49 protein-coding genes and 1 pseudogene (2 of these 50 only partly in view) are annotated in these 57,671 nt (G+C 40.0%); 31 read left to right on the forward strand and 19 right to left on the reverse strand.

Annotation, left to right across the window (positions count from 1 at the left end; translation table 11 throughout):
• The 9 genes in view from TSIB_RS01130 to TSIB_RS01170 are tightly spaced (at most 57 nt apart) and all read left to right on the forward strand, a layout consistent with a single transcriptional unit that may run on beyond the window.
• A protein-coding gene (locus tag TSIB_RS01130; protein WP_012766260.1) for a carbon starvation CstA family protein crosses the window boundary here: on the forward strand, window positions 1–780 show its 3' portion. The gene continues 954 nt to the left of window position 1, outside the view; only the last 780 of its 1,734 coding nucleotides appear in the window; its start codon lies off the left edge, out of view; its stop codon occupies window positions 778–780.
• Between the two features lie 45 nt (window positions 781–825).
• Window positions 826–1,113, forward strand: coding sequence for a hypothetical protein (locus tag TSIB_RS01135; protein WP_012766261.1), 288 nt, complete (start codon window positions 826–828; stop codon window positions 1,111–1,113).
• Window positions 1,106–1,375, forward strand: coding sequence for a hypothetical protein (locus TSIB_RS01140; protein ID WP_012766262.1), 270 nt, complete (start codon window positions 1,106–1,108; stop codon window positions 1,373–1,375). The genes TSIB_RS01135 and TSIB_RS01140 overlap by 8 nt, the downstream gene beginning before the upstream one ends.
• Before the next feature lie 10 nt (window positions 1,376–1,385).
• Window positions 1,386–2,378, forward strand: a complete 993-nt coding sequence (locus tag TSIB_RS01145) for an ArsA family ATPase (RefSeq protein WP_012766263.1) — start codon at window positions 1,386–1,388, stop codon at window positions 2,376–2,378.
• Window positions 2,368–2,658: an iron-sulfur cluster assembly protein gene (locus tag TSIB_RS01150; protein ID WP_012766264.1), complete on the forward strand. Its 291-nt coding sequence runs from the start codon at window positions 2,368–2,370 to the stop codon at window positions 2,656–2,658. The genes TSIB_RS01145 and TSIB_RS01150 overlap by 11 nt, the downstream gene beginning before the upstream one ends.
• A gap of 2 nt (window positions 2,659–2,660) precedes the next feature.
• Complete coding sequence (locus TSIB_RS01155) at window positions 2,661–3,317, forward strand: hypothetical protein (RefSeq protein ID WP_012766265.1); 657 nt, start codon at window positions 2,661–2,663, stop codon at window positions 3,315–3,317.
• Between the two features lie 40 nt (window positions 3,318–3,357).
• Window positions 3,358–4,290: an NOL1/NOP2/sun family putative RNA methylase gene (locus TSIB_RS01160; RefSeq protein WP_012766266.1), complete on the forward strand. Its 933-nt coding sequence runs from the start codon at window positions 3,358–3,360 to the stop codon at window positions 4,288–4,290.
• A gap of 57 nt (window positions 4,291–4,347) precedes the next feature.
• Complete coding sequence (locus TSIB_RS01165) at window positions 4,348–4,986, forward strand: DUF257 family protein (RefSeq protein WP_012766267.1); 639 nt, start codon at window positions 4,348–4,350, stop codon at window positions 4,984–4,986.
• Between the two features lie 23 nt (window positions 4,987–5,009).
• Window positions 5,010–5,663, forward strand: coding sequence for a DUF257 family protein (locus TSIB_RS01170; protein ID WP_187146409.1), 654 nt, complete (start codon window positions 5,010–5,012; stop codon window positions 5,661–5,663).
• On the opposite strand, the gene TSIB_RS01175 is transcribed toward TSIB_RS01170, so the two are convergent.
• Together TSIB_RS01175 and TSIB_RS01180 are read right to left on the reverse strand one after the other, a co-directional pair.
• Window positions 5,623–6,621, reverse strand: coding sequence for a hypothetical protein (locus TSIB_RS01175; RefSeq protein ID WP_048160142.1), 999 nt, complete (start codon window positions 6,619–6,621; stop codon window positions 5,623–5,625). The genes TSIB_RS01170 and TSIB_RS01175 overlap by 41 nt on opposite strands.
• A complete protein-coding gene (locus TSIB_RS01180) occupies window positions 6,621–7,211 on the reverse strand; it encodes a metallophosphoesterase family protein (RefSeq protein WP_012766270.1) in 591 nt (196 codons plus the stop codon). The genes TSIB_RS01175 and TSIB_RS01180 overlap by 1 nt, the downstream gene beginning before the upstream one ends.
• Window positions 7,212–7,274: 63 nt before the next feature.
• Between TSIB_RS01180 and TSIB_RS01185 the strand changes: the two genes are divergently transcribed.
• The 4 genes from TSIB_RS01185 (at window position 7,275) to speB (ending at window position 10,418) form a co-directional block, all read left to right on the forward strand.
• Window positions 7,275–8,369, forward strand: a complete 1,095-nt coding sequence (locus tag TSIB_RS01185) for a saccharopine dehydrogenase family protein (protein WP_012766271.1) — start codon at window positions 7,275–7,277, stop codon at window positions 8,367–8,369.
• Window positions 8,341–9,003: a 16S rRNA methyltransferase gene (locus TSIB_RS01190; protein WP_012766272.1), complete on the forward strand. Its 663-nt coding sequence runs from the start codon at window positions 8,341–8,343 to the stop codon at window positions 9,001–9,003. Before TSIB_RS01185 ends, TSIB_RS01190 begins: the two co-directional genes overlap by 29 nt.
• A 70-nt stretch (window positions 9,004–9,073) precedes the next feature.
• Window positions 9,074–9,490: a translation initiation factor IF-5A gene (locus TSIB_RS01195; RefSeq protein WP_012766273.1), complete on the forward strand. Its 417-nt coding sequence runs from the start codon at window positions 9,074–9,076 to the stop codon at window positions 9,488–9,490.
• Between the two features lie 70 nt (window positions 9,491–9,560).
• Window positions 9,561–10,418, forward strand: coding sequence for an agmatinase (speB, locus tag TSIB_RS01200; RefSeq protein WP_048160143.1), 858 nt, complete (start codon window positions 9,561–9,563; stop codon window positions 10,416–10,418).
• Window positions 10,419–10,466: 48 nt separating this feature from the next.
• On the opposite strand, the gene TSIB_RS01205 is transcribed toward speB, so the two are convergent.
• The 6 genes from TSIB_RS01205 to TSIB_RS01230 form a co-directional block, all read right to left on the reverse strand.
• Window positions 10,467–12,185 (reverse strand): chloride channel protein, encoded by a 1,719-nt coding sequence (locus TSIB_RS01205; protein ID WP_012766275.1) that lies wholly within the window; start codon window positions 12,183–12,185, stop codon window positions 10,467–10,469.
• 83 nt (window positions 12,186–12,268) lie between these two features.
• The gene (glmM, locus tag TSIB_RS01210; RefSeq protein ID WP_012766276.1) at window positions 12,269–13,642 is read right to left on the reverse strand and encodes a phosphoglucosamine mutase; all 1,374 of its coding nucleotides are present in this window, start codon (window positions 13,640–13,642) and stop codon (window positions 12,269–12,271) included.
• Between the two features lie 63 nt (window positions 13,643–13,705).
• The gene (locus TSIB_RS01215) at window positions 13,706–15,088 is read right to left on the reverse strand and encodes a mannose-1-phosphate guanylyltransferase/mannose-6-phosphate isomerase (protein WP_012766277.1); all 1,383 of its coding nucleotides are present in this window, start codon (window positions 15,086–15,088) and stop codon (window positions 13,706–13,708) included.
• Window positions 15,085–15,816, reverse strand: coding sequence for a mannosyl-3-phosphoglycerate phosphatase (gene mpgP, locus TSIB_RS01220; RefSeq protein ID WP_012766278.1), 732 nt, complete (start codon window positions 15,814–15,816; stop codon window positions 15,085–15,087). Before mpgP ends, TSIB_RS01215 begins: the two co-directional genes overlap by 4 nt.
• A complete protein-coding gene (gene mpgS / locus TSIB_RS01225; RefSeq protein ID WP_012766279.1) occupies window positions 15,813–16,997 on the reverse strand; it encodes a mannosyl-3-phosphoglycerate synthase in 1,185 nt (394 codons plus the stop codon). The genes mpgP and mpgS overlap by 4 nt, the downstream gene beginning before the upstream one ends.
• Before the next feature lie 111 nt (window positions 16,998–17,108).
• The gene (locus tag TSIB_RS01230) at window positions 17,109–18,512 is read right to left on the reverse strand and encodes an ADP-specific glucokinase (RefSeq protein WP_012766280.1); all 1,404 of its coding nucleotides are present in this window, start codon (window positions 18,510–18,512) and stop codon (window positions 17,109–17,111) included.
• A gap of 90 nt (window positions 18,513–18,602) precedes the next feature.
• Here TSIB_RS01230 and TSIB_RS01235 point away from each other — a divergent pair, with 90 nt between their 5' ends.
• The gene (locus TSIB_RS01235) at window positions 18,603–19,466 is read left to right on the forward strand and encodes an MBL fold metallo-hydrolase (protein ID WP_048160144.1); all 864 of its coding nucleotides are present in this window, start codon (window positions 18,603–18,605) and stop codon (window positions 19,464–19,466) included.
• Window positions 19,467–19,477: 11 nt separating this feature from the next.
• On the opposite strand, the gene gcvH is transcribed toward TSIB_RS01235, so the two are convergent.
• Window positions 19,478–19,882: a glycine cleavage system protein GcvH gene (gene gcvH / locus TSIB_RS01240; RefSeq protein WP_048160145.1), complete on the reverse strand. Its 405-nt coding sequence runs from the start codon at window positions 19,880–19,882 to the stop codon at window positions 19,478–19,480.
• A gap of 371 nt (window positions 19,883–20,253) precedes the next feature.
• Between gcvH and TSIB_RS01245 the strand changes: the two genes are divergently transcribed.
• From TSIB_RS01245 to TSIB_RS01265, 5 genes are all read left to right on the forward strand, one after another.
• Window positions 20,254–21,630 (forward strand): MATE family efflux transporter, encoded by a 1,377-nt coding sequence (locus tag TSIB_RS01245; protein WP_012766284.1) that lies wholly within the window; start codon window positions 20,254–20,256, stop codon window positions 21,628–21,630.
• A gap of 389 nt (window positions 21,631–22,019) precedes the next feature.
• Window positions 22,020–24,896 carry a leucine--tRNA ligase gene (leuS, locus tag TSIB_RS01250; RefSeq protein ID WP_015848545.1) on the forward strand — a complete coding sequence of 959 codons (2,877 nt, stop codon included), beginning with the start codon at window positions 22,020–22,022 and terminating at the stop codon, window positions 24,894–24,896.
• 131 nt (window positions 24,897–25,027) lie between these two features.
• A complete protein-coding gene (locus TSIB_RS01255; protein WP_015848546.1) occupies window positions 25,028–26,281 on the forward strand; it encodes an ATP-binding protein in 1,254 nt (417 codons plus the stop codon).
• A 217-nt stretch (window positions 26,282–26,498) separates the two neighbouring features.
• Window positions 26,499–26,933, forward strand: coding sequence for an IS200/IS605-like element ISTsi3 family transposase (gene tnpA, locus TSIB_RS01260; protein WP_015848547.1), 435 nt, complete (start codon window positions 26,499–26,501; stop codon window positions 26,931–26,933).
• A 2-nt stretch (window positions 26,934–26,935) separates the two neighbouring features.
• Complete coding sequence (locus TSIB_RS01265; protein ID WP_048160147.1) at window positions 26,936–28,222, forward strand: RNA-guided endonuclease InsQ/TnpB family protein; 1,287 nt, start codon at window positions 26,936–26,938, stop codon at window positions 28,220–28,222.
• Here TSIB_RS01265 and TSIB_RS01270 read toward each other — a convergent pair.
• The 8 genes from TSIB_RS01270 to TSIB_RS01305 all read right to left on the reverse strand — a co-directional run bounded on the left by TSIB_RS01270 (window position 28,219) and on the right by TSIB_RS01305 (window position 41,155).
• Window positions 28,219–28,797 carry a DUF998 domain-containing protein gene (locus TSIB_RS01270; RefSeq protein WP_048160148.1) on the reverse strand — a complete coding sequence of 193 codons (579 nt, stop codon included), beginning with the start codon at window positions 28,795–28,797 and terminating at the stop codon, window positions 28,219–28,221. The genes TSIB_RS01265 and TSIB_RS01270 overlap by 4 nt on opposite strands.
• A gap of 66 nt (window positions 28,798–28,863) precedes the next feature.
• The gene (gene cdr, locus TSIB_RS01275; protein WP_015848550.1) at window positions 28,864–30,192 is read right to left on the reverse strand and encodes a CoA-disulfide reductase; all 1,329 of its coding nucleotides are present in this window, start codon (window positions 30,190–30,192) and stop codon (window positions 28,864–28,866) included.
• Window positions 30,193–30,239: 47 nt separating this feature from the next.
• The gene (locus tag TSIB_RS01280; protein WP_015848551.1) at window positions 30,240–31,307 is read right to left on the reverse strand and encodes a DUF1464 family protein; all 1,068 of its coding nucleotides are present in this window, start codon (window positions 31,305–31,307) and stop codon (window positions 30,240–30,242) included.
• 41 nt (window positions 31,308–31,348) lie between these two features.
• The gene (locus TSIB_RS01285) at window positions 31,349–32,506 is read right to left on the reverse strand and encodes a 60S ribosomal export protein NMD3 (RefSeq protein ID WP_048160149.1); all 1,158 of its coding nucleotides are present in this window, start codon (window positions 32,504–32,506) and stop codon (window positions 31,349–31,351) included.
• 202 nt (window positions 32,507–32,708) lie between these two features.
• Window positions 32,709–33,008: a DUF424 domain-containing protein gene (locus tag TSIB_RS01290; RefSeq protein WP_015848553.1), complete on the reverse strand. Its 300-nt coding sequence runs from the start codon at window positions 33,006–33,008 to the stop codon at window positions 32,709–32,711.
• Window positions 33,009–33,116: 108 nt separating this feature from the next.
• Window positions 33,117–38,729 carry a S8 family serine peptidase gene (locus TSIB_RS01295; protein ID WP_015848554.1) on the reverse strand — a complete coding sequence of 1,871 codons (5,613 nt, stop codon included), beginning with the start codon at window positions 38,727–38,729 and terminating at the stop codon, window positions 33,117–33,119.
• Window positions 38,730–38,947: 218 nt separating this feature from the next.
• On the reverse strand, window positions 38,948–40,090 hold the full coding sequence (locus TSIB_RS01300; protein ID WP_015848555.1) for a M20 metallopeptidase family protein: 1,143 nt from the start codon (window positions 40,088–40,090) through the stop codon (window positions 38,948–38,950).
• Between the two features lie 21 nt (window positions 40,091–40,111).
• Window positions 40,112–41,155 (reverse strand): hypothetical protein, encoded by a 1,044-nt coding sequence (locus TSIB_RS01305; RefSeq protein WP_015848556.1) that lies wholly within the window; start codon window positions 41,153–41,155, stop codon window positions 40,112–40,114.
• 57 nt (window positions 41,156–41,212) lie between these two features.
• On the opposite strand from TSIB_RS01305, the gene TSIB_RS01310 reads away from it, so the two are divergent.
• From TSIB_RS01310 to TSIB_RS01350, 10 genes and pseudogenes are all read left to right on the forward strand, one after another.
• Window positions 41,213–43,648 (forward strand): DUF6798 domain-containing protein, encoded by a 2,436-nt coding sequence (locus tag TSIB_RS01310; protein WP_048160150.1) that lies wholly within the window; start codon window positions 41,213–41,215, stop codon window positions 43,646–43,648.
• 122 nt (window positions 43,649–43,770) lie between these two features.
• Window positions 43,771–46,137, forward strand: a complete 2,367-nt coding sequence (gene ppsA, locus TSIB_RS01315) for a phosphoenolpyruvate synthase (protein ID WP_015848558.1) — start codon at window positions 43,771–43,773, stop codon at window positions 46,135–46,137.
• 118 nt (window positions 46,138–46,255) lie between these two features.
• Window positions 46,256–46,630: a hypothetical protein gene (locus TSIB_RS10535; protein WP_228359818.1), complete on the forward strand. Its 375-nt coding sequence runs from the start codon at window positions 46,256–46,258 to the stop codon at window positions 46,628–46,630.
• On the forward strand, window positions 46,618–47,520 hold the full coding sequence (locus tag TSIB_RS01320) for an RNA-guided endonuclease InsQ/TnpB family protein (protein WP_266105273.1): 903 nt from the start codon (window positions 46,618–46,620) through the stop codon (window positions 47,518–47,520). The genes TSIB_RS10535 and TSIB_RS01320 overlap by 13 nt, the downstream gene beginning before the upstream one ends.
• A gap of 131 nt (window positions 47,521–47,651) precedes the next feature.
• Window positions 47,652–49,022, forward strand: a complete 1,371-nt coding sequence (locus TSIB_RS01325) for an MATE family efflux transporter (RefSeq protein ID WP_148206143.1) — start codon at window positions 47,652–47,654, stop codon at window positions 49,020–49,022.
• A 31-nt stretch (window positions 49,023–49,053) separates the two neighbouring features.
• Window positions 49,054–50,217 (forward strand): annotated as a pseudogene (locus tag TSIB_RS01330) (MATE family efflux transporter).
• A 54-nt stretch (window positions 50,218–50,271) separates the two neighbouring features.
• Complete coding sequence (locus tag TSIB_RS01335; RefSeq protein ID WP_015848561.1) at window positions 50,272–51,186, forward strand: phosphate signaling complex PhoU family protein; 915 nt, start codon at window positions 50,272–50,274, stop codon at window positions 51,184–51,186.
• 173 nt (window positions 51,187–51,359) lie between these two features.
• Complete coding sequence (locus TSIB_RS01340) at window positions 51,360–52,277, forward strand: isoaspartyl peptidase/L-asparaginase family protein (protein WP_015848562.1); 918 nt, start codon at window positions 51,360–51,362, stop codon at window positions 52,275–52,277.
• A 10-nt stretch (window positions 52,278–52,287) separates the two neighbouring features.
• Window positions 52,288–53,454, forward strand: a complete 1,167-nt coding sequence (locus TSIB_RS01345; RefSeq protein WP_015848563.1) for an MFS transporter — start codon at window positions 52,288–52,290, stop codon at window positions 53,452–53,454.
• Window positions 53,451–54,395: a radical SAM protein gene (locus tag TSIB_RS01350; RefSeq protein WP_048160151.1), complete on the forward strand. Its 945-nt coding sequence runs from the start codon at window positions 53,451–53,453 to the stop codon at window positions 54,393–54,395. The genes TSIB_RS01345 and TSIB_RS01350 overlap by 4 nt, the downstream gene beginning before the upstream one ends.
• On the opposite strand, the gene TSIB_RS01355 is transcribed toward TSIB_RS01350, so the two are convergent.
• Both TSIB_RS01355 and TSIB_RS01360 read right to left on the reverse strand, forming a co-directional pair.
• Window positions 54,392–54,871 carry a hypothetical protein gene (locus TSIB_RS01355; RefSeq protein ID WP_015848565.1) on the reverse strand — a complete coding sequence of 160 codons (480 nt, stop codon included), beginning with the start codon at window positions 54,869–54,871 and terminating at the stop codon, window positions 54,392–54,394. The two genes, TSIB_RS01350 and TSIB_RS01355, sit on opposite strands and share 4 nt — an antisense overlap.
• Window positions 54,872–54,876: 5 nt before the next feature.
• Window positions 54,877–55,800: a serine/threonine-protein kinase RIO2 gene (locus TSIB_RS01360; RefSeq protein ID WP_015848566.1), complete on the reverse strand. Its 924-nt coding sequence runs from the start codon at window positions 55,798–55,800 to the stop codon at window positions 54,877–54,879.
• A 79-nt stretch (window positions 55,801–55,879) separates the two neighbouring features.
• Here TSIB_RS01360 and TSIB_RS01365 point away from each other — a divergent pair, with 79 nt between their 5' ends.
• Complete coding sequence (locus TSIB_RS01365; RefSeq protein WP_048160152.1) at window positions 55,880–56,977, forward strand: MFS transporter; 1,098 nt, start codon at window positions 55,880–55,882, stop codon at window positions 56,975–56,977.
• A gap of 263 nt (window positions 56,978–57,240) precedes the next feature.
• On the forward strand, window positions 57,241–57,671 hold the 5' portion of the coding sequence (gene hydB, locus TSIB_RS01370; protein ID WP_048160767.1) for an NADPH-dependent hydrogenase/sulfhydrogenase 1 subunit beta. Its footprint extends 673 nt past the window's final position; only the first 431 of its 1,104 coding nucleotides appear in the window; it begins with the start codon at window positions 57,241–57,243; its stop codon lies beyond the right edge, outside the window.

Genomic DNA, 57,671 nt, shown 5'->3' on the forward strand with positions numbered 1-57,671 from the left:
TTAGTTAGTTCAGGAACATCATCGAAACAGCTTGATAAAGAGATCCACGGTCTGTTAGTGGGTTATGGAGGAATGTTCACTGAGGGATTCCTCTCAACAATAGTCATTACCGCCATAGCTGTCTACGGTGTTAAGCTGACCGGGCTGAGCGTTGCTGAGTGGGGAACCCAATACATCACCAAGGGAGGTCTTGGAACCTTCATTGGAGGTTATGCTCAAGGACTTGCTGATATGTATGGAATAGACGTTACACTAGGAAAGACGTTTGCAACCCTTTGGGTTTCAGCCTTTGCATTGACATCTCTCGACACAGCTACAAGGCTTGGAAGATTTGCATGGCAGGAAGTCTTTGGAATGGTTGTTGATACGAGCCAAGGAATCTGGAAGAGCCTAACAAACAAGTGGGTTGCCTCAATAATAATTGCAGTGCTTGGAACTTGGATGGCATGGGGAGCCAGTTATAAAGTTCTCTGGCCAGCATTTGCCGGTATGAATCAGCTTTTAGCATCAATAGCTATGTTGACAGCAGCTCTATGGGCTTACAAGATACAGAAAGCTGGAATATGGAGTTACGCCGTCTTAATTCCAGCTCTCTTCCTGTGGATAACAGTTACGGCAGGTCTCATATGGTACATAGCGGTAGTTCCGCTCAAAGGAAGCACATTAATAGCTGTTAAGGGCTCTCTTATAGTGGGTCTATTGCTTAACTTCCTCTTAGCTTATGACTTCTACCTTGCATGGAAGAGACCTGCCGAGGAATACGAAGCGGCTCCGGCGTGAAACTCCTTTCCATTCTAAATTTTTTAATTTTGTTGAGGTGATTCAATGAAAACCTTCTTAAGGAGGATTCTCTACTGGGTTTCCATACCCATTCGGGCTTTATGGGGATTCAATAAGGGATTTAAGCTTTATTATCTTAGGGGTCTCCAATGGGAGGAAGAAGAACTTGAGAATGTATTTGCACTTCTTCTGCTTGGGAGTTATGTAAGACTCCCAAACCCTCCTGTTGATATTAGCTATAGGCTTCTTCCGTACATGCTCAGGGAGATGTATATTATGCAGGAAAAATCCCTCAATCCATTGACAATGAAAACGGGGTGGTTAAATGTTTGAAAATCTAAAAGCATTTTTTAGAGGATTTTTTAGTTCATTTAAGGCACGTTCTACGGAATATCTCGAGTTTGAGGAGAGAGAGCTTGAAAATGTGTTTGCACTCATACTTATGGGGTCGTTTGTGGGGATACCATCTCCTCCAACGACCCTTGTTATGAGAATAATGCCACATATGGTAAGGGAGATCTATGTAATGCAGAGAAGAGCAGGAGAAATGGATGATATATTTGGAGAGCTGGCAGGAATGTTTGAAATAACATGAGGTGATAACAGTGAAAGAGTACCTTATTCCAAAGGAAGGATTTAGGGTTTTATTCTTCATAGGAAAAGGAGGAGTAGGAAAAACCACCAGTTCTGCTGCAGTATCAGCTGCCCTTTCTAAGAGAGGTTACAAGACACTGATAGTTTCAATAGATCCGGCTCATAATTTGGGTGATGTATTTGAAGTTAAGCTAAATGATAAGCCGAAACAGATAGCCGAGAGCCTCTATGCAATGGAACTTGACATGGAAAAGCTCATTAAAACCTATTTGAAGCATCTTGAGGAGAATCTCAAGCACATGTACCGATACTTGACTGTAATAAACCTTGAAAAGTATTTTGAGGTGCTCAGCTTTTCTCCCGGTATAGAAGAGTATGCCACCCTTGAGGCGATCAGGGAGATACTGCAAAAAGGAGATGAATGGGACGTCATAATCTTTGATACTCCTCCAACTGGACTAACGTTGAGGGTCATGGCACTGCCTCATATTGCTCTGATATGGGTAAATAAACTTATTGAAGTGAGGAGAAAAATTCTTGATAAAAGGAGGACCATTGAGAATATACAGGGAGAAAGGAAATTCATGGTAGACGGGGAGGAATATGAGCTGCCAAGCAGAGAAAGAGAGGATCCGGTTATGAAAGAGCTTCTTGCATACAAAGAGGAAATCGAATTTGTGAGAGATATTATAACAAATAGGGATAGGACAAGTGTAGTAGCTGTGATGAACGCTGAGATGCTACCCCTCTACGAGACGGAAAGGGCACATGAAAGTTTGAAGAAATTCAAAATCCCCTTTAACCTCGTGGTGGTTAACAAAATCATAGAGTTTGAAGAGGAAGTCTCAAAGATAAAAGTGAGGATGGATACTCAGAAAAAGGTTTTGGGGGAAATACACAAGAAATTCAGGGATGTGGATATAGTGAAAGTCCCAATGTTTGAAGAAGAGCCAAGAGGTTTAAAGTGGCTTGAAAGGATTGGAGGTTTAATAATTGGAGATTGAGGAGATTTATCAGGAGTTAAAAAAGGTTAAAGAGCCCATAAGCGGAGAGGACATAGTTAGTTTGGGAATTGTAAGTCTGATTAGAAAAGAAGATAACAAGGTGATAATCTTCCTTGGATTGGCTAGAAGGACTCCGAGACATCCATTTGAGATGGCTGTTAATTGGGCCGTTCATGCCAGAATAGTTAAAGATGTAGTAAAGGTTTTAGAAGGAAAAGTTAACTTTGAGATAGTTGATGATATGACCTTTCAAAAATATTATCCAATAGAGGAGGTTTAATAATGAAGATTACACCAGAATTATTGCTTTTGATTATGTTGTTAGGAGCTCTTGCAACTTTACAGTTTTACAGAGGACGAAAACTGAATTTGACTATAATGGACTACTATTTGAGAACTATAGAGGACATAGTGAAGCCAAAGGATAAAGATTACGTTTGGGTTGGAGGGTACGTTGGCTTTAGAGCATTTTACAAAGTCAACGAAGGTAACATTGATAAATTTGAATACACTTTAACCCTTTTGCCGAGACAGAGTATCCTCTACTTTCCGATTTCAAAGATTATAAACAGGCATGACAAAATATACTTTATTTTGAAACCATACTCAAGAATAAGGCGTGAGGCACATTTAATACAGAGAGGATACTATCGCTTTAAACCAAAAATTGAGGATGAGGAGCTTTTACAGAGGGAAATAGTTGAAATCAATGGAAAGCAGTATGAGGCTCTCTTCGAAAAGAAGCGTGATGTAGAATTATTGAAGGAATTTCTCCAAGGGTTTTCAAGAATTGAGAACGTTAAACACATTTCAATTACTCCAAAAACCAACGTCGTTTACGTGTTCATGAAACCAGAAATTGAAACCATAAAGCAGGATGTGGAACATATGGTTCGCTTTGTAAATGATAAACTAAAGGAGAGTCCATTTGAACGCTAACATGCAAAATTTAATAAATTTCTTTCTCTATTCTTAGTTCATGATAGAGAAACTCTTCAGGCTTGGGTACTCAAAAGAGTTTGCAGAGAGGTATTTTGATCTCTGGGGAGAGAGAGCAGTGAGGATAGCAGAAGCTATGGAAAGGCCATTGCCCCGGTGCTTTCGGGTTAACACTCTTAGGACTGAAATATCTACTATCACTAAAATCATGAACAAAAAGGGTTTTCAGTTTAAACGCATTTCTTGGGCAAGAGAGGGGTTTTGTTTAACACGTGAACCTTTTTCGATCACATCAACTCCAGAATATCTGGGGGGATTAATCTATATCCAAGAGGCCTCTTCAATGTATCCACCAGTAGCTCTTGAGCCAAAGCCCGGAGAAATTATAGCGGATATGGCTGCAGCTCCGGGAGGGAAGACATCTTATATGGCCCAACTAATGAAAAACAAGGGAGTAATATATGCCTTTGATGTGGGGAGAGATCGACTAAAAGAGACCAGACTTAATCTTTCAAGACTTGGGGTGACAAATACCATCCTCATTCATAAAAGTTCTCTGTACATGGGAGAACTTGGCATAGAGTTTGATAAAATTCTTTTGGATGCTCCATGTACTGGTAGTGGCACAATCCATAAAAATCCAGAGAGAAAAGCAGATAGAACAATTGAAGATGTTAAATTCTGTCAAAACCTGCAAATGCAAATGATCAAGGTTGCATTAGAGAATCTAAAGGTGGGAGGAGTGTTAGTGTATTCTACCTGTTCATTGGAACCAGAGGAGAATGAATTTGTAATTCAATGGGCGCTTGATAACTTTGATATTGCACTTTTACCCCTTAGATTTGGGGAACCGGCCTTGACTTCTCCATTTGATATAGAGCTTAGTTCTGAACTCGCTAAAGCAAGACGATTTTATCCGGATGAACATAATACTAGTGGGTTTTTTGTGGCAAAGATACAGAAAAAATTCTAAAATAGAAAGAAAAACATTTAATAACACGTTAATAACAATAATCTTAGGTGAATACCAATGAAGTTAAAGTTAAGGGAGTTTTTAAATGATATTCGTGAGGGAGAGAGAATATTCATTGAGTATGAATCCACGACTCACCCGGAACTTTTTCTTGATGGATTGGTGAAATGGAGCAATGAAGAGGGGATACCAATCTTAATCATTGACATGTTGGATATATTTCATCTCTTTGTCCAGCAGCTTAGATTTTTAGGATATAAAACTCATCATTTGGAAAATCTCTGTGTTATTAAAGGAGGAGGCAGGGTCGAATTTGGGAAGGTAATTGGAAGAGTTAGGATAATGGAAGAGTTTTATGTACAACTTAAAGAGTATACTGATGCAGTAAGGTTATTCTTTGAAAAAGCCAAATCTGATAAGGCCGTTATTGTGTTTTTGGGCACGGAAAAGTTCTTGTACTCCTTCCAAGAATCTTCCTATAGGGTCGAGGAGTATTTTGAGAAAATTGTAAGAAGCCCATTGTTTGAAGGAAACATGATCTTTGTTTTTGCTCTAAAGGGTCTTATGGGTGCTCAAGTCAGGGCTCTATGGTATGAGAGCTCCACAAGAGTTCTTGAGATTAATGGTAGAGGAGACAGATTTTTTATTAAAAAAGCACCTAAACTTGATCATTTGGATGGGGTGATAGAATTATGACTTCCACAGTGGAGGAGGAAATCTTGGAATATGCAAAGTCAGTGATGTGGAAAGAAGGAATTGTCATAGAATATTCTTCTAGTGAGCCCATTCATTTAATTTTTAAATGGCTGGTAGGAATTTCTGAGAAAATTACTGATAATATACTTGTCTTGGATGTTTTAGATATTTTATCAATGTTGAAATTAAATCTTGATATTGCTGGCAAGGATACATCTTTCACACATGAGCTTGATGTAATAAAAATAGGGGGGAACATAAAGCTTGGCAAGATGATAGGTTATTTGGACCCCCACCAAGATATTACAGTATATGCCTCTAGATATTCTAAAATTCTTCGGGAATACTATGAAACCCACAAAAATATAGTGTACTTCATCTTTGGAATTGAAAGGCTTGTACATCTCCAGGAAAGGGAAGAGGTATTTGAATTATATGCTACAAATTACACACGCTATGTTTTTGGTGATGAAGAGAGGGTAGGAATTTATTTCATAAACAGGGATATAGCGACAAAGGCATTGCTCTTGCAATTAGAAGAGGCAGCTTCTAGAGTGCTGGAGGTTATCCATGAAGAAGGAACATTAAAAATTAAAATTAGGAAGTCTCCACGTTTGGAGGATTATGGAAAGGAATTTAAGATCCCTCTTGAGGATCTTTGTCATTTAAAATTTTAGTTTCAATTTCATTGAGCACTTTTCTAGTTTCTTCACTTAATAAACTTTCAAGCTCTTCTCGAGCTGCTTTGGCAAGCTCAAATTTTGATTGGTATTCCTTTGATACCTCTACCCAAGGAATCTTTTTTCCTTCTACAAAGACGTCGATATCGGCAAACCTTTGGTATCCTTTGTATTCTAGACCTTTAAGAAGAAACTTTATTCTAAGTGGATCTTCCCATGTTATGAGTTTTATTTTGTAGACTCTAATTCTCATGAAAGGCCTTGGATAGTCCCAGTCCCATCCTTCACTCACAACGTATCCCAAGTCAAGGTCTTCAAGCACAAGAAGTACTCTTTCTATATTTTCGTCATACCTCTTTTCGTTATCGTATATTCTTATGGTTATTTCTTGCCATCCTTCAGGGAGCAGCTTAAAGAGTAGAATTGGTAAGTCCGTTCTAAGAGTTCTATAAACTTCTATAAAGTTCTTTTTGATTAAGAAGGACCCTTTTATGTCCTTTATATTAACATGGTCAACAAGTTTTTTGTCCGTCACAATGAGTAATGTATCTTTCTCCTCTCCTTCATTCACTCCCCGTGCGAAGCTGGTCTCTATTGCCCCATATCTTTGAGGTACTATCTCTGCAGTTTTTTCCGCTTCTTTTGGAACTCGAAGAAGTATTATTTGGGGCCCAAGGTTAGCTCTTTCAAAAGGGGCCTTTGCATTCAAAAGTTCTTTTAACACGCTGTCACTTCTCATCTCTATCAAAAAAGCCCCTCTCCTTAAGTCTAAAATGGTTTTCCATTCCTCTGATGGAGTTACAAAAACAATAGTATTTAGTTCCCCGCTTTTGTTCCAAGCCTCATCAACCGAAGTCTTTGAGACACTGAATAGATTGCCAATGAACTTCTCTCCTTCTTCAATATTCGAAGTTCTCAAAAAGAGCATCGACGGCCCAAAACGCATTAACCTCATTATAACCCCCTCATCACTTTATAACCTCTTTCAAAATTTGTTCCATCTGGGTATTTGACCTTGATAACACGTTTGCTGTATGGGAGAATGAAATTAATGTTTAGGACTCCATTTAGGCCTTTCTCGATAACTTTAAAGTTATGACCATATAATGCAAAATCAATGGGTTCGTTATCTTTTAATTCATAAGGTTCGTGAGCCAAAGCCAGTCTAATTCCCTCTATGTCTATGATATCCCTAGGCTTTACTATTTTTGCCTTTTTAGAAAATTTTCTGAGTATTTTTGGGTCATCTTCATTTCCAGGCACTATATATACTGTGGCATTAGAGTTTTCTAGGATATCTAAAAGTTTTTGAACTCTCTTTTTATATCTCTCTTTAAGTTCGGGTCGTCTTTCGAGTTTTATATTATCTACAAGATCTCCGGTATGAATTATGTACGCTGGTCTACTCTTTTCTATTAAGTTTAGAATGAATGGGTATATGTTATCCGGTGTATCACTTATGTGCATGATCTTTGGTTCTGAAGTTTCGAGTAATGCCTCTGGGAGTCCCCTCCTCCGTAGAAAGCTCGGTAAATTAAGTTTCATCTTAGATTATTTTCACGATAACATTTTATATAGGTTTCTTCCAACAAAGGGAGGTGATCTATAATGAAGGTTTTAATACTTGGAGCAGGGAATGTTGGAAAGGCTATAGCTTGGGATTTAAAAGATGAGTTTGAGGTTTCTGTTGGCGATGTAAGTGAAAGGAGATTAGAAGAACTCTCAAAATTTGCAGAAACCATAAAAATAGATGCTTCGAACTTTAATGAACTAGTCGAAATCATGCGGCAATTTGAATTAGTTATTGGAGCACTGCCGGGCAGGTTCGGTTATTCTACTGTTAAAGCTGCAATTAAAGCAGGCGTTGATATAGTAGATGTATCTTTCATGCCTGAAAATCCCATGGAACTTTATGATAAAGCGGAGAAAGCTCAGGTAACTGTTGTATTTGATGCTGGATTTGCACCGGGCCTCAGTCACATATTTCTAGGACGAATTTATCAGGAAATGGATGAACTCGAAGAGGCCTATATTTATGTCGGAGGCCTTCCAAAAGAACCTAAACCTCCATTATATTATAGAATAACATGGTCTCCTTACGATTTAATTGAAGAGTATACTAGGCCTGCGAGAGTCATAAGAGATGGAAAGATTGTTTCTGTGGATCCTCTAGAGGGGATTAAAAACGTGAACATCGGTAATAGAGAATTTGAAGCATTTGTAAGCGATGGCCTGCGCTCGCTTCTTGAGAATATTAATGCTAAGAGACTGGAGGAATGGACACTCCGCTGGCCAGGACATTTAGCCAAGATGAAAATCTTAAGGGAACTTGGGTTCTTCAGTTCGGAAAACTTGGAAAATACTCTTAATGTGATATCTCCATTAACGACATACGAAAGCCCGGATTTTTCAATAATGGAAGTTATTGGAAAAGGCAGAATTAATGATAGATCCATGGAAGTTAGGTATTTCCTGTATGATGAAGAAAAAGATGGTTTTACATCGATGGCCCGTGTTACCGGTTTTACGACGGCTATAGTAGCTCGCATTGTAGCAAAAGGGTTGTGTGCTTATGGAGTTATCCCTCCAGAGGTTCTTGGAATGAGGGAGGACACTTACATAGAGATAATGCGGGAACTCAAAAAGAGGGATATTTTGGTAGAGGTGAATAAAAGTGCTTCACCTGATAATTGCGGACAGTGAACTTGAACTTGTGCCCAAAGAGCTTCAAAATCACCCCTCAATTATTAGCCATGCTAAGAGAAGATTCAAAAAGCCAGAAGAGATTCTTCTGGATTCTACATATCACCACACTGCTCTTAAATCTTTAAAAGATGGAGAAAGAAGAGGAAGGCCAGATATAGTTCATCTCTGCCTTATAAACGCATTAGAGAGTATATTGAATAAAGAAGGGAAACTTAGGGTTTATGTACACACAAGGAATAATGAGGTTATCTATATAAAACCAGAAACAAGATTGCCCCGGAACTATAATCGTTTTGTGGGTTTAATGGAGAGCTTATTTAAAAATAGAGTAATCCCAAAAGACCTTGCACTGCTAAGAATAGAAAACAAAACTCTTTCCGAGATTATCGGGGATATCGGCCCGGATGCAGTTTTCATAATGCATGAAAATGGGGTTTTAATGAGCCCTCAGAGCTTTGGAAGGAAACTGAATGAATACATCTCTCCAGCAGTTATCGTGGGAGGATTTCCTCATGGGGACTTTTTGAGCGTGTTGGAAGGAGAGAAGATCAGTATTTACAAGGAGCCTTTGATGGCATGGAGCGTTGTCAATGAAGTTTTGATAAACTACGAGGGAAGTTTACTTTGGTAGAACTTTCTTCAAAAATTTTTTAAATGCTTAAAATAAACCACATCAAGAACGTTTGCGGGAGGTAAGGAAAATGGGAGATAAAACTAGAGTTCAGGTTAGTAAGCTTAAACCTGGAAGATACATCCTTATTGACGACGAACCATGTAGAATAGCTAACATTACTGTTTCATCCCCTGGGAAGCACGGTTCAGCAAAAGCAAGAATTGAAGCTGTTGGAATATTTGATGGTAAGGTCAGGAGCATTGTGAAGCCAACAAGTGCTGAAGTTGATGTTCCAATTATTGACAAGAAGACAGGACAGATTATAGCTATCACTCCTGATACTGTCCAGCTCATGGACATGGAAACTTACGATCTCTTTGATGTTCCAATAGCTACAGGGGTTAATGAGGAGATCAAAGATAAGCTTAAAGAAGGAATTAACGTCGAGTACTGGGAGACTCTTGGAAGAATAAAGATCATGAAGCTTAAGGGAGAAAGCAGTTGATTTTTTTTTCTTGGGTTTATTTTTCCAAAACTTTTTAACTCACTTATTAGACCTCTCTTCGGTGAGGGAAATGGAGTTTCTTTATACATATGAAAGTTTAAAACTTGAATTCCCGATGAGTGATGTAGAGGATGGAGATTTTGTTATATTGGGGATTCCTTTTGATGGAACGACTTCCTACAAGCCCGGAACGAGGTTTGGGCCTACGTTAATAAGACAGGCCACGCTCAATTTGGAAAGCTATATCTTGGATTATGATGTTGACCTTGCAGAGGTAAGGATAGCCGATGTTGGTGATTTAGCGATAGTTGCGGGCAATCCACTTGAAACCATAAAGAGGGGTGTTGGAACTGTAGAAGAAATCAAGAAGATAAATCCCAACGCCATGCCCGTGGTATTAGGTGGCGAGCACTCTATGACCTATGCACCTGTGAAAGCTTTAAATCCAAAGAGCTATGTTGTTTTTGATGCTCACCTTGATTTAAGGGAGAGCTATGAAGAAAATCCGTGGAATCATGCATGTGTTGCAAGAAGAATTTCAGAACTTGGTATAAAGGTCACTGAGTTTGGAATAAGGAGTGGCACTAAAGAAGAGGTGGAATACGCGAGAGAGAATGATATTCCATGGGTTCATGCCAGAGATTACAGTATCACCAATTTCAAGGAGATTGTGAAAAAACTCCCAGAACCAATATACATATCAATAGATGTAGATGTCTTTGATCTTTCAATGGTGCCTTCTACAGGGACTCCTGAAGCAGGTGGTTTAGGATTTTGGGAAGTTATAGAGGCTTTGGAGTGGCTTGTAGAGCATAAAAGAGTCATTGGCTTTGATATAATGGAAGTGGCCGGAATGGAGCTTGGAGATGTCACGGCCTTAACTGCTGCAAAGCTTCTCTTTTACATGATTGGAATGCTCTCAAAATGATCACTATTATTGCGGGCTGGAAGCCTCGTCGTTCAGAGCGGGAGGAGGTTAGTCTTCTATATACATTTCTCTTATTGCTCGATAATAGGCTTTATAGATGTCTCTCTTTGTTACAACTCCAATGAGTCTTTTGCTCTCAGGACTTTCAACAATAGGAAGAAGATTTTGATCGTATTTCATCAATTTTTCAAATGCATCATGGGCAGTTTCAGTTGGATATCCAAGAGCATATTCCTTACGAAGGAATCTTCCAACAGGTAGGGCTTTTATTCTTTGAGAACGATTTAAAAAGTCTTTTACACCAACAACACCCAATACTTCCATATTCTCATCAACTACTGGAAAACAATCGTGGCCGGTTTTTCCAACCATCTCTTCAACGTAATTTAAGGTATTCCACTTGTATACAAACACGGGATTTATTGTCATAATTTCTTTTACTGGGATAGTTTCTAAGACAACTGGACGACCAGTCTTTATGTGGATACCCTTCCGCTCAAGCTTTAGAGTATATACAGAGGAACCTTTTAGGATGAATCTTGCTGTTAAAAAGCTCGTCGTTGCTGAGGTTATTACTCCCGGGAGGAGGGTGTATCCCTTTGTGATCTCTGCCACCATGAGTATTTGGTTTATAGGGGCCTGAATCAGGCCACTAAAGAATGCTGCCATTCCAGCTAAAGCATAAACAGCTGGATTGATACCAATGTTTGGGAAAAGGAGATTTAGGATAGTTCCATATGCGGTTCCAAGTAATGCACCAATGTAAAGACTTGGAGCAAATATACCTCCACTATGTCCAGAAGAAATCATTATGGATGTTGCTAGCATTTTTCCAATTCCAAGAAGAATAAGTAGGGTAAGTGGTAATAACCCGGCAATAGCAAGCTCCATTCCTTCATAACCAACACCTAGTATCCCATAATTGGGAAAGAACATTCCAATGAAACCAACACTTAATCCTCCAAGGAGGAGTTTTATCCATAAGGGTGTTTTCACATTTTCAAATATATCGGTAAGCCAAAATAGGAACTTTGCCCAATAAGCAGCTAGGATTCCAAATATTAAGCCCATAAAGAACAGAAAGAGGAGTTCAATATGTGCATGGACAATTTGAAGGGGGATATTGACTTCAAAAGCTTCTCCCAAAAGCAAAAGGGTTACAGTATTCCCAATTACAGCTGAGAGAAATATTGGAACTAGATTTATTGAAAAGATTCCCATATAAACGACTTCAAGAGCAAAAATTGCTCCAGCAAAGGGTGTGTTGAATGTTCCTGCTATTCCAGCAGCTAATCCACAAGTAGTTAGAAGTTTCTTCATTTCTGGAGAGAGATTAAAGTACTGGGATAGTTCTGAAGCTAGAGAAGCTCCAATAAAACCGATGGGCCCTTCCCTTCCAACGCTTCCTCCACTTCCAATGGTGATTGAAGTTGCCAATGTTTTCAAAAGTGCTAGAATTCCTTTTATCTCACCTTTTTTGAATATTACGGCCTCTATAACTTCTGGTATCCCGTTTCCCTTTAATTCTGGATATTTTTTAATTATCGGGGCCACCATGATACTTCCTATTGCTGGGAGGAGAATGTATCCAAGGTTATATCCGTTGTAATATATCGATATATGGGGTAGTAAAACTTCAAAAAATAATCCCCTCATGAGAGAAATTAGTTTTCTAAAGATGACTGCCCCGAATCCTCCTACTATTCCAATAATAAGGGAAAGCAGAAGAACTGTTGTCCACTTTTTTATGTATTCCCCTACTTTCATCAACTTCGAGTAGGCTTGAAGTTATTATAAATGTTAAAGAAACCAAAGGTGAATATATTAAGGTTAAAAAGGATCACAAAAGATCAAGCTTTCAATACTTCATCCAGCAGTTTTAAACCTATATTAAGGTACTCTTTGGCCCTTTTCTCGCTTTTTGCCTCTGCGAAGATTCTTATTATTGGTTCAGTTCCACTCGCTCTTATAAGAACCCATCCATCTTCAAAGAGAATCTTTGTCCCATCCGTTGTGTCGATTTTTAATCCCTCTTTCTCCGCGATCTCTGCCACTTTTGCCACTATTGCTTTTCTATCACCTTCTATGTGCTTCTTGGTCTTTACTTGGTAGAATTTTGGAAGTTCTTCTATGAGTTCGCTGAATTTCTTTCCTCTTTTTGCAAAGATCTCGACTATTTTTGCGACTGTCATGGCACCATCTCTACCTAAGACGTGGTCTGGGAAAATAACTCCTCCGTTTTCTTCTCCTCCTACAAGTCCATTGTGTTCAAGCAAAGCTCTGGAAACTATCAAGTCTCCTACTTTCGTTTTCAGAACTTTCCCTCCATACATCTTGGCAAGCTCATCAATTATATGGGATGTCGCTATTGTAGTTACAACCAATCCTCCTTTGTTTTCTTCTAGCATTGCCTTTACTACAAGAGCGAAAGTCTTGTCACCCTGTATAAAATTTCCATTTTCGTCTATGAATACTGATCTATCGGCATCACCATCTTGGGCAACTCCAAAATCAGCTTTAAGGCTTTTGACTATTTTCATAAAACCTTGTAAGTTTTCTTCATTTGGTTCTGGGTTTCTTGCGGGGAAGTGACCATCTGGTTGAGCATTTACGCTGACTACTTTGCATCCGAGCTCCCTTAAAAGGTATGGTAACACTAATGAGCCAGCACCATTTGAAGTGTCCACAACAACAAAGGGGTTTCTTTTCTTTATTGCTTCAACATCTACCTTAGCCTTTATCGTGTCTATGTAGGGCCTTATTATATCTCTCTCCACCAACTGGCCTATCTCGTTCCATTTTGCTTTATAAAATTCTTTTTTGAAGAAAAGCTCCTCAACAATGGCTTCTCTTTCCTTTTTGAGACCAAGACCATTTGGTTCAAGGAGTTTTATTCCATTGTATTCTGGGGGGTTATGGGATGCTGTTATCACGGCCCCCCCATCAGTCCCAAAATATTTGCACGCGAACTGGATGGCTGGGGTTGGGGCCACCTCGACATCTATTACATTGACTCCAACACTTAAAAGACCGCTTATCAATGCATTTTTTAACATTTCTCCGCTAACTCTTGTATCCCTACCTATAACCACCCAGAGCTCTTTGTCTGGCTGCTCTCTTTTAAGCAGTGTTCCAAAGGCCATTCCTATTTTAAGTGCAAATTCAGGAGTTATCTTTTCGTTTGCAATCCCTCTAACACCAAATGTTCCGAATATTCTGCCCATTTTCTCACCCCGTATAAGCACTTTTATTGGCTCCGAGATAATTGCCTATCGGTTTTTCCATTTTTAATCTCTCCCAAAGTCATCTTGGAAACGTTCAATGTCGTCTTCTCCTAAATATTCACCTATCTGAGTTTCTATGACTTCGAGAGTTACTTTTCCTGGATTTTCAAGTCTGTGGATGACTCCTGCTGGAATAAACGTACTCTCCCCAGGCCTTAAAAGAAGTTCTTTATCTCCAATTTTTACCTTTGCAGTACCCCTAACTACAACCCAATGTTCGGAGCGGTGGTAATGTCTTTGCACAGAAAGCCTCATGCCGGGAAGTACCGTTAAGCGTTTTATCTTGTATCTTTCCCCTTCTTCTAGTACTGTATAGGATCCCCAAGGCCGATAGGCAGTTCTGTGGACTAATGCTCTTTCATCATGTTTTTCAATTAATTTTTTGTAAACTTCTTTGACCTTTTGAGTTTCACCTTTTTTAGCTACAAGAAGTGCATCTCCGGTATCTATTATTACTAAATCTTCTACACCAACTGTAGCTGTTAATCTTTCTGTTATTACCAAATTATTTTTTGAGTCAATGTTTATGTGATCTCCTTTAAATCCGCTTATTCGGATGGCGTTTCCACTCTCATCTTTTTCAAAGGCCTCATAAAGGGCATCAAAGCTTCCTAAATCATTCCAATATATGTTTAAGGGTACTATTGCCGCTTTATCTGTTTTTTCCATCACGCCATAATCTACAGAGACTTCAGGAACTTTTTCATAGGCTTTTTCTACGTCTTCTGCTTCTTCAAATGCCTGATAAACCTCAGGGTTCACTCGTTTTACTTCCTCAATAAAAAGTCTACTGTCAAATAAAAACATTCCACTGTTCCAATAATACCCGTTTTCTACGTATCTCTTTGCAGTTTCGTAATCTGGTTTTTCTTTAAATTCATCTACCTTATAACCACCTTCAAGCCTCTCTCCAGGTTTTATGTATCCGTATCCTGTGTGAGGCCTCGTAGGTTTAATCCCAAACGTGATAAAATAATTGGTAGCAAGTTTTTTAGCCTTTTCAAAAGCTTTTATGTAGTCTTCGTTAACTTTTATGAGATGATCAGAGGGCAAAACTGCGACTTTTGATTTTCCATAGTTCTCCTCTATAATTTTCATTCCCCAGTAAATAGCAGGTAACGTGTTTTTCCCCACTGGTTCTAGAAGGATGTTCTCCTTGGGGACATCTATGCCAAGTTCATTTAAATCATCTAGAACTCTAAAATTGTACTCCCTGTTTGTAACGATGAATATCTCTTTGGGGTTTGAAAACTTTAGTGCCCTCTCCATTGTTTTTTGAAAAAGTGAAGTATTGTCAAAAATTCTTATGAATTGTTTTGGCATTAATTTTCTACTCAATGGCCAGAGACGAGTACCTTTTCCTCCAGCGAGGATTAGGGTTTTCATCTTATCACCTCTATTAATTCACTTATTTTCTTTATATTTTTAGCTCTATTATAAGAGAGCCCAATTGCAAAAGGATTATCAACAACTTCTAACATAGGAATATCGTTTTCTCCATCTCCTACGGCGTAACTTTCGACCTTTTCTAGTTTAGAGTACAAATTCAGGAGAACTCTAGTCGCTTTTCCTTTATCTGTGGGCCCCGTTACAGTGTAAAATCGGCTTCCCTTTGAGACTTTAAGGCCATTTTTCTTAAGTTTTTCTTCGAATCCGGATTTGTTCCACTTAAATAGAGTTTCTGAGTATTCTCGTTGTGTAGCCAGTTTTGCAAGACGTCTTGGAAGGTCTGTGAATCTCACGATTTCCTCGATGCTTGAGTTTCCATAGTATTTCAAACCAAATTCGGTGCTTATTTTATCAAGAATCCTTTTTATAATTTCATACGGTGTTCCAAGTTCAATGATCTTGTAATCCTGTGTTCCCCGAGTGAAAGGAAATTCGAAAGGAAAATAATTTTTTGGAATGTAAACAGCACTTCCATTTTCAACAATGAAGGGGTCCTTTACTTCCAGAGTGCTTCGGTAGTATTCTTGCTCAAGTCTTGTTTTTGAGGAGTTAAAGATTATTTTGAACCCTCTTTCTTTTAGAAAATTCACTGTCTCTTTTGCAGGTTCTGGGGAATAATCATCTCCAATCAGTGTCTTGTCTAGGTCGAGGAAAATAACTTTCATAAATCAAACCTCATTAGAGTCTCTTGATGGGTCTCTAATGTTTTCATCCACTTCTTGATGTCTATGTCTTTTATGGGTTTCATAACCATTGGTTTTGGTGGCTCTTCATTCTCTTTTATTATTCCATGCATTCTGAGGTCTTCAAGAATGCTATTTTTCAACCTTTTTGAGGTAAGTTTTGAGTGGTATATGGTGGTTAGTGAAAGCAAAGCCATTTCTTTTACATGTTCTTGGCCTTTGTCTTCATGGAAATGTGGATTTAGAGTTTCTAGTTGGAAGATCTCTATTCCTTGATCGAAGACATCTTGAGCCTCCTCTGCGTTTTCCCACGTACCGAAACGTTCCAAGAGGTAAACTATTTCATAAGGTTCTATTGAATACCCGGTTGAGAAAGGTAGAATTTCTGCAAGTTTCATTGTCATGGCATGTTCTCCTGCATTTCCGGTTACCATTATATTGGTTTCAAACGTGGTTTTTTCACTTATGAGTTGATTAAGGTAGCGGTTAGTTATTTCGCTTACTCGCCCCCACTTTTTAAAGTACAGCGTTCCTTTACTAACTTTTGGTTTATGCCTCCAGTGGAGTCTGACCATAGTATATTCGCTTTCACTCATAAGGAATCCAGCTGCATAATCTTTTACATACTCATTAACGGCTCCAGGGATATAATTATCAGCATCAACAAATCCAACGTATTTTGCTCCTATGGCTTTTGCAAGTAATATTCCCACAATCATTCCTTCGCCCTTTCCACTTCTCACGAGACCTTTTTCATCCAGAATATCGTTGTATCCAGCTTCTTTAAACGCTTCTGCTAATCCGGGGTCTTTTTGATGAATCATAATAACTTTGGAATGTGTTAGATTACAGAAGTGTTTTACCAGATCAACTTCTTGTTTAAATCTGTTGGGCCCTTTTCGTTTGCTATTCGAAACAATTATAATTGGTGATTTGTGAGGGATAGCTTTGAGGACACCATCCACTAAATGAAGTTTTTCATTTTTCATAGGGACTACTGTTGTCATCTCTCCGATTGTTTTGTAAATATCCTCTCTTGGGATATTCTGTACTGTGAACATCGGGACATCTTCAGTTTCAGTATCCATTTTGATGACTTTCTGCAGTTCATAAATTTTTACAGCTCCAAAGATTTCCTTATAAACAGGAGCTTCTAAGAGCATATTACCACCTCCAAAGTGAGTAAAGCAGGTAGAAAGATCAAAACATCTGCTTAATACTTCTTATATTTCTCCATATATAACTTTTACCCTAAGTTAGAAAAATAGAGAGGGTTAACTTTTTCTCATGGCAAATTCACTTACAAATGCAGAACTTGAAATAGTGTCCCCAATACCCACCGTGCTCTTTGGCGAGGTTACTATCTTTGTTGGCACGAAGGCAAGCTGTCTATCTACCATATCGATCAGGCCATTTTCAAACTCTGTGAACTCTTTTTCAAGTTCTTCTTCGAATACAATAGCTCGCTCGTTTGTGGGAACACTTAGGGCATCTTTAACATGATCTATCTTTTCAATATTCCCTTTCATGGCTTTTGCCGCAGCTGCTAATGAAGCAAATAATAATGCATCCCTAACTTCTTCGCTTCTGTACTTGGTTAGGGCCAAGTAGTAACCGTAAGTATGGAGATGAATCCTATCGATTCCTGTCTCATCCATTAGGAGGTTTATTGCATCAATGATGGGAAATACATGACCCTCAAGTACTTCCTTTGCAAGAGTCTCGTCTCCTATTATCTCGACTATGGAAGCAAGTTCCACTTCATTCAGGCCCACACTTGTGAATTTTGATAAAATTCCTATGAGCTCTTCTCTAACTAGCCTATTAGGAGTATATGCGAATTCAAAGTGACTTCTCACACCGTATCGGTTTAAGATATTTAGATGACTTTCTACTCTATCCAGCACATCTCGATAGGTTGTCCCATCGGAGTAATACTCCTTGAGGACTTGAAGGCCGCTTATTATTGCTAGCTCAACTCCTTTGGCTATTTTTTCAAAGCTTTCCTTAAATTCTTTCCGCATATAAACTCTTGCATTGTAATCATCAGCGTTAGCTATAAATCGGTTTTCTCTTGGGGCCTGAATGTCAAAAACCTGAAATCCTCTGGGAAACTCGTATATGTAGTGGATGAGTTCGTTCTCTTCTTTAACTGCTTCTTTAGGATGAACCAGTTTTAATTCCTTTCCTTCAAAAATAGGGACGTAAATTGGTCCATCTACAAATAAGTCCGCCTGAAGTTTTGGATTTTGAGGTACATGAACAATAGTGGGAATCCTATAAACTCCTCCAATAAGGTTTGCCATTATTCCTGCTTGACCTCCAATTCTCAGCTCATCCCATCCCCATTCCCTCAAATATCTCCTAATCTCTTCGTTTTCTACAAACCACTCTATAGCCTTTCCGAGTTTTATGCTTCTTAATATCCCACCAAAAAGATGCTCAAGCGATGAAATTCTCTCGGTGGGAGCTTTAATAACCTCAAAAACTCGTTCTTTCCCTATTTGGTTTATCCTCCTTTCCAAATCATCTTTATTAAGATATTTTATGACATCAATGTTTGTGTTGTAGGCCAAAAGAACGCCTTCAACATTCGGAATTGCATTTACAGCATTTTCGAAGGCGTTCATATATAGGTTTTTCCATAATTTTATCCTCTCTTTGAGGCTTTCCTTCATAGCTTATCACCTTCAGTGTTAGTATGCATTCAAAATTAATAAACATTAGCTAAGATAAACTTCAAAAGCTTTTACCTTAAACTATGGATGATGATAATCAAAGGGATTGGATTGGACTCTTCATCAAAAATTGCTTTTCAAAGCCATGCCCACAGCGATCATTTTGTTAGTGCTGATATTATAATCTCAACAAGGCCTACAAAGTTCCTCAGCCACCTCAAGAAAGCCGGGTTTTACAAAACCTACAGTTTTGAGCGGAGTTTTTACGTTGGTGACTACAAGGCAAAACTTTATCCTGCGGGCCATATGCTGGGTTCTGCCCAGCTCTATATTAAGTTTGATGAATTTTCACTCCTTTACACTGGAGATGTGAAGTGGTTCAAACTTAGAACAGCTGAAAAGAGTGAATTCAGAAAAGCAGATGTCTTGATTATTGAAGCCACCTATGGACTTCCCATGTATAACTTTCCGACTCCAAAAGAGGCAGAGAAGAAGCTTATAGCTTTTGTAGAGGAAGTTTTAGATAGAAAAAAAGTTCCAACTTTATACGCAAATCAAATGGGGAAGGCTCAAGAACTACTTAAAATTCTGGATATTCATGGTTATTCTGCCAGAGTTTCAAACGGCATACGGAAAGTTGCTAAAGTGTATGAAAAATTTGGTGTGAAATTCAACAATATTGAAGAAGATGGTGAGGTTGTAGTAAGAGGATTTAAAACCAAAAAACCATTCGATGCGATCCATCCCTCGGAACTGTTTGTATCCGGATTTGGCAATTTAAAATTAAGCAACCATGCAGACTTTTGGGAGCTTGTAAAGATAATTGAAAAAGTGAGCCCTGAAAAAATCTACACTCGATATGGTCATGCTAGGGAATTTGCCCAAATTTTAGGAGGTCTTGGATATGATGCCCGGCCTTTAGAAGAAGTTTTATTTTTTGGTGAATTGATTTAAAGAGAAGAAAATCAGAGGGATTCTAAATACTCGGCGTACTTTTCGGCAGTCATGAGATCTTTTAATTCCTCCTCAAGATTGCTTGGTTTTATTTTGGCAATCCATGCATCATAAGGATCTTCGTTGATCTTTTCTGGAGCTTCTTCGAGTTCTTCATTAACTTCAATGACTTCACCACTTACTGGAGCATAGACCTCACTTACAGCTTTTACGCTCTCTACTTCACAGAGAACGTCACCCTTTGACACTTCTTTTCCGACTTCTGGGAGTTCAACATAAGCCAAGTCTCCAAGTTCCTTTTGGGCATAGTCACTTATTCCTACCAAAACTGTTCCATCTTCCATAATTTGGGCCCATTCATGGTCCTTAGTGTAGTAGAGCCCTTCTTTAACTTTAGATTCTCCGGCCTCAATCATAACAATCACCATGACATTTTATAGCTGAGAAACATTTAAATCTTTCTCTATCAAGAAAAGTTTCAATAGGAACCCTTATTAATGCTGATTTGAATGGTGCTTTTAATATTTTGAGGAAATTGGTCGGCAATTTCCCCATTAGTGTGATAGTCAGTAGTGGTAGCATGACCCGGCCAGTAAGGCGAGACTTTCAAAAAGAAAGGTAGAAAGTATTTCATCAAGATCGCTGGGGGGATGGATAGAATTAAAAGATGAAATTAATTATTTAGACAAAGACATGGAAGTAATCATATTTCAGAATTTCTCTGAGGAAGAGAAAATAAGTTTCCAAAGCTACTTCAAAAAATTTTCCAAAATCTGGGGGATAGAGGATGAGTCAAAAAGTTACTAAAGGTGTTCAAATGTTACTGGGAGAGCCTAAGAGGGCAGTGATTAAACTTTCCCTTCCCATGATGGTAGGGATGTTAGTTCAATCTCTCTACAATCTAGTCGATGGCATCTGGGTAGCAGGTTTAGGTTCTAATGCATTGGTTGCTATTGGTTTGTTCTTTCCAATATTTATGGGTTTAATAGCTCTTGCATCTGGATTGGGAGTAGGAGCAAGCTCAGCCATTTCCCGTAGGATAGGGGCCCAGAATAAGAAGGGTGCGGATAATGTTGCAGATCATGCAGTAATAACAGGCTTATTCTTAGGAGTCCTATTATCAGTGCTTTTGTTTCCTGTAATTGAGACCATATTTGTAGAGATGGGAGCAACCCAAGAAATTGTTGAATTGGCGGTTAAATATTCAAGGATTTTGATACTTGGGGCATCCGTGATAGTATTTAATAACGTAGCAAATGGAATCCTTAGAGGGGAAGGGGATACAAAAAGATCCATGTATGCAATGGTTCTTGGTTCCGGATTAAATATAATACTGGATCCCATCTTCATTTACACTTTGGGACTGGGAGTGGTTGGGGCAGCATATGCTACTTTGCTTTCGATGATAATAACCTCAGGATTCTTGATCTTTTGGTTGTTTTTTAAAAGAGATACTTATGTGGATATAACGCTTAAAGATTTTGACCCCAACAGAGAAATTTTTATAGATATTCTCAGAGTGGGCCTCCCTTCTGCCTTGGCCCAGCTAGCAATGTCTTTTGCAATGTTTTTCATAAATACCATAATTATTAGAATTGGTAGTAGTGATGCAGTGGCAATATTCACAAGTGCTTGGAGAATTATAATGCTGGGAACAGTCCCACTTTTAGGAATGGCTACCGCAACAACTGCTATTGTAGGGGCATCATATGGAGCTAAGGATATTGAAAAACTTGAAATTGCATATCTCTACGCTATAAAATTAGGATTTTTGGTTGAACTCTTAGTTACTATGTTTATTTTCATATTTGCCTCCCCAATAACGTATCTTTTCACATATTCAGAAGGGGCTGAACAACTGGCAAATGGACTTGTTAGGGCACTAAGAATACTTGCATTATTTTTACCGTTTGTACCTTTTGGCATGTTAACAGGAGCGATGTTTAGAGGTATTGGCCAAGGAGAAAAATCACTTATTGTGACAACATTAAGAACAATTATAATGCAGGTTGGGTTTGCTTATATTTTTGCATTCTATTCTGATATAGGTTTGAGTGGTGTTTGGATAGGGGTCGCTCTTGGAAATATGATAGCAGCGCTTGTGAGTTTTACATGGGGTAAGATGACTATAATAAGGTTAAAAGAAAAGTTTTCGATTTTTTAATTGGTTTATAATATTCAGCTGACTGATCTTCTCCCCGTCCTGAATGGCGAGGCTTGAAAAAGAAAAAAGTCAAAGACCTTATCTATAAGGACGGGTAGTTCATTTGTAGCAAGATATCCAAAGGCCAGGTTACGGAAGTTTGAAATTAGAAAAAAAGTTGAAAAGAAGTGGCCGTCTGGAGCTATCTTTCTCTACTCTTCCAAAAGATTTAAATATTCTAATTATCAAGATAAAGGCCGATGCTTATGAGGGGGGATCGAGTTCTCCATAATCTGGTATTCCTCTTATGCTGACTTTATTAGCTTACCCCCTAGCTTTAACTCCGGCTCTCTTTGTTGTGGGCAAACTCTTTTAAAAGGCATTTTTAACAACTTCAAGGAGGTTAGAACATGGTAGATTTCAAAGCTATTGAAGAAAAATGGCAGAACAAATGGTTGGAAGAGAAAGTATTTGAGCCTCAAATGGATGAAAAAGTGCCAAAATTCTACATAACGGTTGCGTTCCCATATTTATCCGGGCATCTACATGTTGGGCATGCTAGAACTTATACAATACCAGACGTGATTGCAAGATTCAAGAGGATGCAGGGATACAACGTTTTGTTCCCGATGGCATGGCATATAACCGGTTCTCCAATAGTTGGGATAGCTGAGAGGATAAAGCATCGTGATCCTCAAACAGTTTACTTATATAGAGATATTTATAAAGTCCCGGAAGATATTCTATGGAGTTTCGAAGATCCAATAAACATAGTAAAATACTTTATGAAAACTGCAAGGGAAACCTTCATCAGAGCAGGTTTTAGCGTTGATTGGAGTAGAGAGTTCCATACTACATCTCTTTTTCCGCCCTTCAGTAAGTTCATAGAATGGCAGTTCCTGAAGTTAAAAGAGAAAGGTTTGGTAGTTAAGGGGACTCACTACGTTAGGTGGGATCCAATAGTTGGAACTCCTTTGGGGGATCATGACTTAATTGAGGGGGAAGATGTTCAAATATTGGACTATGTTCTGATAAAGTTCATCCTTGAAGAAAACGGCGAGGTTGCTTACTTGCCAGCAGCCACATTAAGACCTGAAACAGTGTATGGAGTAACAAACATGTGGTTGAATCCAGAAGCAACATATGTAAAAGCAAAAATCAAGAACAAAGACATAGAGGAAGTTTGGATAATAACTAAAGAAGCTGCTTACAAGTTAAGCTTCCAAGATAAAGAAATTGAAATTTTGGAAGAGTTTAAGGGAGAGAAGCTCATTGGAAAATGGGTTAAAAATCCCGTTACTGAGGATGAGATAATTATCTTACCTGCAGACTTTGTAGATCCAGATAATGCCACTGGGGTTGTCATGAGTGTTCCAGCACATGCTCCATTTGATCATGCGGCTTTGGAAGACATAAAGAAAAATACTAACTTGTTGGTGAAATATGATATAGATCCGAGAATAGTTGAAAATATAACTTATGTCTCTCTGATAAAGCTAGAGGGTTATGGAGAATTTCCTGCAGTCGATGAAAGTGAAAAGTTGAGTGTTAAAAGTCAAAAAGATGTGGAAAAACTTGAGCAAGCAACAAAGAATATTTACAAGGCCGAATACCACAGAGGTATCTTTAAAATTGAACCTTATAAAGGAAAGCCGGTTAGTGAAGTGAAGGACTTAGTAGCTAAGGACATGACCGAAAAAGGAATCGCCGACAGAATGTACGAGTTTTCTGATAAGAACGTTATCTCAAGATTTGGAAACAGAGCAGTGGTGAAAATAATCCATGATCAGTGGTTCATTGACTATGGAAATCCGGAGTGGAAGGCAAAGGCAAGAGAGGCTTTGGCAAACATGAAAATCCTGCCAGAGTCAAGGAGAACACAATTTGAGGCTATTTTAGAGTGGCTTGACAAGAAGGCCTGTGTAAGGAAAGTTGGTTTAGGTACTCCTCTTCCATGGGATCCAGAATGGGTGATTGAGAGCCTTAGCGATTCCACGATATATATGGCATACTACACAATATCAAGAGCCATAAACAAGTACGGCATTAAAGGAGAGCAACTAGTCCCAGAGGTTTTTGACTATCTATTCCTTGAAGAAAAGAGTGAAGCTAGGGAAGAAGAACTGAGCGAGAAAACAGACATTCCAAAGGAATTCCTGAGGGAAATGAAAGAAGAGTTCGAGTACTGGTACCCACTTGACTGGCGCTGCTCTGCCAAAGACCTTATACCAAACCACTTAACGTTCTTCATATTCAACCACGTGGCCATCTTTAGGAAGAAGCACTGGCCAAGAGGTATAGCGGTGAATGGCTTTGGAACCCTCGAAGGAGCCAAGATGAGCAAGAGTAAAGGTAACGTCCTGAACTTCATAGACGCAATAGAAGAGAACGGGGCCGATGTAGTCAGGCTTTACATAATGAGCCTTGCCGAGCACGACAGTGACTTTGACTGGAAGAGAAGCGAGGTTGGAAAGCTTAGAAAACAAATCGAGAGATTTTACGAGCTGATAAGCGAGTTCGCCCAATATGAAGAAAAAGATGTTGAGCTAATGGACATCGATAAGTGGTTACTGCACAGAGTTAACAAAGCCATAAAAGGTACTACCGAGGCTTTGGAAGAATTTAGAACCAGAACGGCAGTCCAGTGGGCTTTCTACAGCATACTAAACGACCTGAGATGGTACATGAGGAGGACAGAGGGAAGGGACGACGAAGCAAAGCGCTCGACACTAAGAAAGCTGGCCGGTGTATGGGTTAGGTTAATGGCACCGTTCACACCACACATATGTGAAGAGCTATGGGAGAGACTTGGAGGAGAGGGCTTTGTAAGCTTGGCCGAGTGGCCAGAACCCGTTGAGGAGTGGTGGAACAAAACAATAGAGCTTGAGGAAGAGTATATCAAGACCCTCATCGAGGACATAAAGGAGATCGTCAGCGTTGCGAAGCTTGAGAACGCGAAGAGGGCTTACATCTACACTGCAGAGGAATGGAAGTGGAAAGTTGCCCAAGTGGTTGCAGAGAAGAAGGACTTCAAGGCGGCAACGAGCGAAGTCATGAAGGATCCCGAGATGAGGAAGCACGGCAAGGGAGTTTCAAAGCTAATTCAGAAGCTCGTCAAGGAGAGAGCTTTTGACCTCAAGCGCATTGATGAGGAGAAAGCCCTAAGACAGGCAAAGGACTTCATAGAGCGTGAAACCGGCCTCGAGATTATCATAAACCCTGAAGAAGACAAAGGCGGAAAGAAGAAACAAGCAATGCCAATGAAACCTGCAGTTTATATTGAGTGAGTAGTGAATATTGCCTTTGTTTTTCTTCTTTTAACTTTAGCATATGTATCTGTCTCATCCTGGCCCTCTCCTCCTAAAGGGCAAGGTTTTCAGATAGTAACATTTATATATCACTAACCATAATTAGCATAATGGTGATTAGCATAATGAAGATTATTGAACGTCACGAGCTTAGGGATGTTCTGGATGCAAAATGGTTGCTGGTTTATGGAAGAAGAAAAACGGGAAAAACATTCTACATTAGAGAGAGGGCAAAATATTCCCACTACTTTATTGTAACGAGTGGTAGGGAGATATTTGAAATAAAGAGAGGCGAAATATATTCGTTCTCGGAGTTCATGAGAGTATTTCCACTTCTCCTGAAGCAAGGAAAAGTTGTCATTGACGAGTTTCACAGGCTTGGCGAACCCTTCTTCTCAGCCATTCAGGGATTGTCAGGAATGGGTGAGCTTATACTTATAACTTCAACAAGGCACTATTTCAAGAGGTTTATAGGGAGCAACAGCCCATTGCTAGGGCTTTTTTATCTAAGGGAGTTGGGTTTGGTTGATCCACAGGATGCTATTAATTTTGTTGAAGGATTAGGTCACAGTGGAAAAACCCTGATAGAGCTCGCCGTTCTTGTTCAAGAACCCTGGTTGGCTCCAGCCATTGAAAATCTTGGCGAGAGAGTTTTTTCAACCTTTGGGGCGACTTTGAAGGGGAACGTTCCCAGCTTAATTGGTGAAATCTTCACAGAAGAAGAGAGGGAATTAACAATGAGATACTCCGCAATACTTGAGGCCGTTGCAGATGGGAAGTCAAGTTCGGGGGAGATAGCTAACGAGCTTTATTCAAGGGGGCTCATAGAAAAGGAAACTCACAGTGCAGTTGCCCCTTATCTTGAGACACTTGTTAACATGGGAATCCTTGAGAGAATACCAATCTTCGGGAAGAGGAAGAAAATATTCAAGTACAGACATTTGTCCCCTGTGGTGGATTTCGCATATTATTTGAACGCCAAATATGGTTTCTTTGAAACCGAGGTTCCAGACGAAGTTGTGGAAAGAATCCTTAGGGAGAGAATGCCACACTACGTTGAGAGGTTCTTCGAAAGATTGCTGGCAAAACAATACTCCCTCCAGCCTGTCAGGATTGAGATGCCAGATTTGGAAGTAGATATTGCATTATTGAGAAATAAAAAGCTGTACTTGGTTGCCGAGGCTAAATGGAAGGAGAAGATTAAAGAGAAGGACATCAGAAAGGTTGAGGAGAAATTTGAAGGCCTTAATGCCAAGAAGAAGCTTCTTATAGTTCCGGACAAGAAAGTATTGCCGAGAGCTCCAGAAAATGCAGAAGTTCTTGACTGCAGGGATGTTACAAAGCCTTGCAAAGCTCAACCTTAGTTACGCCTTATCCAAAAGCTAAAATTGGAAAAGAAAGCTTTCGTTGGTATCCCTCAAGGATGTTATTAAATCGTGCATTTCTCATCCTTCTTTACTTTTTCTTTTGAATGCCTTGTCCTTTAGGGCGGGGATGCAGTAATTCCAAAACAAGTCCTCCACCTATGAAAGCGAAAAACATTTAAACCTCAAGTGCGTACCATACATTAGAGGGTTCAATATGGAGACCAGAATACCAGCATTTAGCTCAACGAGACACGTAAAACACTTCCTCGCCTACCACTTCGTATGGATACCAAAATACCGAAGGGACATCCTCACCGGGAAAGTCGCTGAAAGATTAAAACAAATGCTCAAAGAATTCGCCGGAGAAATCGGGTGTGAAGTGATCTCCCTTGAAGTAATTCCCGACCACGTTCACGTCTTCCTCAGAGCAAAACCCGACCTCGCCCCAGCAAGAATAATCAACCACCTGAAGGGGAAGAGTGCAAGAAAACTCCTCCAAGAATTTCCAGAATTGAGAACAAAAACTGCCCACGGGAGGTTATGGTCACGCTCCTATTTTGTAGCCTCGGCCGGATACATAACCGACGAGATCGTAAAACACTACGTAGAAACCCAATGGGAGCGTGAGTTAAAACGAAGAGGACAGTAAGGATAAAACTCCAGCCCTCAAAAGAACAAGAGAAAGCCCTCTTCGAGCTAGCTGACGCTGGTGCCAAAGTCTGGAATGAAGTGAATTACCTTCGCAGGCAACAGTTCTTCAACCACGAACCTGTTGATTTTAACAGGACTGAAAAAATCGTTTATGAGAAGTACAAGGGTGAGATTGGCTCTGCGACAGTTCAGCAGATAGCGAGGAAGAACGCTGAAGCTTGGAGGAGCTTCTTCTCCCTCATAAAGAAGCGAAAAGAACTTCCCAAGTGGCTGAGGCCAAAACCACCGAACTACCTGAAAGAAGAGGGAAAGAGGAAGCCCTTAATTGTCCTCAGGAACGACCAGTACAGGATTGATGGGAACAAGGTAATTCTCAAGGGGCTTGGGAAATTCAAAAAGCTGGAAGTCCAGTTTAAGGGGCGGATACACCTGAAAGGCAAGCAAGGGCGCTTGGAAATCATCTACGACGACGTGAAGAGGAAGTGGTACGCCCACATCAGCTACACCGTCGAAGAGAAGCTGGAAGGCAATTCTTGGGTTAAACTCCCAAGAACGCCGAAAGGCAACCTCGTGGCTGGCATTGACCTAGGAGTGAACAATTTAATGGCCGTTTACGTTGAGAATGGGGAGAGTTTTCTGGTCAATGGTAGGCCGTTGAAGAGCATTGGCTTTTACTGGCAGAAGAGGATTGCTGAGTATCAGTCAAAACTCAACAAGAGTGGGGCTAAGGCGAGCAGAAAGCTCAAGAGAATGCACGAGAAGGCAAAACTCCAAGCGGGACACTACATTAACACCGCAGTCAGGCAGACGGTTAGGAGGCTTTACGAGCTGGGAGTTTCGAGGATTGTAGTTGGCTATCCAAAGGAGATTTCAAGAGAACCAGACAAGGGCAGAAAGCAGAATTTCGTCCTTTCTCACGTTTGGCGGTTTAATTACGTGATTAAACGTTTAACAGAGGTTGCTGAGGAGTATGGTATTCAGGTCGTGGTTGTGAATGAGGCTTTCACTTCTCAGACGTGCCCTCTCTGCGGGAAGCCTCATAAAGGGGCGAGGTTTGTCCGTGGGCTGTATATGTGTCCCGTGGAGGGGCTTGTGTTCAATGCTGATTTAGTTGGTGCTTTCAACATTTTGAGGAAGGCCGTGAAAACGATAACCCCGAATCTGAGCGGTCTTTATGCTCAGGGGAGGGGTAACGGGCCTGAGACCGGGCCAGAGGGGTTGAAGCCCCACTTTATCTTGGGTCCGAATGAGACCCCTCAAACCTCCCCGTCAATGGCGAGGGATTAAGCCGAACCCTCGCCCTTCAGGGCGGGGAGGAGGTCAGTTTGAAATCTCTTCACTGCATCTAGGTAAAAGGGAATTGTTGCAAATACTGAGATAAGTTCCGGAATTGCCACTCCTTTTGGGACATCGTAAGCGAAATGAATAACCCACGCAACCACTGCAACTGCCAAGGCGGGAAGTGGGAGGTAGCTTTTGAAATATATCCCGTAGGCAATTAGGAACACTGCAAGAGAGAGGAAGAATGCCACGGAAACTGCAAAATGAAGTCCCCTGTAAACTTCATCGAAAACTGCCACCAGAATTAGGGTAAATCCAACTAGGAATCCCACCACGGAAAAAGCTTTGCTAATTTTGTATATGCACAATGTTGAGGTGTAGATTATAAGGGCCCCTCCAAGGCTCAGGCCGAAGTTAAATATTGGTGCAACTGGGCTTTTTGTGGCATGCCCGAGGTCGCTTAGGGCGTTGTTTGTGATGCTGAACCAATCTGAGAGAAGTATTGCTATGGCGATTGAGATTAACGGTACAGCTACGGAGAGATACGCCAAAGACAGGCAGGGCGTTTTATTTATCTTCATGGTTTTTAGTTTGTCGCTTAACTTATATAAGGCTTTTTTGAGAGAGGTTAAAAATTAGAAAAATGGCTAAAACTTCAAGACCCTTGCCAAGATCACCAATGGATCCCATACTGGTGCAAATGGTGGGGCATAGGCTAAGTCTGCAAAGAACAAGTCTTTAGTCGTAAACCCTGCCTGCAGAGCAATTGCAAGGGCATCTACCCTTGGAAGTATTTCCGCTCCTACCGCTTGCAGACCTAGAAGTCTTCCTGTTTCTTTATCCGCCACGGCTTTAAGCCATATCTTCTTTGCTCCCGGATAGTAGTGGGGCTTTGTCCTCGCTTCTATAAAAGCCGTTTTGACATCGTAGCCCTCTTTTAGTGCTTCTCCTTCTGTTAATCCCGTTTTTCCGATCTCCAGATCCATAAATTTAGTTATAGCTGTCCCAAGAACACCCGGAAAGCTTATCTCAGCTCCAGCTATATTGCTTCCCGCTACATAGCCCATTTTGTTCCCCGGTGGGGCTAATGGTATCCATACCCTTTTACCCGTTATGAGGTGCCTTGTCTCCGCAACGTCCCCAGCTGCATAGACGTTTTCCACACTTGTCTGCATTTTCTCATTCGTCCATATTGCTCCGGTCTCCCCAATCTTAACCCCCAGCTGTTCTGCAAGCTCGGTGTTTGGCTTGATTCCTGTGGCTATTATTACCAAATCTGCTTTATACTCTCCCGCATCGGTGATTACTTTCTCTACTCTGTCCTTTCCTTCTATCCTTAGTGTAGATTCATTTAGGCGGAGGTTTAGGTGTTCCCTAAGTTTTGCTTCTACTATGTCGGTGATTTCTTTGTCAAAGGTTTTTCTTAAGATCCTCTCGCTCCTTCCAATGAGTGTTACGTTTTTCCCTTGAACCACAAAAGCTTCAGCCATCTCAAGTGCTATGTAGCCCGTTCCAATAACCAAAACGTCCCTTACATCGTTCTTTTCCATGTACTCCCTTATTGCAACAGCATCTGGGGGCAAATCTGCGGTAAAGACTCCCTTCAAGTCAATGCCCTCTATATTCGGAATTCGAGGAGAAGCCCCGTTTGCGAAAACTAGGTAGTCCCACTCGTAAGTGTGTTCCCCATCTTTTTCCCGTACTCTCACGCTGCCCTGTTCAACTTCTATGACCTCTGCGTTCAAATGTAGATCAATCCCTCTCTTTTTAATGAAAAATTCCGGTGGATAGTGCATGAGCTTCTCCTTTGGAGAAATTCCTTCAACTACATATGGCACTCCACATGGGGCATGACTAACCCATTCAGTCGCTTCAAACACTTTAACGTCCCATTCGGGTTTTAACCTCTTTACCCTTGACGCGGCACTCATCCCAGCCGCTCCGCCACCTATGATCACTACTTTTTTCATAACCATCACCAAAGAAGGGTTGTAAACCTAAGGTTAAAAAATTAATGAAAAAGTCAAACATTCAAAGGAAGCCTCACGTAATCAAGAACGATTCCATAGCTCTTCTTTATCTCAACGTGCTCAACAAGCTCCTTGAATTCTCCTCCAGCCAGACCATCGCCAATTATTGCACTTCCTTGGGCAGCTTCTTTTGCCTTTCCTTCCAACCCTCTAAGCTTGACAACTGGAAGATCGAATTTATCCTCAAAGAGATCTTTAACGTCTTTTTTAAGCTCTTCTATGCGCATAAGCCTGCCCGAGAGTATTATCTCTTTTGCATCCCCCACAACGGCAAGTTCACTCGCAACGGCTTTGAGGAAGCCGTCTTTCATAGCTTCCCAGGCGTTTGCGAAGGGTTCTTCGTCCAAACGCTTTGCAAACTCTTCCGGTGGCAATATCTTCTCGGCAACTATCATGGAGGCACCTCCCCAGAATAAGTGTTGCTTTCTGACATTCCCCATTAGGTATGCAACCTCTCCATCCAATGCTCCGCTGTTAACGTAACCTACTCCGGGAAATATGGTGCCCCCAATTCCATCTATTATTTTTCCGTTTTTGACTGCTCCAGCGTAGTTGTAGCCAAAGCCAACCTCCAGCAGAACGAAGGAAACTTCACTGTACTCTACCCCAAGTCTCTTAGCCTGATCGTAGATGCCAAGAACCGTTATGGCCATTTTATCTGCTGTCCCCATGTCAATTTTGTTGTACTTTCTCCACTCGGGAACCGTGGGGAGGTGAATAACACCGGGAATGAACCACACGTTCATGTTCTTTTCGGCCATCTCGTCTATCATTTTTTGAAGTCCAATGAGAACAGGGATTTCTTTCATTTCTTCTTCCCTTACAAGTGTCATCTCAAAGCGGTCTCTCTCAGTAAGCTCTTTTATGTGCTTAAGGGGAACACCATATCCGGAGGGGCCAATGATAATGTCTGCGTTGAAGTCTTCTATTGCCTTGACGATTTTGCTCGGCTCTTCTGCAACCACCTCGCTCGGAAAGCTGAGGTCAAGTTTTATCTTTCCGTTTTCAAGCCCGATAGCATCAAAACTTCTCGTACCAGGGTCAACACCTATAACTCTCATTTTATCACCAAAAGAAAATAGGCAAGAGGTTTAAAAAATGCTCACTTTTTCTCTTCGATATAGTATCTTCCCTTAACCTTAATGAGCTTGTAAATCTCTCCCTCTTTTACTTCAAACCTCGGTTTTTCGAGTTCAAACGTTTCGTAGCTTTTCATGTCCATGAACTGGACTTCTCTTGGTGTTAAGCTCGTAGTCATTGCCTCAAGCCTTTCATGCTCTATTGTGTCTATTTCATCCCGTTTTGCGCTCTTCCAGTCTTTGTGCTCACTTTCATGTGTCAATAGGTTCTTTAAGAGCATGCCCTTCCCATTAACTTCCTCAACCCGGTACACGTTGCCTTTTTTGTCGCAGACTATATCTCCTTTCCTGAACTTTGGAATTCTAATCCTAACGCTCGTCCTGTAGACTTCTTTACTTGTTATTCTGTCTTGTCCAATCAGCTGATAGGCCTCGCTTATGCTTCCTCCATATCTGTCCCTTATTATCTGAGCAAGCTTTCTTGCTGCAGCAGTTGAACCCATGTAAAAGTCTAAGCCTTCTTCTTTTTCTACCGTATCTTGAATGAATCCCATTCTATCCCGCTTCATAATTTCGTCAACCTTCTCTTCAACGAGCTTTGAAATTTCGTCTTTCTCTTCTTTTGTTAGTACTCTATCTTCAGCTCTAGCTTGTAAAATTGCTTCAAAGTAACCTCCAAGGAACTTTTGACATCTCGGACAAACCGTCTGCCTCACATAAACTGTGACAATCTTTTTCTCATGATGAAGTTCCTTTTGCATTTCATGGATTCTTGCTTTAATCTCCACTTCGTAGTTAATTATTGCTGGGAAGTATTCGACATGCCATTCAAGGGGCTGAAAACTTACGTGGGCAGTTCCTATGGAGAGCTCTTCAATTTCCTCAAGCTCCTCTCTCGGAGCTATTTTTATACTCTTGACTCTTTCGTTGAGGGCAAGGTTCTCAATGAGGGCATTATCTGCCACTTCAAAGATAAGCTCCTCAAGATTGTAAGTCTTTGGATCAACCCAAGTGCCTTTAACCTTATAGCTTCCGCAGTTTTGACAGAGCTCGGTATTTATTTCATCCTCTATGAGAAGCACAGGGTTCTCCTTTCTAAAACAAACCTGACAGAGGCCATCTATTAATGGGCCCCCTTCATTCTCGCTAATCCCACACCTGTAGCAGAACCTTTCGCTCATTCTTCTCACCACTACCAGCTGAGATTCAATGATTAAAAACTTAACTTCTTGGCAAAATTTTTATGAAGTTTAGCATAAGAAAAACGGGGGATGAAATCTCTTATCGGGGAATTTAGGGGGAGAAAAAGTGTTCTATGCCTTGGATGTTGTGGAGATAGAAAATAGGGCCCTGGTTGCGAGATACTCTCCGTGGTGCATCTCTTCATAACAACTTTGCCATCTGGGCATGGGGGATGCCTTGGACTCTCAACACTCTCTCGGGATCAACGTAGCCCAGGTCAATAGCCTTTTTTACGCATCTCTCTCCTGTGAGATTTGCTATCGTTGCGTCTTCCAACAGTTCTTCCAGCACATCAATTTCCTTCAGCTCGCCCTTGTAAAATCTCTCTTTTACTTCCAATTTAAGCTCCCCTTCTCTGAATGTTTTGCCTAGGAGTTCCTCATCACATGCAGCAACAAGGACTTCTCCTTGAACGCGGTAAACTTTAATGTAGATTTTCATAAGTATCACAAAAGAAAAGGGAAACTGAGGTTTAAAAATTTAATTAATAAGGCAGATAATACCTTGAAATTTTATAAAAAGAGGGGAATATTAAAAAATTAAAAGATTTTAAGAACCTTCTATTTCTTCTATAGCTTTCTCAAGGACTTTTATGGCATTTCTTATGTTTAAATATGCGTTTCTTAGAGGTACTATTAATCTCATGTCTCCTAAGTATGGAGGTATGTGGTAGTCACTCATTTCTATTGCAGAGTTGTAGTATCTAGCAGCTGTTTGATTGAGTGTTAATGCTTGTTGTAATGTGTCATTACTAACTCCCAGGTCTAGAGCTTCGTTATAGAGTTTGTTAAACTTGAATACTTGTGCCCGATAGGAGACGTAATAGAAATAGTTTAATTGAAGTATAAGTTCCTGTCCTGTGAGTGAGTATAACACTAGGATTTGTGTTCTGTTGGCAGGAGAGGTTATCTGGACTTGTACCTTAAGGGCTCTTGTTTCTGGTAACTCTATAAGGGTTCTTGATAGTTCCTGTCCCCCAGAGATTCTTAAGTAGTATCCCGGCCTGTCTTTAGGAATGTCGATGAATACGGTCACTATAGCACCGTTTTCACCTTCTAAAGTTGTTTCTACTTTCTTTCCACCAACAGTGTTCACTTGAACTATTTCGGCAAATCCTATGCTTTCACTGAATAATGCTTTTTTACTCTTAAGTTCATTTCCAAATGTAGTCTCTTCGTAAGCTTGGGCATAGACTAATTCTTCGTTGTTTTCTATGTTCATGTCGTAGGGAGCATTTACAACAAATTTGTACTCATGTAATAGGGAATCCATCATAGGTATGCTGAAGGTCACATTGTATATTTCTCCTGGGGCAATAGTTGGTATTGATACTTGAATATCAGTTGGAACATTATCTCTTACGACCCTCACCTCGACATCTGTGGCATTACTGAGTCCTTCGTTTGTTACGTAGATAGTTACATTGTAAATACCATCTACATATGGCACACCACTAGTTTCAACTCCTGCGATTTTAACATCATAGGGCGAAGGTGTTAATACAACCGGTACTTGGAAGAGGAGTGGATTCTTGTTTGTCCCGATGAGGATTATACCATTAAGCGGTAATGTGGCATTCATATGTTCCTCTGTTAAATTATAAGCAGCAGTTATGGTATAAGTTCCATTGAATTCTGTGATATTCTTGACCTGAAGTTCTGTTCCGTCTATTGTTGTAATCTTCAAGTCGTAAGTAGCGCTTCCTGGAGCAGGGTTAGACCATGAGTAAACTTCGATAACATATTGACCAGGAGTGGGGAAGTCAAGTGTGACCGTTTCATCTGAAGTTGCGGTTGTTGAGCTTCCTACTTCGATGAGAGTACCACTCTCGTTGTAGTATACATAAAGATCTAAGTCAAGGCCCGCAAGTTCGTCCCAGACACTATTGAGTTCTACGTCAAGAATTGGTGAGGTAGCTACGTTTACGGCATAATAATGAGAGTCTCCAGTAGATGGTGCTATTACGTTACTGTAAGCCCTTGGAGTACTAAATCCAAAAGCTGTCGCTGTAATATTTCCGGCACATGCTGGGAGTTCAACTATGAATGTATTCTCTCCAGTTTGTGAATCAAGAGTCGCTACCCATCTCTCGGGATATATTTTAGCAAGACCTACCTTTCCGGAGAATGTTTCATAGTTCTTAGTGCCGTTAAGGAGTACATTATGTAACAATATGGCATTTAGTCCATTGATAGCTTTTGCTCCTATCAGCTCTTCTGTATCTCCACTGGTAGTCTGATAAAGGAATAATCCAGCACTTACGTAGGCATCATCGCTTCCGCCTATTTCTTTTAGTGTATATGGCCCAAATATATCCGGATATGTTGTACTCCACTCATCTAAAATGGGACCAAGTAGATGTAAGTTTATATCTGTCATTTCATTTTCCCAGTCTAAGTCAACTAGTACGTAGCTTCCTTCTTCACTTTCTGGAATATTGAAGTGGAAAACTCTCCAGTCACCGCTTTCGTATCTCCATCCCCAATCGAAGGTACCATAGACATTGCTGTTGTCATAGAGACCCGTTGCATTTGAGTTCCCTCCAAAGGTGAAGTTTGGAGTAGGTGATGCAACTGTAATACTTATTGGAATAACGGTTTCATGGTCATTGTACCTGAGGTAGATAGCTCCTCCATATGTTCCAAATTCTGCATCACTTGGTACACTAGCTGTTGCTTTAAACGTTGCCTTTTGGTTGGGTTCTACAGTTAGTGTGTTCTTGTCCAACTTGATCCAGGTCCAAGGAACTCTCTTGTAGAACTCAAGCTTGAGCTTTGCTGGGTAGGTATAGGACCTCCAAAGATCTCTAATTTGTACCCACAAGTCATCGTGCATTTTTTCTAGTGGGTTTCCTACAGCTGCCCATGTAGTGGTTCCTTCATTAAGTCCTTGTTGTAATAGATTAAGCGTTGGAGTCCCATCTACGTAGGTGACGTCGAATATTCTGAACCATGGATACGCGTCAGAGGAATAATCCATGTTGGGATCAAAGTATTGATAACTCGTGTATAACGTTACTTTCATTAACTCTGTTCCGTTAGGTATTAAGCTCCCTATTGAGTAGTATGCAAATGAATTCCCTACTACGTCTAGTTCTACTTCTCCAATTTTTTGGAATATTTCAGCGGAGATTTCAACAGTCACATTTTCATTTGGATTTATGTTTTCTACTGTAAATGTTTTAGAGGCACTTTCTCCTGGGTAAAGTACATTAGCAAACATTGGATAGTTAGTCTTACCAGCCTGCCAGGAGGAAGGTGAAACTTTAATCCCTTCTTGATTCATTGCGAGCTTAACTGCTCTATAGGCATCTAAGAATCCCGCCCCTTGGCTGAAGACGTCATGGTTAACGTTCTTTGCTGTACTCATTAGTATCTCTTTTACCTCATGGGCAGTTGGCCACCTTCCATGGCTTTCATAGAAAGCTTCGTAAACTAAAGCTGCGATACCAGCAGCCATTGGTGTAGCCAGGCTTGTTCCACTCCATAGATCCGCAGCCCAGAACCCATCTCCTACGTAATTTACAGGCAGGCTTCCAAGCGCATATGCTCCTACCGCTATTACATCTGGCTTTACTCTACCCAATGCATTGGGTCCCCTATCTGAGAACCAAACGACATCACCGTAATTTGCTAATTCATAACCCCATGGACCATTGTCGTAACCAAATAATGCTCTATAACCAAATTCTACTGCTGCACCTACTCCAATCACAGCTGGTGAAGATGCATATCTATGAGTTGTGCCATATCCCGGTCCTCCGTTACCCATGGCGAATAAGAACGCTGTGTTCGGAGCATACATTTCAGTCATGTAATAGAGGAATCTCTCATACCAACTAAATCCTTTTTGGATATCAGAGGATACAGAATAGCTGTTGCTTACCACAAGAGCTTCATCCCCTGTGGCAACTATTCCGTCGTACCCTTCAACTGCAAAGTAAAGGTAATCTAACCAGCTACCTCCTTGGTATAATGAACCTTCGGCAATTATCTTTGTTCCAATTGCATTACCAAATGTTAGTCCTAGGAAAGTTCTACCTCTAGCACCCACAGCAGCAGCACAAAGTGTTCCGTGGTCTCCTCCTCCAATATAAACATTGCCTATCATGAATGCTACCAGATCACCATTTCCGGGTATCCTAAGTGGGAGCCCCCATCTCTCAGCAACTTTGTCAGAATAGGGTATTGGTGTTTCTCCATCGGCTATGAAGTAGATTAATCCTCCTGAAAGATCTGCATACCCGTCTTGGCCAAACCAGTTTTCAAAGGTATCCCAGAAGTCTAATTGAACCACAGGGTTATCTTTAGTGTGGCCAGTGTCTTTGTTAAAATCAATGACTACTGAGGGAGTTAGGTCAACATATACGGTATCGTATGTTTGGTTTGCATTTGGATCTGTTACGAGGACAAACCCTCCATACCAGTCATACCATAGTGCAAGGTCAGGGTGAAGTCCAAGTTTCATAGTTCCGCTCTGGGTGGGAATGGTTAGATCTTTTGTAAGTGGGAGTTTTATGTCAACATAGTAGCCGTATAGTTGAGGATCGTATGCATAGACTGTGTAGCCAGTGAGGAGAATTGTTGCATTGGCATCTGGTACGATATAATCTGCAGCTATATCAGTTGGGCTTTCCCATAGTCCTTGGTAGACTTCTCCTCCGTAATAGGCATCTCCGTTGTAATCATATATTACTGTTGGAACAGGATAGTCTTCTATAGCATCGGCGATGTGTAAATAGTTAGTTGTAAAGTTGTTGTCTAACCCTACATCATATAAGTAGTCACTACTTATTAGCCAAAGCTTTCCTCCATTTTCTAAGTATTGGGTAAGGTTCCCAATGTCTGCATTTGTAAGGGTGTTGGTGTAGGTAGCTCCTGTGAACCATATGACAAGGCTGTAATTACTTAATACTGTAACATTTGGTCCGTTAGCAGTCTCATCTGGAATTTCATAGTAAGTGTAATTAACACCCAAATAGTCCAGAGCCTCTATATAGAACAGTTCTAACAAGTCGCCTCCGTCATCGTCCACTAGGAGAATGTTTGTAACATTTCCGACCCACTTGAGAGTGTTGTTAATGAGCTGGGATCTTTCGTAATCATCAGGTATATTGGCTAAACTCATGGATGTGAATACGGTGGTGTAATTGCCTTTGTATCCAATTCCGAAGTATCCGTATACGGGATAAGGTTCAATTGGATACTCTGTGTTAGCATACCATGAATAGAGGTAGCCGGAAAATGTGGCAAAATCAAGGAATGTTGCTCCGAAGAGTAAGTAGTAAAGCATTGAATTTCCATCAAAGGCTATTGGCCATCCGTAATAAGGTGAGTTGAGGTTTGTGTCTACGGCGTAGGCATCTTGAAGATCTGGGTTTCCAAAATCGACACCACTGTCTATTACTGCCACATTCACGCCTTCTCCTGTGATTCCCAAGTCAAACCAAGTATTCCAAGAACCATGGTGATATATGGCAAAATAATCAGTAGGTTGTGATGGAACCTTGACATTGGTACGTGAGAAGGCTAATTTGGCTTCTCCAGTGCTTGCTGGACTGTTTTCTCTAAGTTTTTTGAGTTCCCCTGAGAGAACATCTTTGAAAGAGAGAACCCTCTTTTCACTCAAACTTTCTTTTGGCCTCAACGTTTTAACCCTTTCAGCGAATTTTGACTGGGGTAGTTCCATGAATGCTAAAGAATTTTCTTCATTTTTATTGATTTCAACAGGTTCTACTGGGTTCATACGTGTGATTGCTTCTACTTCTGGAAGAGATGCGATCTTTCTTAATGTGATTTTGCTATCTCTCTTTAATGGGACTTTTACAATGTAAATGTAATTATTTAGGACTTTCGTCTTTCCTAGGATTTCCGCACCGAGTATTCTAGAACTAATTTCCTTCGTTGTTATAATATGAAGTAGGATTATCTTCTGATTATTGAGTTCAAGAACTCCTTGTGTTTCTTTTCCATCTAGGATCTCAAGTAATTTGGGATCAATTTTTTCTAATGGGTCTGTGGATGTCTCTTGGTTATTATTTGCGGGGACGATTTTTGTTACTTTATAAGAAATTTGAGAGGTCTTTGCAGAACCTATGGCAGTAGGAATTGCTGAAAGTACAACCAATATTACGATAAGAAGACTCAATGTCCTTCTATCCATTTTTGTCCCTCCAATAATCTATTTCATCATTTTATTATGATGTACATTAATATAAATATTTCGACATTACAGTTTAACTATGTCCATAATTGTTATGAATTATTCTCTAAAGTCCAATCATAGTTATTGAGATATTAACAACAGAAAAGAGATGAATTAGAAATTTCTCAACAAACAATCTAAATAAATGGAAAAATCTTACAAATTAAAAGATAAAACTAAACTATCTCAAAAGCTAGTCCAACTTCCAAGGCCGTTCCTAATGGGAGGACTTCTTCATCTACATTGAACTTCGGGTGGTGGTGTGGATAGATTATTCTTTTTTCCTCGTTTCTAATGCCTAGAGCTATAAATGCTCCTGGCACTTTTTGCAGGTAGAATGAAAAGTCCTCAGATCCCATACTCTTTGGGACTTCCTCAACTTTTAATCCTAACTTTTGAGCAACCCTCTTAGTGAGAGATGCCATTGAGGAATCGTTTATTGTTGGAGGAGCGACTTCCTCTATCTTGAGTTTGTAAGATGCATTATTAGCAATGACTATGCCCTTTAAAACTTCTTCAATTCTTTTTTCAATCAGCTTTTTTGTTTCTTGTGTGAAGAACCTGTAAGTGCCATTCATATAAACTCTCTCTGGGATTACGTTAAATGCTTCTCCCGCTTTTATTGTCCCCACGCTAACCACACCACTCTCTAGGGGGTTGAGGTTTCTGCTTATGATTGTTTGGAATGCTAAAATGACCTGAGCTGCTATGGGTACTGGATCTATTGTTTCATGCGGCGAGGCTCCATGGCCACCTTTGCCCTCTATCTCTATATCGAACCTTCCGACTCCGGCCATAAATGGGCCTTCTCTAATTCCAACAATGCCACTTGGCAACTCCATCCATACGTGGAGACCGAAGATAGCATCTACACCTTTTAGGGCCCCATCTTCGATCATTTTTAGTGCTCCGTTTCCTCCTTCCTCTGCCGGCTGGAAGATTAACCTCACTTTGTTGGGGAGTTCTTCTTTGTGCTCTGCAATTATCTTTGAAGCTCCGAGGAGCATTGCGGTGTGAGCATCGTGACCGCAGGCATGCATTTTTCCCGGAACTCTCGACTTGTAAGGAACATCATTCTCTTCTTGGACGGGCAGGGCATCCATATCTGCTCTCAAAGCTACAGTTTTCCCTTCTTTTCCAATATCGGCTATTATACCAGTCCCAACGCGCTTTGTTCTGTATCCCCATTCTTTCAAATGTTCTTCAACTATTTTGGAAGTTCGTTCCTCTTCATAACCAAGTTCGGGGTGCATATGAAAATCTCTTCGCCAGGCAATTATCTGATCTTTAATTTTAAGAGCCTCTTTGAGTGGGTTCATAGGATCACCATTGTAATTAATTCAAATTTGTATTTTAGCCTTTCGATGCATAACTAAGACCCCTCCAAAAAGCAATAACACAGAAAGGACAAAGGCATCAATTCCGCTCTCAAGGGCATATATCAGCGTCGCCAAAACGACACTCGCAGTTCTCTCATCAGCCTCCGATAATTTGAGTAAACTTCCGATAAGATATGTTTCAATTATTCCTAAAACTCCAAAATCCGCTATTGGCTGGCCGAATAGGAAGTATGTATATCTGCTGTTAAGGGTAAACATAAATGCCACTCTCCATCTTGGATCGCTGTGGAGCAACAATCTGCCATGGAAAAATCCAAGTGGGAGGGAGACAGAGACTATGTTGTGGAACACCAGAAACGTAAATCCCACCCTTACTAAAAGACTTTCAAGATTTCCGCTTAGGTATATAACAACCAAAAAGATGGGGACTGCTACTAGAACTTGTTTAAATGCCAGTTTGTTCTCATAATAATAGGGGAGGATGTAAAAAAGAAATACCAGTAGCATTAGAGACCTAAAAGTTCCTAAAAAGAAAAGAACTTCAAGTATTAAAAGAGCAAGTATCTTGGGCTTCCAGTTTAACCTGCAGTATGTGAGAGAAATTCCAGACAAAAATGCTAAGAATACTAAAGGTTTAACAAGCTTAAACCTCAGTCCCCACTGGAAAAATGGGATACCTTCAAACGAATAGAGAACTAGTATGGAGAGGATGGAGCCCAAGAGGACAAATTTCGCATATTTTTCAAAGGCGTTGTATTCCCTTGAAAGGAGAAACATTACTAAAACAGCCAGCTGGCCATAAATTGGGAGTGCAAAGGAGAGGATAAATATAAGGAGCCAGTAAACCCATTCTGGAAATTGTATTGGCTTTAAATAACCAAGAACTAAAACCCCCCAGAATATCAGAGCAATTATGAGGGCACTCATGATTTTATGAGAAGGCAGAGCAACAGCATACAACCTATCCTTGAGGAGAATATTGGCACAAACCATTAAAAATAAGTATGTGAAAAATGCAAAGGTGAAGAGCTTTAGGCCTTTCATTAAACCACCAACTTTAATAAAGTTGAGAGAATATTAAAAGGGTTAGGGGTGTGGAAGATGAGGCGAAATAAATTTGCACTGCTCATGATTGTTTCATTCATTGTAAGACTTATTCCCCATAGGACTCTACTGCTGGCAGTTTATGATGAATACCTTCACAGGGATTTGACACTGAGAATAGTCAATAATGGGATAGGAGTCCTTTCAAAAGATTTGGGATCCCTTTTAGGCCTTAAAGCTTATAGTTATCCTCCATTATTCCACGTAATTGGGGCTCTCTTCTATGGAATTTTTAAGACTGATTACATCTTCTTTATACTTCCTGCTATTTATGGAACTCTTTCACTTGTGGCCTTTTATTACCTCTCAAAGGAAATTCTAGAAGATGAAAAAAAGGCCTTTCTAGCAGCTCTCTTGGTGGGGTTTGCTCCGAATTTCCTCTACAGAACAAGCCTCTATATACCAGAAAATCTTGGTATTTTATTCTTTATAGTTGGCATGTGGCTGTTGGTGAGATTCCTCAAAACTGGAAAAACAAATTACATGCTTTCTTTGATAATCTTACTCCCGATCTACATGGTTACGCATAGAGGCTGGGTATTTTTTGTTGGAGTTGGTGCATTGATGGGTTTTATTTACTTCATTCCATGGGTTAAAAAGCACCTTCATTACCTGGTGGTTTTAGGTATAGTAGGCTTGGCACTCTATTACGCTCCCATAAGTGGGGAGTTCATAAGAGGTCTTATTTCAAGAATGCCAAGGGAAGAAGTTACAGCTTTAGGGTATTTGAAGTGGATTGGTATTGTCCAGCTGATCTTTGGGGTTCTGGCCACTGAGAAATATTTTGAAGAGGGGCCAATCAAACAGGGATTGGCCTTGTGGGCTTGGTCTTTTATGATTCTTGGAAGTATTGCCTTTAGATTTAGAGATCCATATGCTTCGTTGCCCCTTTCAATAATGGCAGCGGATTTTTTGGTTGATGAAGTCTTCCCGAGAATTTCAAAAATTTTAGAAAAAATCACTGTTGACATGAGTGGAATAGGTTCTAGCATCTTCAAAAAGGTTTTATTAAACAAGAAAATGACTTCTGTTATAGTCGCTTTACTAATCCTTGGCCCAATTCTTCAAGGGGCTTATTCCTCATATGCATACATAATTCCACCCACGGTAAAGGACAAGGAGGCCTTTGAGTGGATAAAAGAAAATACGCCTGAAGATGCAGTATTTTTGGTTTGGTGGGATTTAGGCTATTTATTAATTGGTAATACTCATAGAAAAGATGTTGTGATGTGGAAGAAGGTTTATCAGGGCTTTTTTGAAGAGGCCCCAGATCCACAAGAAGCCAATAAGGCTTATGCAGATCACGTAGTGATGTTCAGTTCCACTCAGAAAGATAGGGTTTACACACTAATGAAAGCATACAATGTGAGTTATATATATGTGGATAAATATAGGAGGGCTTATGGCCTCATAAAATATGGCCTTATGGAGTATGCTCCCTATGATACTCATTTTAAAACACTCTTTGTCAATGGAAATTCAGAACTTTATCAGTTTATCCCAAATCCTACGCTTTTACCGCCGGATCGGGATAAATTGGAGTACTCTGGGAGCTATGAAGTGTTGGTGAACTTTTTGGAAAAATTCTGGACCGGTTATAATTATGCGGACTTTGATGATGGATATAAGGGAGATTACTTCCTCAATGCGAGGATAGCAGAAATATACTCCTACTTATATCAAAAAACGGGAGATGAAAAATTTAAAGAACGATACGAATGGCTCTTGAAATGGCTTGCATATAAACAACTTGAAAATGGTGGTTTTCCGGAGGGAATACCCCCGAATGACTTTACTCTTTACACTGCTTTTACAATAGAACCTCTTAAAAGATTATCCTTTGAAGGTCAAGAAAAAACTATGAAATATTTGAGAGACCGCATTCAGGAAGATTATATCATGACTACATCAAAAGACAAAAAGGGAGATTTATTTGCTGAGGCTCAGATGTTGCCCATTCTCTATGAGTATGAATTACTTAATAAGACTGTGTTGGATAATATAATAACAAAGATCTTGGATGAACAAAGAAACGATGGGAGCTGGAAAAAGAGCTTGGGAGGCACAATAGTTACAGCATTTGCCTTGGCCAGATATTACCAACTTAGTGAAGATGAGAGGGTTTTGCCAGCAATTAAAAAGGCAGCAGAATGGATTAGAGAGCAGCAGGAGGATAATGGTAGGTTTAAAGGTGAAAAAGGTTATGGCTATTCAAGGGTCACTTATGCAGATGTTCTTTTTGTTTATCACATTGCAGGAATGGAGCATGAAAAGGAGCAAATGCTTGAGATCATCAAAACCACTTATGAACTCAATAAAGAACCGAGGCCGTTACAGAGCATATTGGACATCTTTCGGGCTCTAGAGTACATTTATGGCACTGAAAATGCTATCAATTTGGTTGAAAACATAATTTCTTCCCAATCTTTTTGATATTTCTTTTTTTACGCCTGTTTTGAGTGGTATTTTATGGGCCTAAAAGCCATTTTTGGACAGTTAATTTTAAATAGACTCTCTCTATATCACCCACGGTTATTCTAAAAGGAGGGATCGAAATGGAATATAAATTCATAAAGTGGTTTGAGGAATTGAGAAAAGAAGACGTCCCACTTGTAGGTGGGAAAGGTGCAAACCTCGGAGAAATGACAAGCGCTGGAATTCCAGTTCCACCGGGGTTCTGTGTTACAGCTGAGGCATATAAGTATTTTGTTGAAAACGTCAAAGTTGAAGATGGAAGGACACTTCAAGAGTGGATTATGGATCTCATAAGCAAGACCAATGTTGATGATAGCAGGCAACTCCAAGAGAACACTGCCAAGATTAGAGAGAAGATAATTTCAATGGAGATGCCTGAAGAAATCGCTAGTGAAATTGAACAGGCCTACAAAAAGCTTTCACAGAGATTTAATATGGAAGAGGTCTACGTCGCTGTAAGAAGCTCTGCTACAGCAGAGGATCTTCCAGAGGCTTCCTTTGCTGGTCAACAAGAGACATACCTTGATGTTCTTGGCGTTGAAGATGTTAAAGAGAAAGTTAAAAAGTGTTGGGCTTCACTCTGGACTGCAAGAGCAACCTTTTACAGAGCAAAGCAAGGATTTGATCACTCAAAGGTTTACTTGAGTGCAGTTGTCCAAAAGATGGTTAACAGTGAGACAAGCGGTGTTATGTTCACAGCTAATCCTGTCACGAATGATAGAAGCGAGATAATGATCAACGCTGCTTGGGGACTTGGTGAGGCTGTAGTTAGTGGTGCTGTAAGCCCAGATGAATACATTGTTGAAAAGGGAACTTGGAAGATTAAGGAAAAATTCGTTGCTAAGAAGGAGATAATGATCGTCAGAAATCCTGAAACAGGAAGGGGAACTGTTAAGGTCTCAACTGCTGAGTTTCTTGGCCCAGAATATGTTGAAAAACAAGTTCTTACAGATGATCAAATAATTGAAGTTGCTCAGATAGGTGCCAGGATTGAGGAACATTATGGATGGCCTCAAGATATTGAGTGGGCTTATGATAAAGATGATGGTAAGCTTTATATTGTTCAATCAAGGCCGGTTACAACTCTAAAAGAAGAGGTAAAGACGGAGGAAGCTGAAATGACTGAAGAGATGAAAGTTCTTCTTAAGGGTCTCGGTGCCTCACCGGGTATCGGTGCAGGAAAAGTTGTTGTAATCTTCGAGGCTGACGAAATTGATAAGGTAAAAGAAGGCGATGTTCTTGTTACAACAATGACAAACCCCGATATGGTTCCAGCAATGAAAAGGGCAAGTGCTATTGTGACTGATGAAGGTGGGAGAACATGCCATGCTGCCATTGTTTCAAGAGAGCTTGGAATACCAGCTGTTGTCGGTACAAAAGACGCTACAAAAGTCCTTAAAGATGGGATGCTCATAACAGTTGACGGTACAAGAGGTGTTGTTTACGAAGGTATTGTCAAGAGCCTTGTCGAGAAGAAAGAAGAAGAAAAAGCAGCAGGCCAAGTTGTAGTTGCTGGTGCTCCACTTGTAACAGCTACAGAAGTCAAGGCAAACGTTTCAATGCCTGAAGTTGCAGAGAGAGCAGCTGCAACTGGAGCAGACGGTGTTGGGTTGCTTAGAGCAGAGCACATGATCCTTGGTATTGGTGCTCACCCAGTGAAATTCATCAAAGAAGGAAAGGAAGAAGAACTCATAGAGAGACTTGTAGAAGGTATTAGAACAGTGGCAACGGCGTTCTATCCAAGAAGGGTTTGGTATAGAACACTCGACGCTCCAACAAACGAATTCAGAGAACTCCCAGGTGGAGAAGATGAGCCAGAAGAACGAAACCCGATGCTTGGATGGAGGGGAATTAGAAGAGGGCTTGACCAACCAGAACTTCTAAAGGCCGAGTTCAAGGCCATTAAGAGGCTTGTTGATGAAGGCTACGACAATCTTGGTGTAATGCTCCCACTGGTCAGCCACGTTGAGCAGCTCAGAGAAGCAAAGAGACTTGCAAGAGAAGTTGGTCTTGAACCACACAAAGACGTAGAATTTGGTGTCATGGTTGAAACACCCTCTTCAGCACTCATTATTGAGGATCTTTGTAAAGAAGGCCTTGACTTCATAAGCTTTGGTACAAACGACCTCACTCAGTACACACTCGCTATCGATAGAGACAATGAGAGGGTCTTCAAGTTATACGATGAGACTCACCCAGCAGTTCTCAAATTAATAAAGCACGTTATCAAGGTATGTAAGAAGTACGGGGTTGAGACAAGTATCTGTGGACAGGCTGCAAGTGATCCAAAAATGGCAAAGATCCTCGTTAGACTTGGAATTGACAGTCTTTCAGCCAACCCAGATGCAGTACAACTCATAAAACAAGTGGTTGCAAGAGAGGAACAAAGGATCATGCTTGAAAATGCTAGAAGACAACTTTACAAGGATGAAGAGTTAGAATTCTGAGCTTTTTAATTCTTTTATCATTCTGTTGCTTGCAAGATCCCTTCCGAAAGGGAGGGGATACGCAAGGGGAGGTGGGTGGGATCAAAAACTGTTTAAACTTTTGTTATTAAAAAATAATATGATGTATCTAACCCAGAAAAATCACATTAGATGTGATAAGAAAATCTACAAAATTCTTAGAATACTGACTCGTCTCTCTAAGAACCTATACAACTTCACTCTATACACCGTAAGACAGTATTACCTCAACAACGGGAAATATCTACCGTATGAGGAAGCCTACCATTTGGTAAAGCACAATGAGGATTACAAACTACTCCCTTCGCAGGTTGCACAGCAAACGATGAAGGTTGCTGATAGGAACATGCGTTCATTCTTCCATGTTCTTAACGAGAGGAAGAAGGGTAATTACAACGCCCTGTATCCATGCCGAAATACCTACCAAAAGATAGTTACTTTATTTGCATCTTCCAGAAAGATATGTTCAAGGTGAACGGAGATAAGATTAGACTGTCTCTCGGAAAAAATTTCACCAAGGAGTTTGGTGTCAGGTTTCTGGAGTTCAAGCTCCCCTCAACAGTTGTAGGTAAAAAGATTAAGGAGGTGAGGATAGTACCGAGGTGTAAGGGGTTGTGGTTTGAGATTGAGTATGTATATGAAGTAGAACCTCAAAAAGCGGATTTGGATTACAACAAGTATTTATCGATTGATTTAGGCTTGGATAACTTCGCTACATGCGTTCCCACCAGCGGGACTCCCTTCATAATTGAAGGGAGGGGTTTGAAATCTTTCAACCGTTGGTGGAACAAGGAGAAAGTTAAACTACAATCAATATATGATAAACAAGGGATTAAGATGGGAAGAAAGATGGCCTGGCTTTTGAGAAAGCGTAGAAACGTAATCAACAACTTCATGAACCAAGCTATGAACTACATCGTGAAATACTGCCTCAAAAACAAAATCGGCAATATAGTCATAGGAGAGCTTAAAGAAATCAAAAATGGGATGAATTTGGGTAGAAGAAACAACCAGAACTTTCAGTATATCCCCTACGGTCTTTTCAAGCAGAAGCTCAAGTCGAAGTGTGAGTATTACGGAATCAACTACATTGAGGTTGATGAAGCCTACACCTCTCAAACATGCTCGGTTTGTGGAGATGTAAACAGGAACAACAGGAAATACAGAGGGTTATACATCTGCAAGAAATGTGGAAATGTGATGAACGCCGACTTCAATGGTGCTATAAACATTTTAAAGAAAGTAGCCCCCGAATCCGTAAGGATAGGGGGTAGTGGCCGTGTGAACCGGCCAGTGAGAGTGAGGCTACCGGCAACGGGATGCCGAGTGAACTCTCACGAAGCCCCGTCCGTAAGGGCGGGGTAGTTCACAAGGACAATTTATCCACAGTAAACTTTTTATAATAACGTTTCGATTTTTGTTTGATACCTTAGGTGTTCAATTTTGAGCGGAAGAATTATTGTAAATGAACATCAATCCTTCAACAGGTGACGGGTTTGGATGGAGAGAAGATTCAGGCAATGCGACAGGAGATTGTGGAAGGCCATATAGAAAAAACAATGCTTAAGCTAGCTTATCCCCTAATAATCAATAACATGGTTCAGGTTCTTTACAATCTTACAGATATGTTTTGGTTAGGGAGATTAGGCACAGAAGAGCTTTCTGCCCCGGGAACAGCGTGGCCTCTTGTGTGGTTTTTCATGAGCATTGGAATGGGATTTGCAACTGCTGGATTTGCATTCGTGAGTCAATACATTGGAGCAAAGGACTATGAGAAAGCCAATCGTGCTGCTGGTGCACTGTATTCACTTATGATGATTTTTTCAGTTTTTGTTGCAATATTCGGTTTGATAATAGCTCCCTTCGCACTTGATTTCATGAGGGTTACACCCGAAGTTTATCCCTATGCCCTTAATTATATTAGGGTGATATTTATTGAGATTCCGTTTTCATTTACGTTATTTGCATTTAACTTTCTCCTTAGAGCAGTTGGAGACACTAGAACTCCTGTAAAAATCAACATGTTTACTGTCTTCCTTAACATAATCCTCGATCCGCTGTTAATTTTTGGCTGGCTTGGATTCCCAAAGCTTGGAGTTATAGGTGCCGCTGTAGCAACCATGTTCTCTAATAGTGTTGGCTCATTGATTGGAGGTTATCTGCTTTTTAAGGGAACAGTAGGAATACATTTGACTCTTGAGACTCTCAAGCCCGAGTGGGATTTTTATAAGCGTATTTTCAGAGTGGGATTGCCTTCAAGTGTTGGTTCTTCCACAGATGCCTTCGGCTTTGTTGTGCTTACGAGGATAATCTATGCCTACGGAACTGTTGCCTTTGCGACATATACCATAGGGAATCGTCTCACAAACTTCATGTTTGCCATAGCGGATGGAATAAGCATGGCCATGGGGACCATGGTAGGTCAGAACGTTGGCGCTGAAAAATATGAAAGAGCAAAGAAGATCGCTGAAAAAGCAATGCTGACGAATCTCGTAGTATTGAGCATTGGTACCCTTATAGTGGCTGTATTTAGGGCTCAGATATTTGGATTTTTCATAAATGATGAGAGAGTTTTAGCCGAGAGCGTTAAGTTTGTTAAGTATTTTGCCTTTTCCTTGCCATTTTTCGGCATTTTTTCTGCTGTAAGCAATGTATTCCAGAGCTCGGGTCATACAAAGAAAAGCATGATTCTGGGCATGATAAGATTATGGGCGCTTAGAATCCCGCTTGCATACGGTCTTGGGAAGTTTATGGCAGACACAGTCGGAGTATGGCTTGGAATGGGTTTAAGCAACTTTTTGGCGGCATTAATTGGCTTTGTCTGGTTCCTAAAGGGTTCATGGATGAGAAGGATAATAGACCATTAATCCATATTAACGCTTCGACAATTGTTTTATTATGACCCGAGTAGACAAAATGAGAGAAGAAATCTTAGAGGGAGGCATAGAAAAGACTCTTTTCAGGTTAGCTTGGCCTTTAATCCTTAATAATCTTGTACAGGTGCTTTATAATATAACCGATACATTCTGGCTTGGAAAAATTGGGAGAGAGGCTTTATCAGCTCCAGGAGTTTCTTGGCCCTTAATTGGAACTCTCATGAACTTGGGCCAAGGATTCGCTGTTGCAGGATTTGCATTTGTGGTCCAGTATATAGGGGCAAAGCTCTATGATAAGGCTAATAGGGCCGCTGGAGCTTTGTATTCTCTGCTCTTGCTTTTTGCATCTATTACTGCGGTCATCGGTTTCATTATAACTCCTAAAACTTTGGAGTTCATGAAGGTTACACCGAATGTATATCCCTATGCCCTCACATATGTAAGAATAATTTTTGTAGGCATCCCCTTCTCTTTCACTGGGTTTGCATTTAGTGCTCTTGTCACTAAGAGATCTTAAACCGGATTTCGAGTTTTACAAGCGCATATTTAAAGTGGGCCTGCCTGCTGGAGTGGGCCAATCTGCGAACAGTTTTGGATTTGTCATCTTAGCTCGTATAATATTTGGCTTTGGTGATGTTACATACGCTGCTTATACAATTACAACTCGCCTTGTGAACTTTCTCACGAGTATCTCTAGAGGGATAAGCATGGCGATGGGAACTATGATAGCCCAAAACGTAGGAGCCGAGAACTATAAGAGGGCAAAGAAAATTGCCGAGAGGACGATGATAGTAAACGTTGCTATAGCAACTACAGCTGTTATCGTCATTGGGGCTTTAAGAGTACCGATTTTTAGAATTTTCCTCAATGATAAAGCGGTTATTGAGGAAAGTGCAATTGTTTGGAAGTACTTCTTAACCTCAGTACCTTATTTTTTAATGGCATCTTTGTTGTAGTCAATAACGTTTTTAGAGCCTCAGGACATACAAAGAAGAGTATGATGCTTGGAATTCTGAGACTCTGGGGATTGAGAATTCCCCTTAGCTATCTCTTAGGCTACTTGATTCTGGGATCTTCGATAGGAGTCTTCCTTGGGATGGGTCTTAGTAATGTGATTGTTGGGTTTTTTGGTTTTATTTGGTTCTTGAAGGGCACGTGGATGAGAAGAATTATAGAGGAAGAGTAAGTTATCGAAAGGTTTATACTGGAAGTGGTTTTCTATATAGATTGGTGGGGTAATATGGAGTTTCGAAAGATACAATTTACAGGTAGGAGTTCCTACATAATTTCTCTTCCGAAGAAGTGGGTTAAGGAGAATGAATTAAAACAGGGAGATGCAGTTCCAATAGCTATTAATCCTGATGGATCACTCTTGATACTCCCTAAAAAACCTAAGGAAGTAACTGAGAGCAAAGAACTTGTAATTTCCAAAGAGATTTCTCCAGACATGGCGGTTAGATTGCTGATCTCTGCTTATATCCAAGGGTATGACATTATCGATGTCAAATTCACAGAAGACATGCCACTGTATAAAGTAAAAATACGCCAAACGATCCAAAATCTTCCAGGTTTGGAGATAATTTTAGAAGAGCCCCTTAGGATTACAAGCAAGAGCCTGCTGGCAGATGAAGAGGTTAACCTGAAGGAGATAATAGAGCGGTTGGCATCGATCCTAGTTTCTATGATAGAGGATTTGGCACTTATAAATGAGTTTGAGAGAAAGGAGGTTCTCAGAGACATTAATGGCCTTGAGAACGAACTTGACCGGTTTTATTTCCTCACGTTGAGAACTGTAAACAAAGCTCTATCTGGAGGAAGTATAGGAGAAGATAGAGGATTTATTAAAAGGAACTTTGATCTTCTTGGAGTTCTCTTTATAGTACGCAATATTGAGAGGATAGGGGATCATATAGTGAGGATTGCAGAGAACTTTGATCGTGATCTTGATATTGAATACTTGAAGGGAATGATACGTAAAGTAATCTCTCAGATAACTGAGAAGGATCTGAAGAAAATTGACGAAATAATGCTTGAGCTAAAGAATTACATAAAATCAATAGACTACAGAAAATCCATCGCCATGGACAGCTATCGTAGAATACTGGAATATATTGAAAACATAGGAGAAACAATAATTAACATGAGTTTGAGTTGAGAACGTAGGAGATTTTCAATTTTGTACTTTAGGAAATTTTCTGATTTTTTCAAGCCTCGCCCTTTGGGAGGGGAACAGATAGTGGAAGAAGCTATTAAGAATTTTACATAAACTGTTTTTCGTTTCCATAATGCTTTTAACCATTCGAAGACATTATTGGGTGGTGATTTTTGATGGTTGCTATCATTGTTCATGGAGGAGCTGGTACAATAAAGAATAAGGAAAGAATCCCCAAAGTGATGGAGGGGGTAAGAAATGCCGCTTTGATTGGATGGAAGGAGTTAAAAAGAGGTTCAGCTATCGACGCTGTTGAAGAGGCAATCAAAACATTAGAAGATAATCCAATATTTAATGCTGGAACAGGGAGTGTTCTAACATTGGATGGGAAAGTTGAAATGGATGCAGCTATTATGCGATCTAATCTTGAAGCTGGTGCGGTAGCCGGTATCTGGGGGGTAAAAAACCCGATAAGTATTGCAAGAAAGGTCATGGAGAAAACTGATCACGTTCTCCTCGCTGGGGAAGGAGCCGTTAAATTTGCTCGTTTGATGGGATTTGGAGAATATAATCCAATAATTGAGGAAAGAATTGAACAATGGAAAAAGCTTAGAGAAAAACTTCTTGAAAAAGGTATCATTTCTCACTGGAAAAAGATTAGTGAGCTTATAAAGGAATACCCGGAAGTCCTTAGGAGCACTGTTGGTGCTGTGGCATTTGATGGTAAAGAAATAGTTGCAGGTACATCCACTGGAGGAGTTTTCTTAAAGATGTTTGGAAGAGTGGGAGACACTCCAATAATAGGTGCCGGCACTTATGCAAATGAGTTCGCTGGAGTTTCGTGTACAGGACTTGGAGAGGTTGCCATAAAGCTTTCTCTTGCTAAAACTGCTACAGATTTTGTTAGGTTTGGTTTAAATGCTCAAAAGGCAAGTGAAGCTGCAATAGAGCTTGCAACTAGATATTTTGGTTCCGAAAATATGGGAATAATTATGGTGGATAAAAATGGGAACATAGGCTTTGCCAAGAACACAAAACACATGAGTGTTGCATATATGAAGGAAAGCATGGAAGAACCAGAGACGAGAATTTAGGGGGTAAAAAATGGAGAGAAAAGACTTATGGTTTCTCCATTTTTCAGCATTTTTCTTCTTGGGGTATGTTTTAGTGGCTCCGTTAATCTCCCCCTTGGCGATAACGTTTGGGGCCAGTCCTTTTATTGTGGGGATAGTAGCTTCTGTCTCGTCAATTTTTGCACTTATTTTAAAACCCTTAGGGGGTATTTTAGGGGATAAAGGAAAAAGCTTTGAGGTCATGATGGTTGGTGCAATTTTTGGAGCCTTTGCAGGATTTTTTTATATTTTGTCTTTTTTTATTAAGAGTTTAGTTATTTTTGCGGTAGGTAGAGCATTGCATGGAGTTGCAGCAGCATTTTTCTTCCCTTCTTCTCTCTCGACCGCTATCACCCTTGCTCCAAAAGGTAGGGTTGGAGAGACACTTGGATGGAGAGGAACGATGTTTTCTGTGAGTCAACTCCTTGGGCCAGCTGTGGGGGGTTTTGTTGCAGAGTACTTGGGATTTCATTCCGCATTTATTTTAACCGTCATTCTTTCTTTAATAGGATTTTTCTTTGTTTTAACTGCATACAGAGAGATTAAAAACAAAATGCATGTCAAAGAAGAAGCGGAAGGAAAGATATCTTATAAAGAGCTTGTTAACCTCTCATTTATTTTTGCAGCGGTCTCATTATTTTTCATGGTCTTTGCATACAGTGGGATGTATACTTTTCTTCCTGCATATTACAAGCTTTTAGGATTTGGTACAAGTGTTTTTGGAGTTTATGCTAGTGTAATGGGTGGTTTTAGCATTTTAACAAGGGTTTTTGGTGGAAGGGAGGCTGATAAGAGGGGCCCAGTCCCTGTGGCGTTAGTGGGATTGCTTCTAAGTTCGATATCTTATGCTATTCTAGTTATATATCTCCTACCCCCGGAAGCATATCTAAGTGCGGCTATCTTGGGAATGGGATTTGGATTGGCTGTTCCAGCTCTTCAGATGTTAGCTTTGGTAAATCTTCCCAAGAGCATCCGGGGAATAGGTTCAAGCATATATACGATGTTTTTTGATTTGGGTTATCTATCAGGACCTTTGGTCCTTGGATACCTCGCAGAAAGTGAGAGTTATAAATCGGTGTTCTTCTTTCTCCCTATATTAACATTTTTATCCTTACTAAACCTTATGATTCTTAGATTATGGAGGAGGAAAAAGGTATGAAAATAAGGGTTTCATATGGAACAGCAATAATGTTGGGGTTGAAAAGGGGCCAAATGTTAGCAAGGCCAACAACAGCATATTTTATGACATATCATGAAGGAAGATGTATTAATAATTGTGCTTTTTGTGTACAGGCGAGGAAAAGTAGGGCCGATATAGAAAAACTTTCAAGGATAACTTGGCCAGTATTTGACTTAGAAGATGTAGTCTCTAAGCTTGAGAAAACGAAATTTGCAAGACTATGCATCCAAACTATAGATTATCCTGCCCTTAAAGAAGATGTTGTATCAATTCTTGAGAGTCTTTCTCCCATTGGTTTACCGGTCTCTCTTTCAATTACACCAGTGGAGGAGGCATCCCTTAAAACATTCAAAAAACTGGGTGTTGACTACATAGGAGTGGGCTTGGATGCTGCGAGTGAGGAGATTTATAATAAGGTAAAGGATTCATATTATTCTTGGAGTGAAATGTGGAACTTTGCAGAGGGTGTTATAAAGATTTTTGGAGAGAAGAAGGCATTCATTCATTTGATATTCGGACTGGGGGAGACTGAGGAGGCCTTTTTGAGTACAATTCAGGAGGCATATGATATTGGGGCAGAAGTGTCTATATTTGCATTTACTCCTATTAAAGGGACTGCTTTAGAGAATAAGACATCCCCAAGTCTTTACAGATATAGATTAATGCAAATAGGCCTTTATTTAATTAAAAATGGGATAAAAAGAGTTGAAGATTTTGAATTTAGAAAGGGGATGATTGTTGATTTTGGGTTTTCACGAGAGGAGCTTTTAGAAGTTCTTAGCGAAAGAGTTTTCACGACTCATGGATGTCCTGGGTGTAATAGGCCTTATTACAACGAAAAACCAAGCAAAGAACCTTACAACTTCCCTGTAAGACCTGAAAAAGAGTACTTGAATAAATTGCTTAAGAAATTGTTCTAATCTTCTAGGAGTGAATATAAGATGTTTTTAAGTTCATCTGTTTTTAATTTATCCGCTGTTAAGTAGACTTCTTTGTAGTTTTCTCTTGCTAGGGCATTTAGGGCTTTTGAAAAGTAATATAATTCCTCATTTTTGTCCTCTATCTTGTGAAAACTGTCAGTGAGATCGCTTAATCTTCCACTTTTCTTTATTATTGCAAGAATACTTCTCACTCTTTCCACTCCTAGAAGGTACACCTCCTGATTTGGAGCATGTAAAAGAGCTTTAAATGCACTATCCATTGCGCTTTTATAGTCTTCTTTCTCTATATAGACTTTCACTAAACCGAAACAGGCTTCAAAATACAGCCATGGGTGGGGATCCTCTGTCAATCTTATAATATTTTCAAATTTTTCCTTTGCTACATCTAACTTTTTATCCTTTAGGGTTTTCTGGGCCTCTTTGAAAATGCTTATTGCAAGTTCTTCTTTTTCCATGGTTATTACTCCCTTTTAAGGCTTTTTTGAAGACTCAATTCGAACTCCTTCCAGATTTTGTTTTTTTCCACTTGCACTCCCCATTTTTTCTTGAATGAATTTAAGAGTACTTGGAGATCTCTTTCAAGATAGTACCTAGCTTCAGGGAATGCACTTGTAAGATATTGAGGCCAATCGATTATTAATATGTCTCCATTACTTTTAAGGACTATGTTGTAGAGACTCATGTCAGAATGGATTATCCCAAATTCCACTATCTTCTTATATTCCTCTAAAACTTTGTTAAGCACCTCAAGAGCTTCTTCTTTTGTTAAATCTGTATCTGTCAACTCTATTAACTCAATTCCATCTATAAACTCCATAACGATTGCGTGCCTGTTCCATGCGATTGGCTTTGGCACCTTGGCTATTGGACTTAGAAGTTGTAATGCTTCGTATTCTCGTTGGGCAACAAGCCGGGAGACATATAGCCATGAGATATGCCGTTTATCTATAAGATTTGGTCGATATAGTTTTATTCTTGTAAAACTGGTTCTGCCAACTCGATTAAATTTAACTGCCACTCTCTCCTCATTTGGTGTTATTCCGATATACACATCAGCCTCTTTTCCTACCCCTATCTGAGTCTGACTTATTGCTTTGATAATACCTTTTTGAGCAAATGTTCTTATAGCTAGAGCATCATATCCATGTATTGTGAGTTGGTAGCCTATGTATCCTATGTCACTTCTCCTTTTCACAAGGCCCCAATTATCGAGTTTTCCAAGTCGATGAGAAGTAGTTTCGATGTCTACTCTTGCAAATTTTGCAATGGTTTCTAAGGGCACCCATTCATAATGACGCATATTTAGCTCTATCCCTCTCAGTATCCTGAAGTCAAGGTCTTTTAGATTTGGATAAATTTCTAGAGCCAAAAGTTTACTGACCATGGTGATTCGATTTTTCATTTTTTCTTTTTATAGTTAACTCTTCGATAATTTTTTAAACGCTTAATTTTTCATTTAAGATATGCGTAGGAAACTCCTCTTATTGCTTTCTATTGGGTGGATATTCAACTACGTACATAGAATGGCTATTCCTCCTCTTATTCCAATCATTAAAAATGAGCTTGGTATAACAAACGCACAAGCAGGGTTATTGATGACTTCTCTCTTGCTTCCCTATGCGTTGACTCAAGTCCCAGCAGGGTATTTTGGAGATAAAATTGGGAGAAAAAGACTTGTGGTAATCAGTATTCTTGGTTATTCGTTGGCTAGCTCTTTAATGGTTTTTGCAAGGCAATATTGGCACTTAATAAGTGTTAGAGCACTTTATGGTGTTTTTGCTGACCTTTATTATGCACCATCCACAGCTTTGATAAGTGAAGTTTATAAAGAGAAAAAGGGTTCAGCATTAGGAGTTTTCATGATTGGCCCTCCGGTAGGCAGTGCTATTGCCCCAGCAATTGTTGTTCCTATAGCTCTTGCTTTGGAGTGGAGATATTCTTTTGTAATCATTTCATTAATGAGTGCTTTGATTGGGATTGCATTAATTCATGGAGTTAAAGGTGAAGTGAGACACGTTGAAAGAGTAAATTTTGCAATACCAAAAAATGTGTTTAGATTAAGTCTTATGAACTTTATAGCACTTGCTGCGTTTTTTGGAATGTTAACATTTCTACCGGATTTCTTTGTAGATAAAGGTAGAAGTATAGAAGAGGCCTCTTTTTACTTTTCTCTCCTTTCAATAGTAGGTATTTTTGGATCTATTGCAGGTGGGACTATTTATGACAGAGTTGGAAAGGGTAGTCTATTTTCTGCCTTATTTTTCAACATGTTCCTCTCGTTTCTTTTGGTAAAAACTACGTATCCTATTTTAGTGCTTCCGCTGGGGTTGTTTTTCTATTCGGTTGGCCCAATAGTCACCGCGTACACGAGTGAACACGCAACTCCAGAGAACCTTGGTACTGTTATGGGATTTGTTAATATGATGGGCTTTTTTGGAGCCACTATTGGTCCATATTTTATAGGGCTTTTGATAGATAGAGTAGGTTATGAAATGGCGTTTTATTCGATTTCCGGGATGTATTTAGTGAGTTTGTTAATCTTCATGTTTGAGTGGAAATAAGCAAATATTCCCTTGTATTTTTGTGATGTGTGGACGTTTAAGAACAAATTTTTACATTAATGTGATTTGTTTGGGCATTGGTGTAAGCGCTTGGTGCCTATAAATTGAATGAAATAGTTTTTGGAAGTTAATTTACCATTTTAAACCTTTGGTTAAAAAGCTAAGGGTTTAGAAATGCTTTTTTATACATGAAACAACCCTTTGATGAAGATGAATAAAAGTGTTCATTAGGGGTATTTATGTACATTAATGGGGTGATGGAGTTGAGATACGTTAAGTTGCCAAAAGAAAATACTTATGCATTCCTCGAGAGTTTAAAAGATTGGGGAGTACTTTATGCTCCAGTGAAGATATCTGAAAAGTTCTATGATTTCAGGGAAATAGACGACGTAAGAAAAATCGAGTTTAGGTACAACAGGACAATAATGCCACCAAAGAAGTTTTTCTTCCTGCCTAAGGAGAAGATATTTGAGTTTAGCATTTCAAAAGCAGATTACAATGAAGTCATTGAAAACGTAGAGTCATTCATTGTCTTTGGAGTTCATGCATGTGATATTTTTGGGCTTAAGATAATGGACACTATATACCTTGATGAACTTCCTGACAAGTACTACAGAGTTAGGAGAGAAAAAGGCATAATAATAGGCATTAGCTGTGTCCCAGATGAATACTGTTTCTGCAACTTAAGAGAAAC

Origin of the sequence: Thermococcus sibiricus MM 739, assembly GCF_000022545.1 — an archaeon.
Lineage (GTDB): Archaea > Methanobacteriota_B > Thermococci > Thermococcales > Thermococcaceae > Thermococcus_A > Thermococcus_A sibiricus.

What these genes read in the sequence shown, in the direction of transcription:
- TSIB_RS01185 (WP_012766271.1), top strand. Translation starts at nt 7,275, where the DNA reads ATGAAGGTTTTAATACTTGGAGCAGGGAATGTTGGAAAGGCTATAGCT.
- TSIB_RS01135 (WP_012766261.1), top strand. Translation starts at nt 826, where the DNA reads ATGAAAACCTTCTTAAGGAGGATTCTCTACTGGGTTTCCATACCCATT.
- TSIB_RS01335 (WP_015848561.1), top strand. Translation starts at nt 50,272, where the DNA reads ATGGAGTTTCGAAAGATACAATTTACAGGTAGGAGTTCCTACATAATT.
- TSIB_RS01165 (WP_012766267.1), top strand. Translation starts at nt 4,348, where the DNA reads ATGAAGTTAAAGTTAAGGGAGTTTTTAAATGATATTCGTGAGGGAGAG.
- mpgS (WP_012766279.1), bottom strand. Translation starts at nt 16,997, where the DNA reads ATGCTCTTAGAAGCTCCTGTTTATAAGGAAATCTTTGGAGCTGTAAAA.
- TSIB_RS01280 (WP_015848551.1), bottom strand. Translation starts at nt 31,307, where the DNA reads ATGAGAGTTATAGGTGTTGACCCTGGTACGAGAAGTTTTGATGCTATC.
- cdr (WP_015848550.1), bottom strand. Translation starts at nt 30,192, where the DNA reads ATGGTTATGAAAAAAGTAGTGATCATAGGTGGCGGAGCGGCTGGGATG.
- TSIB_RS01230 (WP_012766280.1), bottom strand. Translation starts at nt 18,512, where the DNA reads ATGAAGGAAAGCCTCAAAGAGAGGATAAAATTATGGAAAAACCTATAT.
- TSIB_RS01215 (WP_012766277.1), bottom strand. Translation starts at nt 15,088, where the DNA reads ATGAAAACCCTAATCCTCGCTGGAGGAAAAGGTACTCGTCTCTGGCCA.
- TSIB_RS01140 (WP_012766262.1), top strand. Translation starts at nt 1,106, where the DNA reads ATGTTTGAAAATCTAAAAGCATTTTTTAGAGGATTTTTTAGTTCATTT.
- TSIB_RS01320 (WP_266105273.1), top strand. Translation starts at nt 46,618, where the DNA reads ATGTTCAAGGTGAACGGAGATAAGATTAGACTGTCTCTCGGAAAAAAT.
- ppsA (WP_015848558.1), top strand. Translation starts at nt 43,771, where the DNA reads ATGGAATATAAATTCATAAAGTGGTTTGAGGAATTGAGAAAAGAAGAC.
- glmM (WP_012766276.1), bottom strand. Translation starts at nt 13,642, where the DNA reads ATGGGCAGAATATTCGGAACATTTGGTGTTAGAGGGATTGCAAACGAA.
- TSIB_RS01295 (WP_015848554.1), bottom strand. Translation starts at nt 38,729, where the DNA reads ATGGATAGAAGGACATTGAGTCTTCTTATCGTAATATTGGTTGTACTT.
- TSIB_RS01355 (WP_015848565.1), bottom strand. Translation starts at nt 54,871, where the DNA reads ATGGAAAAAGAAGAACTTGCAATAAGCATTTTCAAAGAGGCCCAGAAA.
- TSIB_RS01160 (WP_012766266.1), top strand. Translation starts at nt 3,358, where the DNA reads ATGATAGAGAAACTCTTCAGGCTTGGGTACTCAAAAGAGTTTGCAGAG.
- TSIB_RS01310 (WP_048160150.1), top strand. Translation starts at nt 41,213, where the DNA reads ATGAGGCGAAATAAATTTGCACTGCTCATGATTGTTTCATTCATTGTA.
- TSIB_RS01155 (WP_012766265.1), top strand. Translation starts at nt 2,661, where the DNA reads ATGAAGATTACACCAGAATTATTGCTTTTGATTATGTTGTTAGGAGCT.
- mpgP (WP_012766278.1), bottom strand. Translation starts at nt 15,816, where the DNA reads ATGAAAGTTATTTTCCTCGACCTAGACAAGACACTGATTGGAGATGAT.
- TSIB_RS01285 (WP_048160149.1), bottom strand. Translation starts at nt 32,506, where the DNA reads ATGAGCGAAAGGTTCTGCTACAGGTGTGGGATTAGCGAGAATGAAGGG.
- TSIB_RS01195 (WP_012766273.1), top strand. Translation starts at nt 9,074, where the DNA reads ATGGGAGATAAAACTAGAGTTCAGGTTAGTAAGCTTAAACCTGGAAGA.
- TSIB_RS01340 (WP_015848562.1), top strand. Translation starts at nt 51,360, where the DNA reads ATGGTTGCTATCATTGTTCATGGAGGAGCTGGTACAATAAAGAATAAG.
- TSIB_RS01365 (WP_048160152.1), top strand. Translation starts at nt 55,880, where the DNA reads ATGCGTAGGAAACTCCTCTTATTGCTTTCTATTGGGTGGATATTCAAC.
- TSIB_RS01270 (WP_048160148.1), bottom strand. Translation starts at nt 28,797, where the DNA reads ATGAAGATAAATAAAACGCCCTGCCTGTCTTTGGCGTATCTCTCCGTA.
- TSIB_RS01255 (WP_015848546.1), top strand. Translation starts at nt 25,028, where the DNA reads ATGGTGATTAGCATAATGAAGATTATTGAACGTCACGAGCTTAGGGAT.
- TSIB_RS01305 (WP_015848556.1), bottom strand. Translation starts at nt 41,155, where the DNA reads ATGAAAGGCCTAAAGCTCTTCACCTTTGCATTTTTCACATACTTATTT.
- speB (WP_048160143.1), top strand. Translation starts at nt 9,561, where the DNA reads ATGGAGTTTCTTTATACATATGAAAGTTTAAAACTTGAATTCCCGATG.
- tnpA (WP_015848547.1), top strand. Translation starts at nt 26,499, where the DNA reads ATGGAGACCAGAATACCAGCATTTAGCTCAACGAGACACGTAAAACAC.
- leuS (WP_015848545.1), top strand. Translation starts at nt 22,020, where the DNA reads ATGGTAGATTTCAAAGCTATTGAAGAAAAATGGCAGAACAAATGGTTG.
- TSIB_RS01245 (WP_012766284.1), top strand. Translation starts at nt 20,254, where the DNA reads ATGAGTCAAAAAGTTACTAAAGGTGTTCAAATGTTACTGGGAGAGCCT.
- TSIB_RS01350 (WP_048160151.1), top strand. Translation starts at nt 53,451, where the DNA reads ATGAAAATAAGGGTTTCATATGGAACAGCAATAATGTTGGGGTTGAAA.
- TSIB_RS01360 (WP_015848566.1), bottom strand. Translation starts at nt 55,800, where the DNA reads ATGGTCAGTAAACTTTTGGCTCTAGAAATTTATCCAAATCTAAAAGAC.
- TSIB_RS10535 (WP_228359818.1), top strand. Translation starts at nt 46,256, where the DNA reads ATGATGTATCTAACCCAGAAAAATCACATTAGATGTGATAAGAAAATC.
- gcvH (WP_048160145.1), bottom strand. Translation starts at nt 19,882, where the DNA reads ATGATTGAGGCCGGAGAATCTAAAGTTAAAGAAGGGCTCTACTACACT.
- TSIB_RS01235 (WP_048160144.1), top strand. Translation starts at nt 18,603, where the DNA reads ATGATAATCAAAGGGATTGGATTGGACTCTTCATCAAAAATTGCTTTT.
- TSIB_RS01345 (WP_015848563.1), top strand. Translation starts at nt 52,288, where the DNA reads ATGGAGAGAAAAGACTTATGGTTTCTCCATTTTTCAGCATTTTTCTTC.
- TSIB_RS01180 (WP_012766270.1), bottom strand. Translation starts at nt 7,211, where the DNA reads ATGAAACTTAATTTACCGAGCTTTCTACGGAGGAGGGGACTCCCAGAG.
- TSIB_RS01300 (WP_015848555.1), bottom strand. Translation starts at nt 40,090, where the DNA reads ATGAACCCACTCAAAGAGGCTCTTAAAATTAAAGATCAGATAATTGCC.
- TSIB_RS01290 (WP_015848553.1), bottom strand. Translation starts at nt 33,008, where the DNA reads ATGAAAATCTACATTAAAGTTTACCGCGTTCAAGGAGAAGTCCTTGTT.
- TSIB_RS01205 (WP_012766275.1), bottom strand. Translation starts at nt 12,185, where the DNA reads ATGAAAGTAGGGGAATACATAAAAAAGTGGACAACAGTTCTTCTGCTT.
- TSIB_RS01175 (WP_048160142.1), bottom strand. Translation starts at nt 6,621, where the DNA reads ATGAGGTTAATGCGTTTTGGGCCGTCGATGCTCTTTTTGAGAACTTCG.